The sequence below is a fragment of the Streptomyces sp. NPDC087906 genome (assembly GCF_055584925.1).
Map to the genome: position 1 here is coordinate 859,344 of NZ_JBVJLC010000003.1, position 57,671 is coordinate 917,014.

General features: G+C 71.8%; 46 protein-coding genes, 1 tRNA gene and 1 pseudogene (1 of these 48 only partly in view). 11 read left to right on the top strand and 37 right to left on the bottom strand.

Annotated elements, in window-relative coordinates:
- From ACZ63I_RS13190 to ACZ63I_RS13205, 4 genes are all read right to left on the bottom strand, one after another.
- Positions 1-321 carry the 5' portion of a response regulator transcription factor gene (locus ACZ63I_RS13190; RefSeq protein ID WP_469338188.1) on the bottom strand. It extends 363 nt beyond the left edge of the window, so the window shows 321 of its 684 coding nt (coding positions 1-321); it begins with the start codon at positions 319-321; its stop codon lies off the left edge, out of view.
- A complete protein-coding gene (locus ACZ63I_RS13195; protein ID WP_469338190.1) occupies positions 318-1,490 on the bottom strand; it encodes a sensor histidine kinase in 1,173 nt (390 codons plus the stop codon). Before ACZ63I_RS13195 ends, ACZ63I_RS13190 begins: the two co-directional genes overlap by 4 nt.
- Positions 1,487-2,038, bottom strand: coding sequence for a DUF1453 domain-containing protein (locus ACZ63I_RS13200; RefSeq protein ID WP_469338191.1), 552 nt, complete (start codon positions 2,036-2,038; stop codon positions 1,487-1,489). The genes ACZ63I_RS13195 and ACZ63I_RS13200 overlap by 4 nt, the downstream gene beginning before the upstream one ends.
- A 139-nt stretch (positions 2,039-2,177) precedes the next feature.
- On the bottom strand, positions 2,178-4,301 hold the full coding sequence (locus ACZ63I_RS13205) for a DNA gyrase/topoisomerase IV subunit B (RefSeq protein ID WP_469338192.1): 2,124 nt from the start codon (positions 4,299-4,301) through the stop codon (positions 2,178-2,180).
- 448 nt (positions 4,302-4,749) lie between these two features.
- Between ACZ63I_RS13205 and ACZ63I_RS13210 the strand changes: the two genes are divergently transcribed.
- Positions 4,750-4,980, top strand: coding sequence for a DUF7455 domain-containing protein (locus tag ACZ63I_RS13210; protein WP_469338194.1), 231 nt, complete (start codon positions 4,750-4,752; stop codon positions 4,978-4,980).
- Positions 4,981-5,118: 138 nt separating this feature from the next.
- Here the strand turns inward: ACZ63I_RS13210 and ACZ63I_RS13215 are convergent, their stop codons facing one another.
- The 7 genes from ACZ63I_RS13215 to ACZ63I_RS13245 all read right to left on the bottom strand — a co-directional run bounded on the left by ACZ63I_RS13215 (position 5,119) and on the right by ACZ63I_RS13245 (position 15,170).
- The gene (locus tag ACZ63I_RS13215) at positions 5,119-5,967 is read right to left on the bottom strand and encodes a serine protease (protein ID WP_469338196.1); all 849 of its coding nucleotides are present in this window, start codon (positions 5,965-5,967) and stop codon (positions 5,119-5,121) included.
- 145 nt (positions 5,968-6,112) lie between these two features.
- A complete protein-coding gene (locus ACZ63I_RS13220; RefSeq protein WP_469338198.1) occupies positions 6,113-7,660 on the bottom strand; it encodes an RNA polymerase sigma factor in 1,548 nt (515 codons plus the stop codon).
- A gap of 346 nt (positions 7,661-8,006) precedes the next feature.
- Complete coding sequence (locus tag ACZ63I_RS13225) at positions 8,007-8,873, bottom strand: FadR/GntR family transcriptional regulator (RefSeq protein ID WP_469338383.1); 867 nt, start codon at positions 8,871-8,873, stop codon at positions 8,007-8,009.
- Between the two features lie 191 nt (positions 8,874-9,064).
- Complete coding sequence (locus ACZ63I_RS13230) at positions 9,065-10,867, bottom strand: ABC transporter ATP-binding protein (protein WP_469338200.1); 1,803 nt, start codon at positions 10,865-10,867, stop codon at positions 9,065-9,067.
- A 56-nt stretch (positions 10,868-10,923) separates the two neighbouring features.
- Complete coding sequence (locus ACZ63I_RS13235; RefSeq protein WP_469338201.1) at positions 10,924-11,688, bottom strand: NUDIX hydrolase; 765 nt, start codon at positions 11,686-11,688, stop codon at positions 10,924-10,926.
- 70 nt (positions 11,689-11,758) lie between these two features.
- Entirely contained in the window at positions 11,759-13,756 is a 1,998-nt protein-coding gene (locus ACZ63I_RS13240) for a glycogen debranching N-terminal domain-containing protein (RefSeq protein WP_469338203.1), read from the bottom strand.
- Between the two features lie 115 nt (positions 13,757-13,871).
- Positions 13,872-15,170, bottom strand: coding sequence for a DUF4192 domain-containing protein (locus ACZ63I_RS13245; RefSeq protein WP_469338204.1), 1,299 nt, complete (start codon positions 15,168-15,170; stop codon positions 13,872-13,874).
- Between the two features lie 164 nt (positions 15,171-15,334).
- On the opposite strand from ACZ63I_RS13245, the gene ACZ63I_RS13250 reads away from it, so the two are divergent.
- On the top strand, positions 15,335-15,988 hold the full coding sequence (locus tag ACZ63I_RS13250; protein ID WP_469338206.1) for a class I SAM-dependent methyltransferase: 654 nt from the start codon (positions 15,335-15,337) through the stop codon (positions 15,986-15,988).
- 36 nt (positions 15,989-16,024) lie between these two features.
- Entirely contained in the window at positions 16,025-17,374 is a 1,350-nt protein-coding gene (locus ACZ63I_RS13255; RefSeq protein ID WP_469338207.1) for a PP2C family protein-serine/threonine phosphatase, read from the top strand.
- 44 nt (positions 17,375-17,418) lie between these two features.
- Here the strand turns inward: ACZ63I_RS13255 and ACZ63I_RS13260 are convergent, their stop codons facing one another.
- From ACZ63I_RS13260 to ACZ63I_RS13270, 3 genes are all read right to left on the bottom strand, one after another.
- Complete coding sequence (locus ACZ63I_RS13260) at positions 17,419-19,053, bottom strand: carboxylesterase/lipase family protein (protein ID WP_469338209.1); 1,635 nt, start codon at positions 19,051-19,053, stop codon at positions 17,419-17,421.
- Positions 19,050-19,673 carry a TetR/AcrR family transcriptional regulator gene (locus ACZ63I_RS13265; protein ID WP_469338211.1) on the bottom strand — a complete coding sequence of 208 codons (624 nt, stop codon included), beginning with the start codon at positions 19,671-19,673 and terminating at the stop codon, positions 19,050-19,052. The genes ACZ63I_RS13260 and ACZ63I_RS13265 overlap by 4 nt, the downstream gene beginning before the upstream one ends.
- Before the next feature lie 99 nt (positions 19,674-19,772).
- Positions 19,773-21,932 carry a RecQ family ATP-dependent DNA helicase gene (locus ACZ63I_RS13270; protein ID WP_469338213.1) on the bottom strand — a complete coding sequence of 720 codons (2,160 nt, stop codon included), beginning with the start codon at positions 21,930-21,932 and terminating at the stop codon, positions 19,773-19,775.
- A gap of 353 nt (positions 21,933-22,285) precedes the next feature.
- Here ACZ63I_RS13270 and ACZ63I_RS13275 point away from each other — a divergent pair, with 353 nt between their 5' ends.
- Entirely contained in the window at positions 22,286-22,918 is a 633-nt protein-coding gene (locus ACZ63I_RS13275; RefSeq protein ID WP_469338215.1) for a hypothetical protein, read from the top strand.
- Positions 22,919-23,065: 147 nt separating this feature from the next.
- Here the strand turns inward: ACZ63I_RS13275 and ACZ63I_RS13280 are convergent, their stop codons facing one another.
- From ACZ63I_RS13280 to ACZ63I_RS13290, 3 genes are all read right to left on the bottom strand, one after another.
- Positions 23,066-23,731, bottom strand: a complete 666-nt coding sequence (locus ACZ63I_RS13280) for a hypothetical protein (protein WP_469338217.1) — start codon at positions 23,729-23,731, stop codon at positions 23,066-23,068.
- Between the two features lie 128 nt (positions 23,732-23,859).
- Entirely contained in the window at positions 23,860-24,570 is a 711-nt protein-coding gene (locus ACZ63I_RS13285; RefSeq protein WP_469338219.1) for a ribonuclease HII, read from the bottom strand.
- A gap of 51 nt (positions 24,571-24,621) precedes the next feature.
- The gene (locus ACZ63I_RS13290) at positions 24,622-25,248 is read right to left on the bottom strand and encodes a TetR/AcrR family transcriptional regulator (protein ID WP_469338220.1); all 627 of its coding nucleotides are present in this window, start codon (positions 25,246-25,248) and stop codon (positions 24,622-24,624) included.
- A gap of 134 nt (positions 25,249-25,382) precedes the next feature.
- On the opposite strand from ACZ63I_RS13290, the gene ACZ63I_RS13295 reads away from it, so the two are divergent.
- The gene (locus ACZ63I_RS13295) at positions 25,383-26,942 is read left to right on the top strand and encodes an MFS transporter (RefSeq protein WP_469338222.1); all 1,560 of its coding nucleotides are present in this window, start codon (positions 25,383-25,385) and stop codon (positions 26,940-26,942) included.
- A 120-nt stretch (positions 26,943-27,062) separates the two neighbouring features.
- Here ACZ63I_RS13295 and ACZ63I_RS13300 read toward each other — a convergent pair whose 3' ends face one another.
- Positions 27,063-27,722: a histidine phosphatase family protein gene (locus tag ACZ63I_RS13300; RefSeq protein WP_469338224.1), complete on the bottom strand. Its 660-nt coding sequence runs from the start codon at positions 27,720-27,722 to the stop codon at positions 27,063-27,065.
- 37 nt (positions 27,723-27,759) lie between these two features.
- Positions 27,760-28,365: a YdbC family protein gene (locus ACZ63I_RS13305; RefSeq protein WP_469338226.1), complete on the bottom strand. Its 606-nt coding sequence runs from the start codon at positions 28,363-28,365 to the stop codon at positions 27,760-27,762.
- Positions 28,366-28,554: 189 nt separating this feature from the next.
- Between ACZ63I_RS13305 and ACZ63I_RS13310 the strand changes: the two genes are divergently transcribed.
- The gene (locus ACZ63I_RS13310; protein WP_469338228.1) at positions 28,555-29,082 is read left to right on the top strand and encodes a TerD family protein; all 528 of its coding nucleotides are present in this window, start codon (positions 28,555-28,557) and stop codon (positions 29,080-29,082) included.
- A gap of 96 nt (positions 29,083-29,178) precedes the next feature.
- Here ACZ63I_RS13310 and ACZ63I_RS13315 read toward each other — a convergent pair whose 3' ends face one another.
- Positions 29,179-32,100 (bottom strand): vitamin B12-dependent ribonucleotide reductase, encoded by a 2,922-nt coding sequence (locus tag ACZ63I_RS13315; RefSeq protein ID WP_469338229.1) that lies wholly within the window; start codon positions 32,098-32,100, stop codon positions 29,179-29,181.
- 151 nt (positions 32,101-32,251) lie between these two features.
- On the bottom strand, positions 32,252-32,761 hold the full coding sequence (gene nrdR / locus ACZ63I_RS13320) for a transcriptional regulator NrdR (RefSeq protein ID WP_041983456.1): 510 nt from the start codon (positions 32,759-32,761) through the stop codon (positions 32,252-32,254).
- A gap of 447 nt (positions 32,762-33,208) precedes the next feature.
- On the opposite strand from nrdR, the gene lexA reads away from it, so the two are divergent.
- On the top strand, positions 33,209-33,994 hold the full coding sequence (gene lexA / locus ACZ63I_RS13325; RefSeq protein ID WP_469338231.1) for a transcriptional repressor LexA: 786 nt from the start codon (positions 33,209-33,211) through the stop codon (positions 33,992-33,994).
- Positions 33,995-34,105: 111 nt separating this feature from the next.
- Here the strand turns inward: lexA and ACZ63I_RS13330 are convergent, their stop codons facing one another.
- The 5 genes from ACZ63I_RS13330 to ACZ63I_RS13350 all read right to left on the bottom strand — a co-directional run bounded on the left by ACZ63I_RS13330 (position 34,106) and on the right by ACZ63I_RS13350 (position 42,076).
- Entirely contained in the window at positions 34,106-36,076 is a 1,971-nt protein-coding gene (locus ACZ63I_RS13330) for an ATP-dependent DNA helicase (RefSeq protein WP_469338233.1), read from the bottom strand.
- Positions 36,077-36,128: 52 nt separating this feature from the next.
- Complete coding sequence (locus ACZ63I_RS13335; protein WP_469338234.1) at positions 36,129-37,973, bottom strand: IucA/IucC family protein; 1,845 nt, start codon at positions 37,971-37,973, stop codon at positions 36,129-36,131.
- 84 nt (positions 37,974-38,057) lie between these two features.
- Complete coding sequence (locus ACZ63I_RS13340) at positions 38,058-38,768, bottom strand: GNAT family N-acetyltransferase (RefSeq protein ID WP_469338236.1); 711 nt, start codon at positions 38,766-38,768, stop codon at positions 38,058-38,060.
- Positions 38,769-38,811: 43 nt separating this feature from the next.
- Positions 38,812-40,668 carry an IucA/IucC family protein gene (locus ACZ63I_RS13345; RefSeq protein ID WP_469338237.1) on the bottom strand — a complete coding sequence of 619 codons (1,857 nt, stop codon included), beginning with the start codon at positions 40,666-40,668 and terminating at the stop codon, positions 38,812-38,814.
- Between the two features lie 37 nt (positions 40,669-40,705).
- On the bottom strand, positions 40,706-42,076 hold the full coding sequence (locus ACZ63I_RS13350) for a diaminobutyrate--2-oxoglutarate transaminase family protein (protein WP_469338239.1): 1,371 nt from the start codon (positions 42,074-42,076) through the stop codon (positions 40,706-40,708).
- Positions 42,077-42,376: 300 nt separating this feature from the next.
- Between ACZ63I_RS13350 and ACZ63I_RS13355 the strand changes: the two genes are divergently transcribed.
- Positions 42,377-43,552 carry a trypsin-like serine peptidase gene (locus ACZ63I_RS13355; protein WP_469338240.1) on the top strand — a complete coding sequence of 392 codons (1,176 nt, stop codon included), beginning with the start codon at positions 42,377-42,379 and terminating at the stop codon, positions 43,550-43,552.
- 105 nt (positions 43,553-43,657) lie between these two features.
- Here ACZ63I_RS13355 and hflX read toward each other — a convergent pair whose 3' ends face one another.
- From hflX to miaA, 6 genes are all read right to left on the bottom strand, one after another.
- Entirely contained in the window at positions 43,658-45,175 is a 1,518-nt protein-coding gene (gene hflX, locus ACZ63I_RS13360) for a GTPase HflX (protein WP_469338242.1), read from the bottom strand.
- Between the two features lie 166 nt (positions 45,176-45,341).
- Complete coding sequence (locus ACZ63I_RS13365) at positions 45,342-46,793, bottom strand: M1 family metallopeptidase (RefSeq protein WP_469338244.1); 1,452 nt, start codon at positions 46,791-46,793, stop codon at positions 45,342-45,344.
- Between the two features lie 145 nt (positions 46,794-46,938).
- Entirely contained in the window at positions 46,939-49,014 is a 2,076-nt protein-coding gene (locus ACZ63I_RS13370) for a RelA/SpoT family protein (protein WP_469338245.1), read from the bottom strand.
- Positions 49,015-49,151: 137 nt separating this feature from the next.
- Entirely contained in the window at positions 49,152-50,048 is an 897-nt protein-coding gene (gene dapF / locus ACZ63I_RS13375) for a diaminopimelate epimerase (protein ID WP_469338385.1), read from the bottom strand.
- A 50-nt stretch (positions 50,049-50,098) separates the two neighbouring features.
- On the bottom strand, positions 50,099-50,554 hold the full coding sequence (locus ACZ63I_RS13380) for a hypothetical protein (protein ID WP_469338387.1): 456 nt from the start codon (positions 50,552-50,554) through the stop codon (positions 50,099-50,101).
- A 107-nt stretch (positions 50,555-50,661) separates the two neighbouring features.
- Positions 50,662-51,600, bottom strand: coding sequence for a tRNA (adenosine(37)-N6)-dimethylallyltransferase MiaA (miaA, locus tag ACZ63I_RS13385; RefSeq protein WP_469338247.1), 939 nt, complete (start codon positions 51,598-51,600; stop codon positions 50,662-50,664).
- Between the two features lie 157 nt (positions 51,601-51,757).
- On the opposite strand from miaA, the gene ACZ63I_RS13390 reads away from it, so the two are divergent.
- Complete coding sequence (locus tag ACZ63I_RS13390) at positions 51,758-51,997, top strand: antitoxin (RefSeq protein ID WP_469338248.1); 240 nt, start codon at positions 51,758-51,760, stop codon at positions 51,995-51,997.
- Between the two features lie 46 nt (positions 51,998-52,043).
- Here ACZ63I_RS13390 and ACZ63I_RS13395 read toward each other — a convergent pair whose 3' ends face one another.
- Positions 52,044-52,760 (bottom strand): class III extradiol dioxygenase subunit B-like domain-containing protein, encoded by a 717-nt coding sequence (locus ACZ63I_RS13395; RefSeq protein ID WP_469338250.1) that lies wholly within the window; start codon positions 52,758-52,760, stop codon positions 52,044-52,046.
- Positions 52,761-52,819: 59 nt separating this feature from the next.
- Positions 52,820-54,319, bottom strand: coding sequence for a tRNA (N6-isopentenyl adenosine(37)-C2)-methylthiotransferase MiaB (gene miaB, locus ACZ63I_RS13400; RefSeq protein WP_469338252.1), 1,500 nt, complete (start codon positions 54,317-54,319; stop codon positions 52,820-52,822).
- A gap of 99 nt (positions 54,320-54,418) precedes the next feature.
- Between miaB and ACZ63I_RS13405 the strand changes: the two are divergent.
- Positions 54,419-54,940 (top strand): annotated as a pseudogene (locus ACZ63I_RS13405) (TAXI family TRAP transporter solute-binding subunit); the annotation flags it as partial.
- Here the strand turns inward: ACZ63I_RS13405 and ACZ63I_RS13410 are convergent.
- Positions 54,897-54,997 (bottom strand) — tRNA-OTHER (locus ACZ63I_RS13410). The pseudogene ACZ63I_RS13405 and the gene ACZ63I_RS13410 sit on opposite strands and share 44 nt — an antisense overlap.
- Between ACZ63I_RS13410 and ACZ63I_RS13415 the strand changes: the two genes are divergently transcribed.
- The gene (locus ACZ63I_RS13415; protein WP_469338396.1) at positions 54,959-55,399 is read left to right on the top strand and encodes a TAXI family TRAP transporter solute-binding subunit; all 441 of its coding nucleotides are present in this window, start codon (positions 54,959-54,961) and stop codon (positions 55,397-55,399) included. The two genes, ACZ63I_RS13410 and ACZ63I_RS13415, sit on opposite strands and share 39 nt — an antisense overlap.
- On the opposite strand, the gene ACZ63I_RS13420 is transcribed toward ACZ63I_RS13415, so the two are convergent.
- Positions 55,389-56,780: a sensor histidine kinase gene (locus tag ACZ63I_RS13420; protein ID WP_469338254.1), complete on the bottom strand. Its 1,392-nt coding sequence runs from the start codon at positions 56,778-56,780 to the stop codon at positions 55,389-55,391. The two genes, ACZ63I_RS13415 and ACZ63I_RS13420, sit on opposite strands and share 11 nt — an antisense overlap.
- Before the next feature lie 6 nt (positions 56,781-56,786).
- Positions 56,787-57,509 carry a response regulator transcription factor gene (locus ACZ63I_RS13425; RefSeq protein WP_469338255.1) on the bottom strand — a complete coding sequence of 241 codons (723 nt, stop codon included), beginning with the start codon at positions 57,507-57,509 and terminating at the stop codon, positions 56,787-56,789.
- Between the last annotated feature and the right edge of the window lie 162 nt (positions 57,510-57,671).

Here is a 57,671-nt window from a genome sequence, read left to right on the forward strand (position 1 = left end):
GAGATAGCCGCGCGCGCCGGCCTGCAGCGCGGCGAACAGCGAGTCGTCGTCGGCGTAGGTCGTCAGCACCACGACCTGGGTGCCGGGGTGGTCGGCGCGGATCCTGCGGGTGGCCTCGACACCGTCGCAGCGCGGCATCCGCAGATCCATCAGGACGACGTCGGGGGCGAGTTCGGCGACGAGCGCGAGGGCCTCCTCGCCGTCCCTCGCCGCGCCGACGACCTCGATGCCGGGCAGCAGTCCGAGCAGCATCACGATGCCCTCGCGCACCACGGCCTGGTCGTCGGCCACGATCACCCGGGCGGTCGCTCGCTCGGTCATGCCGGTACTCGCAGCCTCACGGTGTACCCCTTCCGCTCGCCCTCGGGACCGGCTTCGAGCGTGCCGCCGATCAGTTCGGCGCGCTCCCGCATCCCCACCAGACCGTACCCGGAGCCCGATCCGTCGAGCCCGGCCGGGCCGCCGCCCTTGGCACCGGAGTCCCGTACGTCCAGGGTCACTTCGCCTTCGCCGTAGCTGAGCCTGATCCGCACCTCGGCGCCGGCCGCGTGCTTGCGCACGTTGGTCAGGGCCTCCTGGACGACCCGGCGCACGGTCTGCGAGGCCTCGGCCGACAGCGGCCTCGGCACCCCGGCGACCTCGACGGAGGCGCCGTCCATGGCGGCCAGCTCGCGGAGGTAGTCGCCGAGCGGCGCCATCTCGCCACGGAGCGCGGAGAGCGCCTGCCGGGTCTCGGCGAGTCCTTCGCGCGCCATGGAGCGCGCGCCGACGACCCGCTCCAGGATCTGGTCGCGGAACGGGCCCGGCGGTTCCTGCTCGATCCGCAGCCGGGCCGCCTCCAGGTGCACGAGCTGCGCGGAGAGGCTGTGGGCGAGCACGTCATGGATGTCACGGGCGATCCTGGCCCGCTCGGCGAGGGCGGCGGACTCGGCCTCGGCCGCGTGGGCGGCCCGCTCCTGGACCAGCAGCCTGCGGGCGTTGCCGCGCGCCTCCGCGTCCAGCCGCATGACGTATCCGCCCAGCAGCAGTCCCGCCGTGCTGATGGCCGTGGACAGCCAGGCACCGTCGTTGAGGACGGCGAACCCGGCGAGCGCGAGCGCCGCAGCGGGCAGCGCCCCGGCCAGCGGCAGCCGGGCCATGGAGGTGACGGCGCAGCCGCACCACAGCACGATCGCCGCCACCCGGAAGCCGCTCTGCGAGGCGCCGATCGCCGCGCCCATCAGGATGATCAGCAGCCCGACCGAAGGCCAGAGCCGGTGGCGCAGGGTGGTGCGCTGGAAGAGCCAGGCGCTGTAGCCGACGGCGAGGAGCCCGCCCACCGCGCCCAGCGCGCTCCAGCTCGACACCTGGCGCTCGGTGAAGGACGACCAGAGCACGGCGGCGACCGCGGCGACCCGGACGAACCGGGTCAGCCAGTGCCGTGGATACGTCGGCGTCTCCCGGGAGAGTGCTTCCCGGGAGGGCCAGTTCGTCCAGACCTCGGGCCTCACACACGGTCCTTCCACGGGGCGGCGCCTGTGCGGCCACCGTACGACGGGCCGCTCCCGGCCGAGGAGCCGGAGCCGTCGGCCGGGCGGCCGGCGCCGCCCGCCCGCAGTGTCAGCAGTCCCCCGCGTACGAGGACCGAAGCGGCGAGCCCGAGCATCAGCGCTCCGCTGCCCTGGTGGACGCCGACCAGCGCGCCGATGCCCATCAGGCCGAGCCGTACAGCGATGCCGAGTACCCAGACGGCGGCGGTGGCCTTGGTGCCCCTGGTCCACACGGAGCCGTCGTCCTCGGTCCAGATCCGGCTGGTCCAGGCCCAGCCCGCGCCCATCAGCAGACCGACGAGCAGTTCGACGGCGAGCAGCGCCGCCGACATCCCGCGGTCGCCGGCGTCCAGCACACCACCCGATTGGCGCAACGCGAAGACGACGAGCACCACGGGGACGACCAGCCAGCGGCGCCCGCCGTCCCGCATCCGCTGCGGCCTGAACTGGCGTGCGAGGACGAGAGCGACAGCGGCGGCGATCACGAGCGCGGTAAGGAGCGATGACATGCGGGGCCTCCGGGGACGACGTCATTTCCACTACGTCGAATCTACGGAGAAACCCCAGGTCAGTGATGGTCCCGGAGGTGGATCGGGGGTGGATCTCCGCTCTCCACCCGGGGGTGGAGAGCGGAGTGCGCCGCGCTGGTTACGCGTCGATGCGCGAGCGGTCCAGGGTCGCCGCCGAGCTGGTGATGAACTCCTTGCGCGGCGCGACCTCGTTGCCCATGAGCAGGTCGAAGATCCGCTCGGCGGAGTCGAGGTCCCCGATGTTGATGCGCCGCAGGGTGCGGTGGCGCGGGTCCATCGTGGTCTCCGCGAGCTGGTCGGCGTCCATCTCCCCGAGGCCCTTGTAGCGCTGGATGGAGTCCTTGATCCGGGTCCCCTTGCGCTGGTACTCCAGCAGCTTCTGCCGCAGCTCGCCGTCCGAGTACGTGTAGACGTACTTGTCCTGGCCCTTCTTCGGCTGGACCAGCTCGATCCGGTGCAGCGGCGGCACGGCCGCGAAGACCCGGCCCGACTCCACCATCGGACGCATGTAGCGCTGGAAGAGCGTCAGCAGCAGGATCCGGATGTGCGCGCCGTCCACGTCGGCGTCGACGAGGAGCACGATCTTGCCGTAGCGCGCGGCGTCGATGTCGAAGGTCCGGCCGGACCCCGCTCCTATGACCTGGATGATCGCGCCGCACTCGGCGTTCTTCAGCATGTCGGAGACGGACGCCTTCTGGACGTTCAGGATCTTGCCGCGGATCGGCAGCAGCGCCTGGAACTCGCTGTTGCGGGCCAGCTTGGCCGTACCGAGCGCGGAGTCGCCCTCCACGATGAACAGCTCGCTGCGGTCGACGTCGTCACTGCGGCAGTCGGCGAGCTTGGCGGGCAGCGAGGAGGACTCCAGCGCCGTCTTCCTGCGCTGCGCCTCCTTGTGCTGGCGCGCGGCGATACGGGTGCGGGCGGCGGCGACGGCCTTCTCCAGGATGGCCCGCGCCTGCGCCTTGGCGTCCCGCTTCGTCGAGGTCAGGAACTCCTTCAGCTCCTTGGCGACGACGTTCGCCACGATCCGGTTGGCGGCCGACGTGCCCAGGACCTCCTTGGTCTGGCCCTCGAACTGCGGCTCGGCGAGCCGCACCGTGACCACGGCGGTCAGGCCCTCCAGGGCGTCGTCCTTGACGATGTCGTCCTCGGCGACGCGCAGCAGCTTGGCCGAGCGCAGCACCTCGTTGACGGTCCTGGTCAGCGAGCGCTCGAAACCGCTCACATGGGTGCCGCCCTTGGGGGTGGCGATGATGTTCACGAACGAGCGGACCGTGGTGTCGTACCCGGTCCCCCAGCGCAGCGCGACATCGACGCCCAGCTCGCGGGTGACCTCGGTCGGCGTCATGTGCCCGCGCTCGTCGAGCACCGGCACGTTCTCCTTGAAGACGCCCTGCCCGGTCAGCCGCAGCACGTCGCTGACGGCCTTGTCCGGCGCCAGGTACTCGCAGAACTCGCTGATGCCGCCGTCGAAGCGGAACGTCTCCTCGACCGTGCCGTTGCCCTCGCTCTCGCCCGCCGCGCGCTCGTCCCTGACCACGATGGTGAGGCCGGGGACGAGGAAGGCGGTCTGGCGGGCGCGCTGGTGCAGGTGCTCCAGGGAGAGCTTGGCGTCCTTGAGGAAGATCTGCCGGTCGGCCCAGTAGCGGATCCGGGTGCCGGTCCTGCCCTTCGGCACCCGCTTGCCCTTGAGCAGCCCGCTCGACGGGTCGAAGGGTGCGTCGGGGCCCGGCTCCGTGAACATGCCGGGGACGCCCCTGCGGAAGCTGATGGAGTGCGTGACGCCGCGGTCGACCTCGACGTCGAGCCGGGCGGAGAGCGCGTTCACGACGGAGGCGCCCACGCCGTGCAGACCGCCGGACGCCGCGTACGAGCCGCCGCCGAACTTTCCGCCGGCGTGCAGCTTGGTCATCACGACCTCGATGCCGGAGAGGCCGGTCTTGGGCTCGATGTCGACCGGGATGCCCCGGCCGTTGTCCTTGACCTCGACCGAGCCGTCCTCGTGCAGGGTGACGTCGATGTGGTCGCAGTAGCCGCCCAGGGCCTCGTCGACCGAGTTGTCGATGATCTCCCAGAGGCAGTGCATGAGACCGCGGCTGTCGGTGGACCCGATGTACATCCCGGGGCGCTTGCGGACCGCTTCCAGTCCCTCAAGGACGAGCAAATGCCGCGCGGTGTAGTTGGAGCCGTCACGCTCTGCTGTCAGCAGCGCTCTGGACGGCACGGACGTCTCGGCGGTCACGCGGTTCGCTCCTCGCTGAATTTGAGATGTGGCCTCGTGGGGTAAAGGCCCGGCGTCTTCCATCGGTCAGAGGGTACAGAGGCCTGGTAGAGCGGTTCTCACGCCACCCTCGCTCAAACCCATGCTAGTCCAGCGTCGTATAGGTGTTCGATCCCTCGTGGGAGTGAAGCACACATCACGTTCCCTTCCAGGCATGAACCATTTAGGCTCCGGGCACGTCCTCATCAACAACCGGCAAGCCAGCCGGTGAGGGCTACTCCCCGAAACGACCGAGACAACCACGCGAAAACCCGTAAAGCTAAGCAATACGGCTCATTCGCCGCCAACCGTCAGCAGTTCGGCCACTTCGGAAAAGAAGTTTCGAGGAAAAGCCGTGAGCGGGAACGTTTTCGGCCTGGTTGGATGTTGACCCTGGTACGACAGCTCGTCGAGCTAGAGAAGAGGCGACGTGACTACTGTTCTGACCCCCGCGAGCCCGCTGACGGCGGCTGACCGCTGCGACCGATGCGGCGCCCAGGCTTATCTGCGCGTCCTCCTGTCCAGCGGTGGTGAACTGCTCTTCTGCGCCCACCACGGGCGCAAGTTCGAGCCGGAACTCAAGAAGATCGCCGCGGAAATACAGGATGAGACCGACCGACTGACGGCCGTACAGGCCGCCGGCGGTGAAGAGGAACACTGACACCTCGCATCCACGACGAGCCAAGGGCCGGTCCCGGACCGGCCGACGGGTGGCCATCCCTGCATCGGCAGAGATGACCGCCCGTTCTCATGTCCGGATCCGCCGGGCGCCCGGTTCCGTACGCGGCGCCGGCGGGGCTCAGCGCCCGGCGTGCGCCCGTAGGGCCCCGGCGACCGGCGCGAGGTCCGAGGTGATCCGGGCGTAGACGCCGGGGGCGTCCGCCCGGCCGCAGCCGCTGCCCCAGGAGACGAGCCCGATCAGCCGGCCCTGGGCGACCAGCGGTCCGCCGCTGTCGCCCTGGCAGGCGTCGCGGCCACCGGCCGGGTCACCGGCGCAGAGCATCGAGGAAGCCGCGTAGCGGCCCCCTGAGCCGCCCGGATAGGCCCGCTCGCATGCCGAGTCCGCCAGGACCGTCACAGGGGCGGAGCGGAGCGCGTACGCGTAGTCACCCCGGCCTGTGGTGTCGCCCCAGCCGTAGACCACGGCAGCGGTCCCCGGCGCGGACGCCTTGTCGCCCCGGTCCGCCGGACGGATGGCGTAGGAGGCGGGCAGCGCCTTCGACAGCGTCAGGACGGCCATGTCGTTCTGGTTGGTGTCGGCGTCGTACGTGGGATCGACGACGTAGCCCTGTACCGGGATCTCCTGGCCGCCGGTGTCGCGCAGCCGGTCGCGTCCCGCGATGATCCGCAGGTCGCCCACGTTGTCGGGGCCGGCCCCGAGCGCGTCGGCGCTCATGCAGTGCGCGGCTGTCAGCACCTTCGTCGGCGCCACCACCACGCCTCCGCAGAACTGACCGGCCCGGGTACCGCCGAAACGGTCACGGCTGGACAGGGCGACGACCCAGGGGCTGTCGGCGACCTTCGCCGGCGTACCGCCGACGACCACACCGTCCGCGGCGGCCGTCCCGCCATGGGCGAGCGGCGGCACGGCCCCCGCCGCCAGCACGGCCAGCCCCCCTGTCAGCAGACGGGCAATAGTGCGACGCATATGAACTCCTGACTCTCCGTCGAGTAGTGATCCACTCAGGGTCATCAAACCGGGAGAGTCCCGCACCCGCGAAATGCGCGGCGACGCGCGAGAACCCGGATCCGCGCGGGGATCCGGGCTCTCGTGACGTACGGCGCCGCCGCCTCTAGTCGAGGTAGTCGCGCAGGACCTGCGAACGCGACGGGTGGCGCAGCTTCGACATCGTCTTCGACTCGATCTGCCGGATGCGCTCACGCGTCACGCCGTAGACCTTGCCGATCTCGTCCAGCGTCTTGGGCTGGCCGTCGGTGAGACCGAAGCGCATCGACACCACGCCGGCCTCGCGCTCCGAGAGGGTGTCCAGCACCGAGTGGAGCTGCTCCTGGAGCAGGGTGAAGCTGACCGCGTCGGCCGGTACGACGGCTTCGGAGTCCTCGATGAGGTCGCCGAACTCGCTGTCGCCGTCCTCGCCCAGCGGGGTGTGCAGGGAGATCGGCTCGCGGCCGTACTTCTGGACCTCGATGACCTTCTCGGGGGTCATGTCGAGTTCCTTGGCCAGCTCCTCGGGAGTGGGCTCGCGGCCCAGGTCCTGAAGCATCTGGCGCTGCACGCGCGCGAGCTTGTTGATGACCTCGACCATGTGCACCGGGATGCGGATGGTGCGGGCCTGGTCGGCCATGGCGCGGGTGATCGCCTGCCGGATCCACCAGGTGGCGTACGTGGAGAACTTGTAGCCCTTGGTGTAGTCGAACTTCTCGACGGCGCGGATCAGACCCAGGTTGCCCTCCTGGATCAGGTCCAGGAAGAGCATGCCGCGGCCGGTGTAGCGCTTGGCCAGCGAGACCACCAGGCGGAGGTTGGCCTCCAGCAGGTGGTTCTTGGCGCGGCGCCCGTCCTCGGCGATGATCTCCAGCTCGCGCTTGAGCTTGGGGGCGAGCTTGTCGGAGTTGGCGAGCTTGTCCTCGGCGAAGAGACCGGCCTCGATGCGCTTGGCCAGCTCGACCTCCTGCTCCGCGTTGAGGAGCGGGACCTTGCCGATCTGCTTGAGGTAGTCCTTGACCGGGTCGGCGGTGGCGCCGGCGACGGCGACCTGCTGGGCAGGCGCGTCGTCCTCGTCGTCGTCGGAGAGTACGAAGCCCTTGTTCTCGCCTTCGCCCTCCTCCTCCTCGCCCTTGCCCGCCTGGACTTCCTCGACCGGCTCCTCGCCGTCGGCGGCCTCGTCGGCGTCCTTCTTGGTGGTGGTCTTCTTGGCCGCCGTCTTCTTGACGGCGGTCTTCTTGGCAGTCGCCTTCTTCGCCACGGTCTTCTTCGCCGCCACCTTCTTCGCGGGTGCGGCGGCCTCGTCGGCCGGGGCTTCCACGATGTCGGCGGCAGGAGCGGCGGCTGCGGCGACTGTCGTCGTCGCTGTCGCCTTGGCCGCGACTGTCTTGGTGGCGGTGCGCTTGACCGGGCTCTTCGCTGCGACGCTCTTGCGGGTGCGCTTCGGCGACTCCGCGGCACTGACCATCAGCGTCACACCCTCTTCCTCGAGGATCTGGTTGAGGCTGCGCAGAACATTCTTCCACTGGGTTGGCGGAATCTGGTCAGCCTCGAAGGCCCGACGCACGTCGTCGCCGGCGATCTGCCCATCAGCCTTTCCCCGCTCGATGAGCGCCATCACAGACTCGGACTCGGCGATCTCCGGCGGGAGCGTACGGGATGTGCTGGCCGACACGAACAACCTCTCGGAACGATGGAAACGGCTTCCGGCCCCGCCCTGGATCGGGCCGGAGCCGACGTCCGCCGGCTGGGGATGTCACCGACGGCGCGGGCTTGGACCTCGGAGGTGAATACGCGGCGCCGCGGACGGCGGTCGCATTCCCTCTTCGGCTGTCACCTCTTAGGTCATCGCCCTGCCCCGAGGAGTGTTACGCCCAATCCACGTGGCCCGAGTCACACCTCATTGGCGACAAAACGGCCAGAAGGGGTTTTAAGCCCCCACGATCGTGTCGCCGGACGCGCGGAAGCGCCCGGCGACACTCGTCGCGTACATCCCCGTACGCCCTGGCCCGGGGCTGCGCTCAGTGCTCGCGAGGAGCCGGAACGACTCGCTCCACCTCAGGATGGACGGTCAGTAGCTGCCGCATGGCCGATTCGGCACCGTTGGCGTCGCCGGAGCCCAGCGCGTCGATGATCCGCGCGTGGTGCGCGAGCGAGGCGTCGGTGGGGCGGTCGCAGCCGCTGACCGGACCGCCGGAGACCTGGAGCGCGGCGCAGACGATGCCGGACAGGTGCTCCAGCATGCGGTTGCCGGCGAGCTGGATCAGCAGGGAGTGGTATTCGGCGTCGGCGCGGGCGAAGGTGACCGTGTCCGACTGGGCGAGGGCATGGCCCATGATCTCCACCATGTCGACCAGCCGCTGCTGCACGTCCTCCCGGCCGTGCCCCGCGGCGAGCCGCGCGGCGAGGGGCTCGATCGTCCAGCGCAGCTCGCTCAGCTCGCGGCGCTGGTCGTCGCGCTGCGGTCCGAAGGCGCGCCATTCGATGATGTCGGGGTCCAGCAGGTTCCAGTCGCTGACCGGGCGGACGCGGGTACCGACATTGGGGCGGGCGCTCACCAGGCCCTTGGCCTCCAGGACGCGCAGGGATTCCCGCACGACCGTGCGGGAGACCTCGAAGCGCTGGCCGATCTCCTCGGGCACCAGCGGCCGGTCGGCACCCAGGTCACCGGAAACGATCATCTGTCCGAGCTGCTGGACGAGTTGGCCGTGCAGACCGCGGCCGCGGCTGCCCGCGGAGCGGCGGCCCATCCGGCCCAGATCGTTCTCAGGCCCGTCCCAGACGGGCGGGGCGGCGCGGTCGGCGCCGGGCGCCTCGGCAAAGGGGTAGCGGTCGAGTTCGCCCGGACCGGGCAGGCCGGACTCGACGGAACGGGCGGCGGTCATCATGGTGTGCGCAAGGGTACTCACGCATCCTTTGTCGGCGCCGTTTCCACCGCCCTTGAGGTCTTTGGTGAAAAGCACACGAAAGGGTGATCGGCGCCCGCGCCTCGATTGACGCGTTCCGCATCCATGGCGTAAAGAACCGCGCTTTCTCAGGGGAGTTGTGGCCAGTAGGGCATTTTTCTGTCACCAGGCGATCACCAACGGGCCCTGCGGCGAAGCCCGGTGAACAAATACGCGCAGAGCAGGGCGCAGAGCGAGAGGGCGAGGGCGGCGGCCACCGGCTGGGCGATCAGCCGCGCGGTGGCCATCAGCCAGTGGTCGGCCTGATGGGGCCATTGCAGCCAGGCGAGTTCCCGCAGTCTGCTCGGGAGTCCGACGATCGAACGCGCTGACGGCCCGGCGAGCGCCTTGTCCAGCAGCGGAACGACCAGGACCGGTACGGCGATCACGGCGGTGACACCGGCGGCGGTGACCCGGAAGACGCCGGCGCCGAGCAGTCCCGCCCACGCGCAGCCGACCGCGAGCCCGGCCCAACCCGCGCCGAGGGCGAGCCAGTTGTCCGGTACGGGCGCGGCCGCCGCGCCGTAGACGAGGCGCAGCGCGCCGCCGTCGGCCGCCACGGCTGCGGCGGCGAGCAGGACGGCGGCCGTGGCGGTGACGGCGAGTTTGGCAGCGAGCAGCCCGAGCCGGCGCGGGACGGTGCCGCGCGCACCGGCGAGCGCGGGGTAGCGGAACTCGTCGCCGAACGAGAGCGCGCCGAGCAGCCCGGCGCCGAGTGCGGCGGGCGGCAGGGGCAGGATCCGGGGCCACGCGGCGAGCAGGTTGGGCAGCGGGGTGCCGCCGGTGCGGGCCAGCGGTACGGCGAGCGCGACGGAAGCCACGAGCACGGCGGCGGCGACGAGCGGCGCCGTCCGGACGCCGAGCATGCGGCGCAGCTCGTAGCGCAGGGGCCGCAGCGGGGTGCGGACGGGGCGCGCGGACAGCGGCGGTGCGACGGTCCGCGGGCCCTTGGTCTGAACGGGCAGATCCACCAGGGTGTCGCCGGGCTCGCGGACCGGGGCGCCGGACGGGTGGGTGGGCACCGGACCGGGTGTCGGGCCTGGGGTGGGGGGGCCGGGTGTCGGGCCGGTGTCACCGATCTCGTCGGCGAGCTGGTGGACGAGGACACCGTGCCGGAAGGCCGTCTCGCCGATCTCCGGGCAACTGCTGCCGTAGACGGTGAGCCTGCTGCCCGCGTCGGCCACCACCTCGACGGAGCGCCGGCCCGCCCTGGCCTCGCGGGTCAGTACGTCGGCGAGCCGGGCGGCGTGCGGAGTCCTGACGGCGACCCGGGGCCGCAGCCGGGTGGCGGCGAAGGCCGCGCCGTCCTGGTCGGCGACGAGTCTGCCGCCGTCGATGGTGACGACCCGGTCGGCGGCGCGGGCGGCTTCCTTGGGATCGGCTGTCGTGTAGAGGACGGTGCCGCCGTGCGCGGCGTGGGCCCGCAGCAGGCCGTGCAGCCAGCCGGTCTCGCGGGGGGAGAGCCCGGCCGAGGGCGCGTCGAGCAGGAGGGTGTGCGGATCGCCCAGCAGCGCCGAGGCGAGTCCGAGCCTGCGGTCCATGCCGATCGAGAGATTGCCGAGCCGCTCGTCGCGCAGGGCGCCGAGCCCGACGACGTCGAGCAGTTCGTCGGCGCGGACGGCGGGCACCCCGGCCGCGGCGCAGAGCATCCGCAGTTGCCCTCGGGCGGTGCGCGCGGGGTGGCCCGGCACATCGCCGAGCAGCACCCCGACCTCGCGTGCCGGATGGGCGATGCGGTGCAGGGGCCGGCCGCGGAAGTAGGCGACACCGCGGCCGTGTTCGAGTTCGAGCATCAGCCGGAGCGCGGTGGTCTTGCCCGCGCCGGGCGCCCCGAGGAGCGCCGTGACGCGGCCCGGCCGGGCTTCGAAGGTCAGATCGTCCACGGCCGGCGGGAGGTCGCGACGGGGGTTGCTGGTCAGTCCGATGGCCTGGAGCACACCAGCAAGATAACGCTATATGTCCGACTTGCGAGGTAATGCTACCTGTGCGGGTGTCAGACCTCGGGCCGCAGCATCGGCGGATTGAGCACGGTCGCGCCGCCCGCCCTGAACAACTGGGCCGGCCTGCCGCCCTGACGGGTCGTCGTCCCGCCCGAGGGGACGAGGAACCCCGGGGTGCCCGTCACCTTGCGGTGGAAGTTGCGGGGGTCGAGGGCGACGCCCCACACCGCCTCGTACACCCGGCGCAGTTCACCCACGGTGAATTCGGCCGGGCAGAAGGCGGTGGCCAGGGACGAGTACTCGATCTTGGACCTGGCCCGCTCCACCCCGTCGGCGAGGATCCGCGCGTGGTCGAAGGCGAGCTGCGCGGGCTGGTCACCCTCCCGGCTGAACCCGCCCTCCTGGCTGAGCAGCACCTCGACGGGCGCCCAGCGGGCGCTGTTGGCGTCACCGCCCGCGCGCGGCGCCGGCAGGTCGGGCGACAGCGCCAGATGGGCCACACTGACCACCCGCATCCGGGGGTCCCTGCCGGGGTCCCCGTAGGTGGCGAGCTGTTCGAGATGGGCCGCGTTCCCCTGTCCTGCGGACTGCGCGTCCTGGGCGCCGAGGCCGGTCTCCTCGGCGAGTTCGCGGGCGGCCGCGGCGGCCAGGTCCTCGTCGACCCTGACGAATCCGCCGGGCAGCGCCCAGCGGCCCTGGAACGGCGGCTCGCCGCGCCGCACGGCAAGCGCGCAGAGCGCGTGACGGCGCACGGTGAGCACGACCAGGTCGACGGTGACGGCGAAAGGCGGGAAGGCCGACGGGTCGTAGGGAGACATGCCGCGATCATAGTCGTCTGCCTGACGATAAACAGTCCTTCCGGCATCCCCGATCGACGTTCTGCCCCTGTCACACCCCCAGTTGGAGTCCTGCGGCCGCTTCCTCGACCATCCCGAGGCCGAGCCGGCTCACCCGTACGGAGAAGGGCTCACCCGCCACCCGCAGTCCGGCGAGGTGCAGCGCGCCGAGCGGCGCAGCGCGCACCGGCCGCAGCGCGAGCGTGCCCGCGGGCGCGTCGGGGCGGATTCCGGCGAGGGTGACGAGCAACTGGATCCCGGCGCCCGCCGCCACCGCCGCCGGCCGGCACGCCGCCGGATGCGGTGCGGGAGCCCCGCCCGCCGTGCGCTGCTCCCCCGCGTACATCTCGGGCAGCCGGTGGCCGAACGTCTCGGCCGCCGCCAGCACCCCGCGCAGCAGTCCTGCCGCCTCCCTCTCGTGTCCCGCCGCCGCGAGTCCCGCGACGGCCACGGCCGTCTCATGCACCCTGACCGCCCCCGCCCGGTGGCCGAAGGGGTTGTGCCCCGGCTCCCTGGCGCCCAGGCCGCGCAGCCCCCAGCCGGAGTCGAGCCCCGGGCCGCCGAGCAGCTTGGCCAGTTGCCCGGTCTGCGCCCGGTCGAGGAGCCCTGGGGCCTGCTCTCCCCCACCCAGCAGACCGGTGTCCAGCAGATGGGCCGAACTGCCGCTCAGATACGGCAGCAGCCGCCCGTCGGGGCTGCGCGCGACGGCCGGCCGGCCGCCCGCGCGGTCGTCGATCCAGAAGCACCGCCGGAACGTCTCGCGCAACGCCCGCGCCCACTCCCGCCACTCGTCGGCCCCCGGTCTGCCGCACGCCTCCAGCAGATCGGCGCCGAGCACGGCCGCGCGGTGCGCGTGCGCCTGGGTCTCGGCCCGCTGCGGCCCGGCGGACCTCTGGTCCGCCAGCAGCCCGTCGTCGCCCGCCGCCGCACGCAGCCAGCCGAGGCACCGCTCGGCCGCCGGCAGCAGCTCGGCCAGCTCCTGCTCCGGCAGTCCCCAGCGCCGGGCCTCGGCCAGGACGGCGGGGAAGGCGAGCGTCGCCTCGACACCGGTACAGCTCGGCGGCAGATGCGGACCGGCGTCCCGCAGCGGCCCGGGGATACGCCCGCAGTCGTCCCCCGCTCCGGTGAGCTGGCCACGGGCGACGGCGCGCAGCGTCCCCGCCGCCAGCCGGGTGCCGAGCGGGAGCGCCATCCGTACGGCCCACAGCGCCTCGGCTGAGGGCGGCCCGCACCGCCAGGGGACCCCGGCGGCGGGATAGATGTCCGCGGGTCCGCCGGGGCCGCGCAGCAGGAGCGCCCGCAGATCGCCGACGCTCGCGGCGAACAGCGCCCGCACCCTCGGGTCGTCCCCCTCCGCCGTCGCCTCCGGCAGGGACACGGCGCCGGTCCTGCCCGCAGGCCGGACGGGGCGCCCCGAGCGGACGCGCAGCTCGATGGTCCGAGGGGCGCCGGGGCGCAGTTCGAACTCCCAGCGCAGCAGCCCCGCCGAGGCGAGCGCGTCCGCGGGCGCGGGATCGGCCGTGACGACGGCATACCGCCCGTCGGCCGCTGTCCAGCGCAACCCGGCCGTGTGGACGGTCGCGGGGAGTTCGGGTCCTGCCCGGCCCGCCGCGACGGCCGCGAGCTCCGCCAGATCCGTGCCGAAAGCGATCTCCACCATGACGCGGCGCGGCGCCTTGGCGGCGCTGCGCAGGACGACGCGCTCGGTGCCGTCGGCGTCCCTGATCCGTTCGACGCTGATCTCCGGATCGGGTCCGGTGTCGGCGGGCGTCCGGACCACGGCCAGAAAGCGCGCCTTGTCCGCGGCCACCAGCCGCCCCTGCAACGCGACGGGCTCGCGCCCGGCGACCCGGAGCTGACAGCGCGACAGGAGCCTGCGGCCCGACTCGTAGAAGCCGTCAAGACCGATGCCGGTGAGCTGGCCGTGCTCGGCCGAAACGGCGAGGCACGGCAGCGCGACGCAGAGCAGGGCCCGGTGGGCCGCCGGCAGTTCACCCGGGGGCGCGGCGCGGGAGAGGCCGGTTCTGCTGGGAGGGACGGTGAGAACCATCTGGGGTCCGCTCTGCCTTCTGTGCGCTCCGGTGAGCCGCCGGACGACCGGCGGCGCGGCTCGTACAACTCCGCCACCCCGGTGAACGCGGTTTCGGGCGGCCGGGTCACGGCTGTCATCGCCCGCTCCTCGAACCGCGCTGCCCGCTGCGCCCGCTCGCACGGTCGCGCGCGGCCGTCGGACCCGGCCGCCTGGCCGCCGGCGGCAGGGCCCCGGGCCGCGGGGCGCGGCCCGCAGGACGGGGCCGCGGCCGGTTGCCCGCCTTGCGCGCGGCGGCTGTGGCACGCGAGCCGCGCTCCTCCCGCAGACACGCACGCAGCGCCTCGGGGTCCAGGCCGTCGTTGCACGCCTGATGGAGCAGTTGCGCGAAGACGTACCGGGGGTCGGTCCGCAGGGCGAGCCCCAGCGCGACCCTGGCCGCCGGCTCGTCGCCCAGGGACCAGGCGACCCAGCCGGCCAGGGTGAGCGGCGCCACCGCATGTTCGGCGTACGCCCCGACGCACCGGCGGGCCAGCGCGCGCCAGAGCCGCAGCGCGGACTCCGCCTCCGGTCCTTCCATCCATTCGGCGGCGCGGTCACGGGTCTCGCGGTCCTGCAGGCCGAGGATGACCTGGGCCGCTTCGGCGTGGCTGATGAGTCCGTCGTCCGCCGCGTCCCCCTCGACCGCCGAGCGGTCGGCGACGGACGTCCCGCCGAGCCGCGTCATGAGGGCGCGCGCCGTCCGCAGGGTCGCCCTGCCGACCTGCTGCCTGTTCCCCGCGCCCAGAATCTTCGGCACGAGCGCGGCACCCGCGTCGTCCAGCGCCCGGAGCTGGTCGTCGACCGCCGGCGTACGCCAGGGCCGCAGCCGCGCCTCCATCTCCTTCAGCGATCCGCGCACCTGGATGCCCGCGTACGCGGCGGCGGCCGCCATCACCGATGTGCCGGGCAGGACCAGCTCCTTGCCTTCCGGCGGACAGCAGCGGACGTCGGGACAGCAGTACGACCAGAAGCGGCCCCCGGAAATGCACAGCACCTCGTGCACCGGCACGTCGAGCGCGCCGCACGCGGTACGCAGCCGCTGAGCGAGCGGGCGCAGCCGCTCCATGACCTGCCGGCCCGTCCCGCCCTCGGCCGGATCCTGGCAGAGGAATGCGATGATCCCGTCCGGCCGCTCGCCCCGCCGCTCGCTCCCCTCCACCAGGCAGTCGGCGAGCTGATCGGCCACCGGCAGCCACTCGTCCGGCGCGGCCGGGATCCCGAGCCTGAGCCGGCCGCCGAATCGGCCGTGCTCCCCGTGCAGCGCGACGAGCACGACCGAGTCGCTCGGGTGAAAACCCATCAGATAGGGCAGTGCGTCGGCGAGTTCGGCGGGGCTGCGCAAGGTGATCTGCTGCTGGTCGGACGGTCCGGTCTGTGCGCTGTGCTTGTTCATGGCTCGACGTTCCCGCACAGGCCACATCCCCCGCGACCCCTGTGGATAAGGTTATCCACAGGCCGTCCTGCGGCTCGGGCACGAGGTGCCCGTCCGGCGTAGAGTCGAAAGGCACCGACCTGCCGCCGCGGTCTCCGGCGACGGCAGCGACAGGAGGCCCGCACATGCCCGCACCGCTCCCGCCCGACGATGCCGATCACGCCGCGAGCGACGACCCGAACCCCTGGCAGGAGCTGGAGGACCGGTACGCCGACCCGCCGCCGTGGGAGATCGGGCGCCCGCAGAAGGCCCTTCTCGACGTGGCGCGCTCGGGCGCCGTCCAGGGACGGGTGCTGGACGTCGGCTGCGGGACGGGCGAGCACGCGTTCATGTGCGCCGACCTCGGTCTCGACGTCACCGGCATCGACCTGGCGACCAGCGCGCTGCGGACCGCGGAGGACAAGGCCCGGCAGCGCGGCTCCACCGTCCGGTTCCTGCGGCACAACGCGCTGGAGCTGCCAGCCCTGGGAGAGCAGTACGACACCGTGCTCGACTCCGGCATGTTCCACATGCTCGATCCGCAGGACCGTGCCGCCTTCACCAGCGGCCTGCGGACGGTGCTGCGCCCCGGCGGCCGCTACTTCCTGCTCTGCTTCAGCGACCGGGAGCCCAGGACGCCGGGGGTGACGGTCCCGTACCGGCTGTCGCGCGACGACATCGCCGAGGCGTTCGGCGACAAGCTCCAGATCGATTCTGTCGTCCCCGCCACGATCGAGATCACCCTCGATCCGGCGGGCATCCGCGGCTGGCTCTGCGCCATGACACGCACGTCGGCCTAGGCGCCGCCGTCCCGCCGCAGCACAGAGAGGAAGCGATTGAGTACGCAGCCAGAAAGGGACGCGGCGTTCGACGTGGACCGGGCGGTGCAGGACTCGCTCGACCGGTTGACGCTCGTGGCCAACGCCTCCGAGGCGCTGTCCAGCACCCTGGAGCTGGAGCCGGGGCTGCGGCGGCTGTGCCGGGTGCTGGTGCCCGCCCTCGCCGACTGGTGCGCCATCGATCTGGTCGAGGAGGACGACGAGCGGCGGCTGCGCCGGGCCGTGGTGGAGCACCGCGAGCCCAACGCGCTGCCTTCCGAGTTCTTGGAGGCGCTGCTGCCTGCGGCCGACGTCGACTCCCAGGCGCCGCTGGCGCGCGCACTGCGCGGCGCCGGGCCGCTGCGGCTGACCGAGTTCCCGGCGCCCGAAGAGGGAGCCGACGCGCTGGAGCGTATCGAGTTGCAGACCTTCGCCCAATTGGGGGCGCACCGGGCGGTCCTGGTGCCGCTGCGGGCCCGCCGCAAGGTGGTGGGCGTACTGACCCTGGTGCGGGTCAACCAGGACGGTCTTGACCAGCAGGAGCGGCTGCCGCTCGTGGTGGATCTGGCGCACCGTATCGCCATGGCCGTCGACAACGCGCGCCTGCACGCCCAGACCGCGCACACAGCGGAGCGGCTTCAGCGCTCGCTGCTGCCCGTCCTCCCCGTCACGGGCCCGGTGGAGCTGAGCGCGCGCTACGCACCGGCGCGGGTGAGCGCCGAGGTCGGGGGCGACTGGTACGACGCGTTCCCGCTGCCCGACGGCGCCCTCACGCTGATCATCGGCGATGTCACGGGCCACGACCTGAAGTCGGCCGTGGCCATGAGCCAGATGCGCAACATGCTGCGGGGCATCGCCTGCGACCGCAAGGAACCGCCGGGCAAGATCCTGGCCAGGCTGGACGCGGCGAACGAGATCCTCTACCCCACCCAGACGCTGACCTGCCTGTACGGCCTGATCGTCAAGCCGGACCCGCACGGTCCCTGGCTGCTGGAGTACGCGTCGGCGGGCCATCCGGCTCCCCTGCTGGTCACCGACGAGGGCGACACCCGTTTCCTGACCGGGGGCCGCAGCATCCTGCTCGGTGTCACGCCCGGCGCGCTCCGCTCCGACGCCACCGAGTCACTGCCGCCGGGCTGCACGGTGCTGCTGTACACGGACGGGCTGATCGAGCGCCGCAGCGAGACGTTCGACGACGGGATGACCCGGCTGCGCCAGCATGCGGCGGCGCTCTCACGCGAGCCGCTGGAGACGTTCTGCGACGAGTTGATGGCGGGTCTCGGTGACGCGAGCACGGACGACATCGCCCTGCTCGCCCTCCGTATCCCGCCCGCGAGCGCTCCGCCGTACACCGCCACGGCGGAATGAGCCGTGGCGGTGTGCGGCGCGAACGGTCCGGCGCGTCGGCCGGGTCAGCGGACGTCCTGCCAGAAGGCGCAGTGGTGGGCGGCCTCCGCGTCCACCATGCGGTCGCCGCTCGGCATCAGTCGCAGCACGTCCTTCGCCGGGGCCGCGCCCGCCGTCGCCTTGGGCCAGCTCGGAGCCTTCGGGGCGGCGGGCCTGCCGTCGTGCGCGAAGGACGACCAGTAGGCGATCATCCGGCTGGACAGCGCCTGCTGCCCGGTGGTGCGCAGCAGGTTCTTGCCGCCGAGGTCGAAGAGGGACGGCAGGTCGGTGGCGTGCGAGGCGCCCAGCGGCAGGCCGGGGACCTTGAACCCGTTCACGTTCGGCGCCTGCGGATCGGCGAATTCGTACGCGTACACGGTGGTCTTGGCTGCCAGGGCCCGGTTGCCCGCGAGGGTGGGACAGGTCCACGCCCCGTCCGTGATCACCGTGGACCAGGCCAGGGCCGCGGAGCCGTACTTCTTGACCGGATACACCGCCGCGACATCGGCCGCCCGGCCGCCGAACGCCGCCGCCAGGAGCTTGGGGTAGGTGGCCGTGGTGACCGCTGCGGGGTCGGCGAGCAGCGCACCGCCGACGAAAGACCTGGCCTCGTCCTTGTTCCCGCCGGACAGCACGGGGACATGCACGAAGTCACCGCGCCGCAGAGCGGTCGCGGGGTTGCTGGGCAGCAGGTCGGTTCCGTACGAGAGGTGGTCGGCGAAGTCGTTGTTCAGCTTCACCACGTCGGCGGCGGGCTTGGACCGCAGGCACGCCAGTTTCACGGCGGCGGTGCCGTGGCCGCAGCCGACGCCCGCCGCGACCCTGGCCCCGTCGGCCTCGTCGGTGGCGAGCGGCTTGTAGGGGGTCTCGGCCGGGGCACCGGGGTACAGGGCGCCCGGAAACCAGTCCAGCAGGCAGGAGCCGGACATGACGGCGGCCTTGTCGACCAGGCCGCGCGCCTTCGGTGAACTGAGCACGGCGCAGGTCGACATGGCCCCTGCCGACTCCCCGAACACGGTGACGTTGTCGGGGTCGCCACCGAACGCCTTCGCGTTGGTGTCGGCCCAGCGCAGCGAGGCGAGTTGGTCGGCCAGTCCGAAGGTGCCGGAACCGGGCAGCCCCTTGAGGCCGAAGTAACCGAAGGCGCCGAGCCGGTAGTTGGCGGTGACGACGATGACACGGCCCTGGCTCGCCAGCCGCTGTGCGTCGTAGTCCGAACCGGCCCCTGTGGTGTAGCCGCCGCCGTGCCACCACACCATGACGGGCAGCTTCTCCCCCGGGCGCCGGTCGCGCGGGGTGGTGACGTTCAGGAAGAGGCAGTCCTCGGTGGTGGCCGCCTTCGCGCCCGGCGTGACCGCCGCCTGCGCGCAGCGCGGTCCCGGCTTCGTGGCCTGCGTGGTGCCGGTGGCGGCGGGGAGTGGTTGCGGCGCCTTCCAGCGGCGGGCGCCGGTCGGAGGCTGTGCGAAGCGGACCCCGAGGAACTGGTGGGCCGTGGCGGTGGCGAGGCCGTGCAGCCGGCCGCTGCTGGTGCTGACGGTGAGCGGCGCCGTGGCCGGCCGCTCAGGCGGTCGGCTGTTACCGCCGCAGCCGACGGCAGCGGCGGCGAGGACGGCCGCGACCGCCGGCGCGACCCACCGGGTGTGCCGGAGAGTGGGTTTCATGAGGTCTCCTTCCGGGTCGCCGCGTCGCAGGTACGCCGCAGCTCGGCGCTCAGCACTGCGGCGTCGCCGCCGGAGGTGACGTGCCGGACGGCGGCGTCCAGGACGGCGCGGAGGGTGAGGATCATGAGAGGGATGTCGAAGGAGCGGAACTGGCCGCTGCGCTGGCCTTCGGCCAGGATCTCGGCCAGGTCGGCCGTCTCGTGGTGGTGTTCGGCGCGGCCGTCGCGCGAGCGCGTGGGCGAGTGCCGGTCGGCGGCGAAGATCTCGACCAGCGCGGTCATATGGGCAGGGTGCCGGGCGTAGAAGTCGACGCTGCCGCCGACGAACGCCAGCAGCGCGTCCCGCGGTGTCGCCGCCGCCCGTACCGGGGGCCCGACCTCGGCCTCCCCGATCCGGTAGACCTCCTCGACCACCCGGTCGAACAGGTCGTCCCTGTCGCGGAAGTGGTACGTCACGACGCCTCGGCTGACCCCGGCACGCTGGGCGATCCGCACGATCGAGGCGCGCTCGGCACCCAGCTCGGCGATCACCTCGACGGCGCAGTCGACGAGCTGCTGGCGCCGCGCCGCCTGGATGAAGGACGGCGGGCGCTTCTCAGGGCCGTGCGTTTCCGACTCCACCCGTCCAGATTTAGCACCCCTGCCAAAAAATTGCCAGCACTGCCAGTCAGGCGGGTCAGGTGGGTCGGTGGGTCAGGCGGGTCAGCCGGGTCAGGCGGATCAGCCGGCGGCGGCGAGCACCAGCGGCAGCACCCCTTCGGCGCCCGCCTGGCGCAGCAGCCGCGCGGCGACCGCGAGGGTCCAGCCCGAGTCGGTGTAGTCGTCCACGAGCAGGACGGGGCCGGGAGCCGCGGCCAGGGCCGCGGCCAGGTCGGCGGAGACGGCGAAGGCGCCGGACAGCGCCCGCAGCCGCTGGGCTGAGTTGCTGCGGTGGGTCACATGCGCGCCGTCAGGTCCGGTGTACGTCAGGGCCCCCAGGAAGGGCAGGCGGCCCACGGTCGCGATGCCCTGGGCGAGCGAGCCGACGAGTTGCGGACGGCCCAGGGACGGTACGGCGACGACCCCGACCGGCCGGGCCGAGGCGTCCTGGACGGTCGGCGCCCAGCCGCCCGAGGAACGCGCCCAGTCGGCCAGGACCGCCACGGCGGCCTGCAGGACGTCGTCGGGGACAGGGCCGTCGGGCGCGCTCTCGGCCAGCAGCGGGCGCAGCCGGTTGCCCCAGCCGATGTCCGAGAGCCGGCCCAGCGCGCGCCCGGTGGAGCACTGCTCCTTGACCGGGATGCGCCCCTTCAGCTCAATGCCCAAGGCGGGCATGCCCGTCGGCCACATCCGGCGCGGCTCCACCTCGGTCCCCGGGCGGTCCAGCTCCTTGGCCGCCCCCGTCAGCGCCTCCGCCGATACCCCGGAATCGGCCCAGTTACCCGCGCAGTTGTCGCACCGGCCGCAGGGGGCCGCCCCCTCGTCGTCCAACTGCCGGCGCAGGAACTCCATCCGGCACTGCGCCGTGCTCGCGTAGTCGCGCATGGCCTGCTGCTCGGCCGCCCGCTGCTTGGCCACCCACGCGTAGCGCTCGGCGTCGTACACCCACTCGGCTCCGGTGGCCGTCCAGCCACCCTTCACCCGCTTGACCGCGCCGTCCACGTCCAGCACCTTCAGCATCGACTCCAGCCGGCTGCGCCGGAGGTCGACCGCGGCTTCAAGCGCCGGCACGGACAGCGGCCGTCCCGCGTCGGTGAGGGCCGCGAGGGTCTGCCGGACCTGCGCCTCGGGCGGGAAGGCGGTGTCGGCGAAATAGCGCCAGATGGCTTCGTCCTCCCTGCCGGGGAGCAGCAGCACATCGGCATGCGCCACCCCGCGCCCGGCGCGCCCCACCTGCTGGTAGTACGCGATCGGCGAGGACGGCGAGCCCAGGTGGACCACGAAGCCCAGGTCCGGCTTGTCGTAGCCCATGCCCAGCGCCGAGGTCGCCACCAGCGCCTTGACGCGGTTCTCCTGGAGATCGACCTCGGCCTGCAGCCGGTCCGCGTTCTCCGTCTTCCCGGTGTACGAGGCCACCCGGAAATCGCGCCGGCGCAGGAAGACCGTGGCCTCCTCGGCCGCCGCGACCGTCAGCGTGTAGATGATCCCGGAGCCCGGCAGGTCGTTCAGATGCTCGGCGAGCCAGGCCAGCCGGTGTGCGGCGTCCGGCAACTGGACCACTCCCAGCCGCAGGCTCTCGCGCTCCAGCGGGCCGCGCAGCACCAGGGCCTCACCGGCGCCGGTGCCCAACTGCTCGGCCACATCGGCGGTCACGCGCGCGTTGGCCGTCGCCGTGGTGGCCAGCACCGGCACACCGGCCGGCAGCTCGGCCAGCATCGCCCGCAACCGCCGGTAGTCGGGCCGGAAGTCGTGACCCCAGTCGGAGATGCAGTGCGCCTCGTCGACCACCAGCAGCCCGGTCGTCGCGGCGAGTCTGGGCAGCACCTGATCGCGGAAGTCGACCGAGTTGAGCCGCTCGGGACTGACCAGGAGGACATCGGTCTCGCCGCGCTCGACCTCCTGGTAGATGGTGTCCCACTCCTCCGGGTTGGCCGAGTTGATGGTGCGCGCCTGGATACCGGCGCGCGCCGCCGACTCGACCTGGTTGCGCATCAGCGCCAGCAGCGGCGAGATGATCACCGTGGGGCCCGCGCCGCGCCGGCGCAGCAGGGCGGTGGCGACGAAGTACACCGCCGACTTGCCCCAGCCGGTGCGCTGCACCACCAGCGCGCGCCGGCGCTCCTCCACGAGGGCGGCCACCGCCTGCCACTGGTCCTCGCGCAGCCGAGTCGCGCCGCCCGGGTCACCGACCAGCTCGGCAAGGATGGCGTCGGCCTCGGCACGCAGCTCCTGGTTACTCATGCCCCCATGCAACCCCACCGCACTGACATCGGCCCAATCCCGGCCGCGGCGGCCGAGTCGGGGCCGGGCGCGTTTGCGCAGGTACCCAGTGTCCGTACTGCCGCCCGTACCGCCGCCCGTATCGAGGTCCGTGCCGGGTAGCAGGAGTCAGCGGCGGTCGCACTGGGCAGGGATATGACACACATACCCGTGCATTCCTGTCAGCCAGGCCAATTGCTCGTTGCCGCGCGCCCCCGCGCCAGCGAGAATTGGACCTGCCCCCGCACGGTCCTGTTCGCGTCCGCAAGGGCTGACCGCGGTGCGCCCTCACTCGACCTTGCCCGTACGACGGGCGCGTATGCGAAGGGAGGAACGTGACCTTCGGATTCGCTCCGTCCGCAGCCACTTCGATCACCGCTTCGGCCGACTCCGTCAGCCGCCTCGCCAGGATGCTGGAACCCGCCGAATGGGCGGCGGCCGGGATACCGCTGATGCGCAATCCGCGCGAGGTCGTCAGCGGCCTGCACAGCCGCCATCACCCGGTGCCGGGAACAGCCGTCGTCGCCGTACTCGACCATGAGGAACGGCTCGCCGCCAGCGCCTCGTTCGTCCCGCGCGCCGCCGCGCCGGTGGACGGCTGGGAGTTCCGCAACGCTCTGCTGGCGCATCTGCGCCGGGTCATCCCGCACGATCTGCGCCGCCGTACGCCGGTGCGCACCGCCGCCCTGCTCTACTGCCGCGAGGGTGACGAGCGCTGGACCGAGGCGGACGGCGCCTGGATGTGGGGCCTGCGGGACGCCTGCACCCTGCACGGGCTGCGCTGCGGCGCGTACATCACGCTGACCCGCGGCGGCTGGCAGGTGCTCGGCGAGGGCCGCGGCGGCCGGCAGCCCAACTCCCAGTCCAGGCCCACCGCGCTGGCCGACTGGGCGGCCGACCCCGGCCCGCCCCACGTACGCGGCGGTGGCGGCGCCGTCGAGGTGCTCCGCAGGACGGCGGCCCGCTGACCGACCGCTGCCCCGCCGACACATGGTGCGGAGCCGTCGGCACACGTCGTAGGCCGTCGGCGCAGGCTGAGGGCCCGGCCGCCCCGAACGGGCAGCCGGGTCAGAGCGCCTGGCCGCGACCACGACCGTACGCGCGCGTCGTACCGCTCAGACGCCCGCGCCGAGTGCGGCGTTGGCCCGCTCGGGGTCGCCGCACACGATGAGCAGCGCACCGGCCCGCCGCAGCGCCGAGGGCAGCGCGCGGCCGACGGAGGCGTCGTCGCCCCCGTTGAGCGCGACGACCACCACGGCCCTGGACGTGGCTCGGTCGACAGCGGCGGCGTCCGCGAAGAACACGTCCTCGCCGGCGTCGTGCTGTGCCCAGTAGGCGTCCTCGCCGAACGACAGCTCGTGCGTCGCCCACGGGTGCTGTTCGCCCGTGGTGAGTACGAGGATGTCGCCCGGCGCACGACCGGAGTCGAGCAGCAGGTCGACCGCTTCCTCAGCGGCGTCCAGCGCACCGCCGGCCGGGGCCGGGACCAACTGGACCTGAGGGGCGGCACCTTGAGAAGGCGCGGAAGAGGCGGAAGGGGTGCTCGGCCGGGCCGCCTGGGGCGCTCCGGCTGAGCTGTGCGAGCGCTGCGCCGGGGGCGCCGGCCTCGCAGGACCGGGTCCCGGACGTCCGGGGCGCGGTGTCGACGCGGAGCGCGGACCCGGTACGGGGCGCGGTCCGGGTACGGGACGCGGGGTCGGCGCGGTCCGGCCGGTGGCCGGTGCGGCGCTGGGACCCTGGGCTCTCTCGTGAATCTGAGGCTCCTCGGGGGTGAGAGGCATAACTGGGTTTCTATCAAACACCGGTGCGAAAGGCATCGGCGGGGTGGGCACATTTGTGCCCATGTTTGCGGAGATACCCATGGTCGCGGCAGAAAAGCACCCACCGGTCCCAGGGTTCACCGGAAGTTTCAGAAATCGAAGCCGAGTTGGCCCCCGTCTTCCAACGTGTCCGGTGCGGCGGCCACCCGGAACTTCTTGAGATGCCGCCACCGGGGCAGCGCGTCGAGGTAGGACCACGAGAGCCGGTGGTGCTCCGTCGGCCCCCGCTCCTCCAGCGCCGCCCGGTGCACGGGCGAGGGATAGCCGGCGTTGTCGGCGAAGGCGTACGGCGCGTACTCGGCCGCTCCGTCGGCCAGTTCGGCCATCATCGCGTCCCTGCGCACCTTGGCGAGCACCGAAGCGGCCGCCACCGATACGCAGGACTGGTCGCCCTTGATGACCGTACGGACCCGCCACGGCCCGCCGAGGTAGTCGTGCTTGCCGTCGAGGATCACCGCGTGCGGCCGTATCGGCAGGGCTTCCAGGGCGCGTACGGCGGCGAGCCGCAGCGACGCCGTCATCCCGAGGTCGTCGATCTCCTCCGGGGAGGCATGCCCGATGGCGTGCGCCGTGACCCAGCCGTCGAGCTGACCCGCAAGCGCCGTACGGCGCTTGGGGGTGAGCAGCTTGGAGTCGGTGAGTCCCGCCGGCGGCCTGCGCAGACCGGTGACCGCCGCGCACACCGTCACGGGACCGGCCCACGCTCCGCGTCCGACCTCGTCGACGCCGGCGATCACGGTGGCGTCTGTGGTGGCGCGGAGCGAGCGCTCGACGGTGTGGGTGGGTGGTTCGTACGGCATGACGCCAGCAAGATTACGCCGCCCCGGCGCCGCGCGACAGCCAGGGTGCGGTCAGCCGGACGGCAGCCGCAGCAGCGGCATCATGACCTTGTCGATGACCTCGGCGATCTCGACCTCCGCCCAGTCACTCGCGCACACCTTCGTCCGGTACATCATCAGGGCGGGGATGACGTCGTAGACCATCGCGTCGGCCGCGCCGGAGCGGACCTCACCCCGCGCGATCCCCCGGCGGACCACCTCGCCGAAGAGCCGCGTCGACGGCTCGATGACACTGCTGATGATCAGCTCGTGGAAGCGCTCGGCGCTCGACGCGTCGCACTCGTGCAGTACGGCGCGGAGCGCGGCGCCGGTACGCGAGTACATCCCCGCCCTGATCACCACGCAGAGTTCGTACAGATCGGCGCGGACACTGCCGAGGTCGGGCGGCTCCTCCATCGTCGGCAGCCCGTCCCGCAGGGCCTCGACGACGAGGTCCTCCTTGGACGGCCAGCGGCGGTAGACGGCGGCCTTGCCCGTCTGCGCGGCCGCCGCGACGCCTTCCATGGTCAGGCCGTTCCAGCCGACCGTACTCAACTGCTCCAACGCGGCGTCGAGGATCGCGCGTTCCAGCACGGGCCCTCGGCGGCGCAACGACACCTGCTGCGGCCGAGCGGTGGCCGCAGAGTGCGAAGAAACCATCAGTGACTCTCCATCGGGGCAACACTCCGGACGGCAGCTCCAGTGAACGCTTGCGTTCTCTGTTGGGGACTCACTACCGTAGTCGAGGACAGTGAACGGGCACGTTCACTAATTCACTTGTGGGGGATCCAACAGTGACGACAACCTCTCAACTCGAAACAGCGGACAGAGAACCGGGCGCCGCCCGCCGGAGCGGGCGCCCTGGGATCGCCCTCGCCGTCATCGCAGCCTGCCAGCTCATGGTGGTACTCGACTCGACGATTGTGAACATCGCGCTACCGCATATTCAAGACGCCCTCAGCTTCTCCACCGCCGACCTGTCCTGGGTGGTCAGCGCCTACACCCTCACCTTCGGCGGAATGCTGCTGCTGGGCGGCAGGGCGGGCGACATCCTGGGCCGCCGCCGGGTGTTCATGGCGGGCATCCTGCTCTTCACCCTGGCCTCGCTCCTCGGCGGCTTCGCCCAGGAGCCGTGGCAACTGCTCGCCGCCCGCGCCCTCCAGGGGGTCGGCGGCGCCATCGCCTCACCCACCTCACTGGCCCTGGTCACCACCACCTTCCCCGAAGGCCCCGAACGCAACAGGGCCTTCGCCGTCTTCGCCGCCGTCTCGGCCGGCGGCGGCGCGATCGGCCTGCTGGCCGGCGGCATGCTCACCGAGTGGCTGAACTGGCGCTGGGTGCTGTTCGTCAACGTACCGATCGGGGTGCTCATCGCCGTACTGGCGCCGATCTACATCACCGAGTCGAAGCGCCATCCCGGCCGCTTCGACCTCTCGGGGGCCGCGACCTCGACCCTCGGCATGGCCTCGCTGGTGTACGGCTTCATCCGGGCGTCGGAGGACGGCTGGCGGGACTCGCTCACCATCGCGTCGTTCGTGGCGGCCGTCGTGCTGCTCGCCGCCTTCGCGCTCATCGAGTCGCGCGCGAAGGAACCCATCGTGCCGCTGCGGATGTTCGCCGACCGCAACCGCTCGGGTTCCTACGTCATCATGCTGTGCCTCGCGGCGGCGATGTTCGGGATGTTCTTCTTCATCGTCCAGTTCGTCCAGAACGTGCTCGGGTACTCCCCGATCCAGTCCGGTCTCGCCTTCCTGCCGGTGACCGTGGCGATCGTCGTGGGCGCCGGTCTTTCGCAGCGGCTGCTGCCGGTGCTCGGCCCCAAGCCGTTCATGGTGACCGGCGCGGCCCTGACCGGTCTCGGCCTGTTCTGGCAGACGCAGATCACACCGGACAGCTCGTACCTCGGCGGTGTGATCGGGCCGCTCATGGTCTTCGGTCTCGGCATGGGGCTCAACTTCGTCACGCTCACCCTGACCGCGGTGTCCGGGGTCGCCCAGCACGAAGCGGGCGCGGCCTCCAGCCTGCTGAACGCGAGCCAGCAGGTGGGCGGTTCGCTGGGCCTGTCGATCCTGGTGACCGTGTTCGGCACGGCGAGCAGGGACGAGGCGAAGAAGGTGCTGCCGGACTTCATGGCGCACGCGAACCCGCAGGAGAAGGCGCAGCTCGCCAAGACCCAGCAGTTCCCTGGCCGCTGGGGTCATGAAGTGCTCACCCAGAGCATCTCCAGCGCGTTCCTCGCCGCCGTGGCGATGGCGGGAGTCGCCCTGCTGACGGCCCTCCTGGTGATCCGCGTACGCAAGAGCGACCTGGAAGCCCTGAGCGGCAAGGCCGAAGCCGCGGGCCCCGCGGCCTGAGCACCGCCCGCCGCAGGGCGGGCGGACGGCGGAGCGGTACGGGACGGACGGCGGGTCCGTCCCGTACGTCGGGGTCGGCGCCGGACACCCCGACCGGCCCGTTGCCGGTCGCTCCCTCGGTCAACTGGTGACGCCGTACGGCTCGGGGACGCGCCAGCGTTCGAATTCCCTGTCCAGCGTGTACCGGCCGTCCGGGCCGAGCAGCAGGGTCCTGGTCTCGGCGTTGCCCGGGTTCGACAGCGACTCGAACTCGGCCACCGACCAGTGGAACCAGCGCATGCAGAACAGCCGCATGGTGAGGCCGTGGGTCACCAGCAGGACGTTCTGCGGCGAGTCCGGTTCCTCGAAGCTGCGGTGCAGGCTCTCCAGGAACGCGCCGACCCGGTCGTACACGTCGGCGCCCGACTCGCCCTGCGGGAAGCGGTAGAAGAAGTGCCCGTACGCGTCGCGGTAGGTCTTCTGCAGCCGCACGTCGTCCCGGTCCTGCCAGTTCCCCCAGTCCTGCTCCCGCAGTCTGGGCTCCTCGCGGACCCGTACCAGCGCCGGGTCGAGGCCGAACGCGTGGAAGGTGTCGTGGGTGCGGCGGTACGGCGAGACGTACGCGCTGACCGGGGCGGCGCCGAACATCCGGCGCAGCCGCACACCGGTCTCCTCGGCCTGCCGGCGTCCGGCGGGGGTCAGTCTCAGGGCATGGTCGGGTTCCCGTTCGTACACCGAGTCGTCGGCATTGCCTTCGGACTCGCCGTGCCGGACGAGGACGATGCGTCGCGGTCGTGCCATACCCCCGACCTTAGATCGTCCGGTCGTAGGGGGATTGTCATACCGTCCAGGAGGGTTCCAGCTCGACGATGTCCCCGGCCAGCGCGGCCACGTCGGTGGCGGTCTGGGCACGCAGCGTCAGCCGCTCGACCCGCTCGATGCGGTACTTCCCGTGCTCGGCCGCCGACTGCCACATGGACAGCACCAGGAACTCGTTGCCCGGCGCCTCCCCGAACAGCCCGCGCAGCATGCCGGGCGAGCCGGCCATCGCCGGGTTCCACACCTTCTCCTGCATCAGCGCGAAGTGCTCGACCCGGTCCTCGTGCACCTTGCTGTGCGCGACCCGCACCACGTCGGCGTCGGTGAACCTCGGCTCGAAGCCGGTCTTCACGTCGAAGCGGTGGTCGAACAGCTTGGCCTGGCTGTCCTTGTACGTCCCCGACTGCGCCGCCGCCAGCCGGTCATGGGCGCGCGCCATGAACGAGTCGTAGAACGCACGGCTCTCCCAGAAGGTGAAGACGTGGGCCACGCCCGGCCGCACCCTGCTCCATCCGCCGCCCTGCCCCCTGAACCCCGGTTCGCCGAGCAACCCCGCCCATTTCCGCTGCCCGCGTTCAAAACCTCGACGGTCGACCACGGTGCAGCGAATCCACTTGACCAGCACCGCGCCATCGTACGGGGCCGGGGCGTGGCGCGGGTCACTGTCCGGTTCACGTCACGCACACCCGGCGGCAAGCGGAAACCGGCCAACCTGGCGGCCCGGAGACCCCGGTCCCGCCGCGTTGTCGGTGGGCCGGTCTAGCCTGGCAATCAAGGCTGGGAACACGGCCCGTCGCGGGAGGGCGAGAGACTGATGAGCAACCTCAACAAAGGGGTGTCCAAGGCCGAGGTCACCCTGAAATGGGATCCGAGCCCGCTCGGGCAGCCGGCCCATGACCTGGACCTCGTCGCGGGGACGTTCACCTCGGACGATCCGCACGGCAACCCCGCCTACCTGGTCTTCTTCGGCAGCCGCTCACCGGACGGCACGATCACGCTGAACCGGGACAGCAAGGACGGGGTCGGTTTCGGCACGGACGAGGACATGACGCTGGAGCTGGACCGGCTGGGGGACGCCTTCACCCGCGTCGTGGTGGGGGTGGCCATACAGCAGCGCGACGGCGAGCGGACGTTCGGCGAGATAACCAACCCCTCCGTGCGGGTGCTGGAGGGCTACAACGAGCTGGCGGCGTACGACTTCGCCGATGTCGCGGAGGCCACGGCGGCGACGTTCGCCGAGTTCAGCCGCGAGCCCGGCGGCGTCTGGGTGTTCCGCCCGGCCGTCCACGCCTTCGACGACACGGACCCGCAGTCCTTCGGCAGGCTGATGGGCCGCGTCTGACCGGGCCGCGTCCGACAGCGCCGCCGACGCTCCGCACGAGCACGGCACCGGCCCCCGTCGGACGTCCGCACGTCCGACGGGGGCCGGTGTTCCGGATTAGCTGCAGCCGCTGGTGGACCCGCAGCCCTCGCAGATGTAGCAGGACCCGGCCCGCTGCATCTTCGTACCGCAGGAGAAGCACAGCGGTGCGTCGGCGCTGATGCCGAGCTGCATCTCGACCAGCTCCGCCGAGGTGTGGGCCTCCTGCGGGGCCGGGGTCATCGCCGGGACCGAGGGCGTCGTCGCGACCGCCTTCAGCGCGGGCTCCTGCCGCCGGGGGGCGGACTGGGCCAGGCTGTCGGTGTCCAGACCCTCGTCGCCTTCGAGCCCGTCGTCCGGCTGTTCGTACGAGCCGGTGTCGAGGTGGCGCTGGCGCTCCTCGGCCGAGTGGATGCCGAGCGCGGAGCGCGTCTCGAAGGGCAGGAAGTCCAGCGCGAGGCGGCGGAAGATGTAGTCGACGATCGACTGCGCCATCCGCACGTCCGGGTCGTCCGTCATACCGGCCGGCTCGAAGCGCATGTTGGTGAACTTCGAGACGTACGTCTCCAGCGGCACGCCGTACTGGAGCCCGACGGACACGGCGATCGAGAAGGCGTCCATCATGCCCGCGAGGGTCGAGCCCTGCTTGGACATCTTCAGGAAGACCTCGCCCAGACCGTCGTCCGGGTAGGAGTTCGCCGTCATGTAGCCCTCGGCGCCGCCCACCGTGAAGGAGGTGGTCAGGCCGGGACGGCCCTTGGGCAGGCGCTTGCGGACCGGGCGGTACTCGATGACCTTCTCCACCGCCTGGCGGAGGGTGGACTCGGTCTTCTCCGTGACCTCCTCGGCCGCCTTCTCCTTCTTCTTCGCGGAGAGGGGCTGGCCGACCTTGCAGTTGTCGCGGTAGATCGCGAGCGCCTTGACGCCCATCTTCCACGCCTCGAAGTAGACCTCTTCGACGTCCTCGACGGTCGCCGTCTCCGGCAGGTTGACGGTCTTGGACAGCGCGCCGGAGATCCACGGCTGGATGGCCGCCATCATCCGCACGTGGCCCATGGCCGAGATGGACCGCTCGCCCATGGCGCAGTCGAACACCGAGTAGTGCTCGGTCTTCAGACCGGGCGCGTCGATCACATTGCCGTGCTCGGCGATGTGGGCGACGACCGCCTCGATCTGCTCCTCCTGGTAGCCCAGCCGGCGCAGCGCCTGCGGCACCGTGCCGTTGACGATCTGCATCGAGCCGCCGCCGACGAGCTTCTTGAACTTGACGAGGGCCAGGTCCGGCTCAAGTCCCGTGGTGTCGCAGGACATCGCGAGACCGATCGTGCCGGTCGGGGCGATGACGGACGCCTGCGCGTTGCGGAAGCCGTTCTTCTCGCCGAGGCGCAGCACGTCCTGCCAGGCTTCGGTGGCCGCGGCCCAGACGGGGCTGTCCAGGTCGTCCACGCGCGGCGCGGTGGCGTTGGCGTTGGCGTCCGAGTGCTGCTTCATGACCCGGTTGTGCGGCTCGGCGTTGCGGGCGTAGCCGTCGTACGGGCCGACGACAGCGGCGAGTTCGGCGGAGCGCCGGTACGAGGTGCCGGTCATCAGGGAGGTGATGGCGCCGGCCAGCGAGCGGCCGCCGTCCGAGTCGTACGCGTGGCCCGTGGCCATCAGCAGGGCGCCGAGGTTGGCGTAGCCGATGCCGAGCTGGCGGAAGGCGCGGGTGTTCTCACCGATCTTCTGCGTGGGGAAGTCGGCGAAGCAGATGGAGATGTCCATCGCGGTGATGACCAGCTCGACGACCTTGGCGAACCGGTCGACCTCGAAGGACTGGTGGCCCTTGCCGTCGTCCTTGAGGAACTTCATCAGGTTCAGCGAGGCCAGGTTGCACGAGGTGTTGTCCAGGTGCATGTACTCGCTGCACGGGTTCGAGCCGTTGATCCGGCCGGACTCGGGGCAGGTGTGCCAGCGGTTGATCGTGTCGTCGTACTGGATGCCGGGGTCGGCGCACGCCCAGGCGGCCTCCGCCATCTTGCGGAAGAGGGACTTGGCCTCGACCTCTTCGATGACCTCGCCGGTCATCCGGGCCTTGAGGCCGAACTTGGCGCCGTTCTCGACGGCGTGCATGAACTCGTCGTTCACCCGGACCGAGTTGTTGGCGTTCTGGTACTGGACGGACGTGATGTCGTCGCCGCCCAGGTCCATGTCGAAGCCCGCGTCACGCAGCGCGCGGATCTTCTCCTCTTCCTTGACCTTGGTCTGGATGAAGTCCTCGATGTCGGGGTGGTCGACGTCGAGGATGACCATCTTGGCCGCACGGCGGGTGGCGCCGCCCGACTTGATCGTGCCGGCCGAGGCGTCGGCGCCGCGCATGAAGGAGACGGGGCCCGACGCGTTGCCGCCGGAGGAGAGCAGCTCCTTGGAGGAGCGGATCCGGGAGAGGTTCAGGCCGGCGCCCGAGCCGCCCTTGAAGATCATCCCCTCTTCCTTGTACCAGTCGAGGATCGAGTCCATCGAGTCGTCGACCGCCAGGATGAAGCAGGCGGAGACCTGCTGCGGCTGCGGGGTGCCGACGTTGAACCACACCGGGGAGTTGAAGCTGAAGACCTGGTGCAGCAGCGCGTACGCCAGCTCGTGCTCGAAGATCTCGGCGTCGGCGGGCGAGGCGAAGTACTGGAAGTCCTCGCCTGCCTTGCGGTACGTCCGCACGATGCGGTCGATGAGCTGCCGCAGACCGGTCTCGCGCTGCGGGGTGCCCACGGCGCCCCTGAAGTACTTGCTGGTGACGATATTGACCGCGTTCAGCGACCAGAAGTCGGGGAACTCGACGCCACGCTGCTCGAAGTTGACCGAGCCGTCGCGCCAGTTGGTCATGACGACGTCACGGCGCTCCCAGGCCACCTCGTCGTACGGATGCACTCCGGGCGTGGTGTGGATCCGCTCGATCCGCAGACCCTTGCCTGCCTTGGCGCCCTTGGTCCGGGAGCCTCGTGCCGGGCCGCTCGTCGTCTGTGTCATGCCGCCTCCATATACGTACAAAAACGCTCTGAAGTGCCATATTCTTCCCGTGGCACGTCATGTCTGTGCTGCCGTCGGACGCGTCGATGCGTCCGTGGCACGTCTGGTCCGGTCCTGATCGCCGCGTGAGCGGCCGGTGGTGGCCGGCCGGTCAGTCGGCGGCGGTGGCGGGCACGGGGACCTCGGGGTCCTCGCCGGCCGCGCCGTCCTGTGCGTGAGGCCGCTCGCGCAGCTCGCCGATGGCGGCCTCGAAGTCTTCGAGCGAGTTGAAAGCCCGGTACACGGATGCGAAACGCAGATACGCGACGAGGTCGAGTTCCTGCAGGGGGCCGAGTATGGCCAGACCCACGTCGTGGGTGGTCAGCTCGGCGCTTCCGGTGGCGCGCAGTGCCTCCTCGACCCGCTGGCCGAGCTGGGCGAGGGCGTCCTCGGTGACCGGCCGCCCCTGGCACGCCTTGCGCACGCCGGAGATGACCTTGGTACGGCTGAAGGGTTCGGTCACGCCGCTGCGCTTGATGACCATCAGCGAAGCGGTCTCCACCGTCGTGAACCGGCGGGAGCAGTCGGGGCACTGCCGGCGGCGCCGGATCGACGTCCCGTCGTCGGTGGTGCGACTGTCGACGACGCGGCTGTCGGGGTGCCTGCAGAAGGGACAGTGCACGGTTCCCTCTCCCTCCTTCGCAGCATGGCTGAATAGCCTCGTCAGAGGCCGGAAACCGCCCCTCGAAGCAACCCCCAGCATAGGCGATGGCCTCGACCGGGAAAGACCCGGGACCACAACTTCTGGGTGGCTGAGATAATCCAACCACTAGATCTGGTGTCTGCGCGCACCATACGCCTCTACGCGTGTCGCGCGTCGTAGGCGTACCGGCGGGTCTCACCGACCGGCCACGAGAGTACGGGAAGGGCGCGCCGCCGCCGCTCGCGGACCCCCGGGCGATACGGTGGCGAAGGCACCGCACAGCCACCCGCATGGCCGGTCCATACACCCAGGCGCAGCCCTACGTAGGGGTCTCTGTAATTTTTCACTCGAACGTGTGTTTGGCGCAACCTTTCGAAAGCTACTACCGTTGTCCAGCTAGGGAGAACACATTCGAGAGGGGCCGACGTGACCACCACCGCAGACAGTGCCACCATCACTGCCCAGGACCGCTCCCAGAGCCGATTCGAGCCGGTGCATGCCATGAATGACGCAGTCCCGAACCCGGACGGCGCGAAGCCGGCGCGCTCGCTGCCCGGTCGACCTCCTGGAATCAGGGCGGACAGCTCCGGTCTCACCGACCGGCAGCGCAGGGTCATCGAGGTCATCCGCGACTCCGTGCAGCGGCGCGGATACCCGCCGTCGATGCGGGAGATCGGCCAAGCGGTCGGCCTGTCGAGCACGTCGTCGGTGGCCCATCAGCTCATGGCCCTGGAGCGCAAGGGCTTCCTGCGCCGCGACCCGCACCGGCCCCGGGCGTACGAGGTCCGCGGCTCCGACCAGCCGAGCACGCAGCAGACCGATACGACGGGCAAGCCGGCCGCTTCGTACGTACCGCTGGTCGGCCGGATCGCGGCCGGCGGGCCGATCCTCGCCGAGGAGTCCGTCGAGGACGTCTTCCCGCTCCCCCGCCAACTGGTGGGTGACGGGGAGCTGTTCGTCCTGAAGGTCGTCGGTGACTCGATGATCGAGGCGGCCATCTGCGACGGTGACTGGGTGACGGTCCGCCGCCAGCCCGTCGCCGAGAACGGCGACATCGTCGCCGCGATGCTGGAGGGCGAGGCCACGGTCAAGCGCTTCCGCCGCGAGGACGGCCATGTCTGGCTGCTCCCGCACAACGCCGCGTACCAGCCGATTCCCGGCGACGACGCGACCATCCTCGGCAAGGTGGTGGCGGTCCTGCGCCGCGTGTGACGCTCCGCTGTCACCCATCGGCCTCGACCAGGCCCCGGGATGCCGTACGAGACGGTCCCCCGGGGCTCTGTTGTGCCCCCGGCTCCCCCGCCACCGGCCTTCCTTCTGGCGCTACCGGCCTTCCTTCTTGGCCAGCTCGTCGATCGCCGCGAGCGAGCGGCGCGCCTGGTTGCGGTCCGTGGTGTACCAGAAGTCGGGCAGCGAGGCGCGCAGATAGCTCCCGTAGCGCGCGGTCGCCAGCCTCGGGTCCAGCACGGCCACCACACCGCGGTCACCGCTCGCCCGGACCAGCCGGCCGGCGCCCTGCGCCATCAGCAGCGCCGCGTGCGTCGCCGCCACGGCCATGAATCCGTTGCCCCCGGCCTCTTCCACGGCCTTCTGGCGCGCGCTCATCAGCGGATCGTCCGGGCGCGGGAACGGAATCCGGTCCATGACCACCAACTGGGAGCTGGGCCCCGGCACATCGACGCCCTGCCACAGCGAGAGCGTGCCGAACAGGCATGTGGCGGGGTCGGCGGCGAACGCCTTGATCAGCTCGCCGAGGGTCTCCTCGCCCTGGAGCAGGATCGGCACGTCCAGCCTGACCCGCAGCTCCTCGGCCGCCGCCTGGGCGGCCCGCATCGAGGAGAAGAGGCCGAGCGTGCGCCCGCCCGCCGCCTCCACCAGCTCCGCCAGCTCGTCCATCATGTCGGAGCGCGAGCCCTCGCGGCCCGGCGGGTTGAGATGCCGGGCGACATACAGGATGCCCTGCTTGGGATAGTCGAACGGCGACCCGACGTCCACGCCCTTCCACTGCGGGACGTCCTCGCCCACCGTGCCCTCGGGCGCGAGGCCGAGCGAGGCGCCCACGCCGTTGAAGTCACCGCCGAGCTTGAGGGTGGCGGAGGTCAGCACGACGGAGCGGTCGGTGAAGAGCTTCTCCCGCAGCAGCCCGGAGACCGAGAGCGGAGCGACCCGCAGGGACGCGCCGAACCGGTCATGGCGCTCGAACCAGACGACGTCCCACTCCGAGCCGTTGGCGATCCGCTCGGCCACGCTGTGCACCGCCTCCACCGAGGCGAGCGCCTGCTTGCGCACCACGTCCTCGTCCTGCACGGACTTGTCGCGGGTCGAGCCGAGCGCGGAGAGCACCGTACGGGCCGCGTCGCGCAGCGCCATCAGCGCGTAGCCGAGGTCCTCGGGGATCTCTTCGAGCCGCCCCGGCAGGGCCAGCTCCATCAGCCGCTCGAAGGTCTCCGCCGCCGTCTGGAGGGAGTCGGCCGCCTTCTCGTTGACCAGCTTGGCCGAGCGGCGCACCGCGCGGTTGACCTGGCCCGGGGTCAGCTCGCCCGTGGCGACACCGGTGACCCGGGAGACCAGCTCATGGCCCTCGTCGACGATCAGCACCTCGTGCTGCGGGAGCACGGGCGCGCCCTCGATGGCGTCGATGGCGAGGAGCGCGTGATTGGTGACGACGACATCGGCGAGCTTGGCGCGCTCACGCGCCAGCTCGGCGAAGCACTCGGCGCCGTAGGCGCACTTGGTCGCCCCGAGGCACTCGCGCGAGGAGACGGAGACCTGGGCCCAGGCGCGGTCGGAGACGCCCGGTGTCAGCGCGTCCCGGTCGCCGGTCTCGGTCTCGTCCGCCCAGTCCCGCATCCGGAGCAGGTCCTGGCCGAGTTTGCTGGTGGGCGCCGCTGCCTCGAACTGGTCGAAGAGCGCGTCCTCCTCGTCCTGCGGCATGCCTTCGTTGAGGCGGTGCAGGCAGAGGTAGTTGGAGCGGCCCTTGAGCATCGCGTACTCGGGGCGGCGGCGCAGCAGCGGGTGGAGCGCGTCGACCGTACGGGGCAGGTCGCGCTCCACGAGCTGGCGCTGGAGCGCGAGCGTCGCCGTGGCCACCACCACCCGCTCGCCGTGGGCCAGGGCGGGCACCAGATAGCCGAGGGACTTGCCCGTGCCGGTGCCGGCCTGGACCAGCAGGTGGGAAGGGGTGTCGATGGCCTCTGCGACGGCCTCGGCCATGGTGACCTGGCCGGGCCGCTCCACGCCGCCTACGGCGGTCACGGCGGCGTGGAGGAGCTCGGGGAGTGATGGCTTCGTCATAGCCCGACCACCCTACGGGTCGCCACTGACAACGACGCCCACGCTCGCTCCGTCAGGGCGCGGGCGGCCCGGCGAGCGGGTTGGCGACCGTGCCGTGCACGGCGGCGTGCGGGCGCTCCGTGCGGTCCCGGTAACCGTCGAGATGGAGCCGGTTGCGGTTGAGGCAGAGCCGCTCGATCCGGGGGGTGAGCAGGTCGAACGTCTCGAAGCGCTCCTTCAGCTCCGGGAAGCGGGCCTGGTAGCGCAGGATCTCCGCCCGTACGAGCGACCAGAACTCGTCCTCCGGTACGTCCAGTTGCTCCTGGCACAGCGGTGACAGGTAGCGGAACACGCCGACGAAGAGACCGGAATGGATGAACTGGGTGAGGAAGGAGGGCTCTTCGGTGAGGAGGATGTCGCGCACCTCGTCGGGCATGGTGGCGTGCTCCGGCAGCCGCTGGGCGCTCACGTTGACGTCGTCCACGAAGTCCTTGATGGCCAGCCGGACCGGCACGTCCCGCTCGTCGAAGACGACGATGGCGTTCTCGCCGTGCGGCGAGAAGACCGTCCCGTAGCGGTAGAGGAAGTGCAGCAGCGGCGGCAGGAGCGCGGCGAACAGCCGCTGGAGCCAGTCGGACGGGGTGAGTCCCGACCGGGCGATCAGCTCGGTGGTGAGCGCCCGGCCGTGCGGGTCGACCTGGAGCAGGGACGCGAGGGTGCGGGCGCGTTCGCCGGGGGCGAGCAGGCCGGGCAGCGGCTCGCGCCAGATCGCGCCGAGGATTTCCTTGTACTGGTAGGGCACTTCGGGGAGTTGGTCGTAGAGGGGGTGTTCGACCGTGACGGAGGCGACCTCGCCGAGCAGGATCACCCCGCACTCGTCGTGCAGATAGGGGTCGGTGTCGCGCAGGGAGTGCACCCAGGCGGTGACGGCGGGGGCCGCGAGGGTGCGCCTGGTCGGCAGGCCGCGCCAGACCAGGGTGTTGAGGATGGACAGCGGCAGCTTGACCGTGTGCCGGTCGGGCCTGTCGACGTTCAGGAAGGTCCTGATGGACTGCTGCGGCAGCCTGAGGTCGCCGTCGGTGGGGAGCGGGACGATCGCCCCCCGGGCTATGGCGGGGGTGTAGAGCTGGAGCAGCACCTCGTCCCACTGCCAGGGGTGTACGGGCAGGTAGAGGTAGCCGCCGGGGTCGAGCCCGCGCTCGCGCAGGACGGTGTCGAACCGCTCGCGGACGGACGCGTCGAGTTCGGTGCCGTAGAGCCGGTCCGGTGTGCGCAGTTCGTGGACGCCGCGGTAGGTGGCGAGGGTGGTGCTGACGGCGATCCAGGGCAGCCGGGCGGGGGTGCGGGCCTCCGGGGCCCAGCGGGCGGTGTCGGTGGCGGAGAAGCCCGCCCGGCCCTTGCTGAGGACGATCCAGGGGTGGCCCGTCTGGTGTCCTTCGAGTGCGGCGTAGTCGAGGTCGGCGAGCCGGTCCGCGGTGAGGGCGGTGTGGTCGAGCCGGGCGTCGGCGGCGAGGGTGGTGGTGAGTTCGCGTACGAGATGGCCGAGGGTCTCGCCGTCGAGTGCGAGCAGGCCGCGGGCGAGGAGCAGGAAGCGCAGCGGGTCGGTGAAGGGCAGGCCCTGGTGTTCGACGCTGTCCGGGTCGACGCGCCAACTGCCGTAGGCGCCGCGCGCCGCGCGGAAGGTGAGCGTGTCTCCGGCGTCGAGCGTGAGGGCGTACCGCTGCGCTCCCGCAGGGTCGGCGAGGTGGTCGGGGACGCGGTCGGGGACGGCGACGGGCTGGACGATCTCCTCGTAGGAGAACTCTCCGAGCAGTTTGGCGAGGAGCCGGCCGGAGGCCCGCTCCCAGGTGTCCGGGTTCAGCTCGGGTGGGGAGAACAGCGGGGAGTCGGAGTCATGGGTGGCAGGGGATGTCGACACGGGGACTCCTCGGGAACGGAACCGATCTGGTTCGAGCGGTGTATCTCAGGCAGCGGGGCAACCGGCGGGCCGCGCGCGGATCGTTCAGAGCAGGTCGCGGAGCGCGCGTTCGCGGACCATCAGGGCGGCCCGCTTGTCGGGAAGTTCGACTTCCGCCGAGAAACGGAAACCGGCGTTCAGAAATGCTGCCACGGAGGGGGTGTTGCGGAGGTCTGGTTCGGCAAGGACGCGCGCGCAGCGGGGTCGTTGCTCCAGGATGAGATCGGCGACTGCCCTCAGCAGGGTGGTGCCGATGCCCCGGCCCCTGTCCGTCACCCCGCCGAGGAGCAGATGGATTCCCGTGTCGTGCGGGCGGGACGGATAGTGCCTGGCCAGCGGGTCGAGGTCGGCGCGGTAGATCTCCCAGTAGCTCATGGGGATCCCGCCGAGCACGCCGAGGCAGGGGACGCTGCGTCCGTCGCCGTCGAGCTGTCCGCGCAGATGCGTGGCGGTCACGCCTTCGGAGCCTGCCAGCTCCCAGAAGGCGGCGACGGCCGGGTCGTTCATCCAGCGGGTGATGAGCGCCAGGTCGCGCTCGACGCGTACGGGGACGAGCTGGAAGACGCCGGCGGGGGTGGTCACGGGCCCCCAGTTGCCGAGGGAGTCCAGCAGGTCGTCGTCGAAGGCGCCCGGTGGTGGAGGGGAGGTCACCGGCTCCCCTTCCGCGAACAGCGCGCCGAGTTGGTCGCTCAGTCGCAGGTCGAGGGTGTCGTTGGAGCTGGTTCCGGTGTCGGTGCTCGCATCGGTGGGAGGCACGGTGGCGCTCTCCTCTCGGGCAGTGCGGATGGTTCGTGTTCGGTCAGCGGCGAAGGGGGTTGGTGATGGTGACGTAGACGGACTGGGTGTCGACGGGGCCGACGAGTTCGTCGAGGCCGTGCATCCGGGTCAGCAGATTGGCCTTGCAGCGCAGGGTGTCCGCCGCCAGCAACTGGCCGGGCAGCGGCGACCCGAGGGAGACGGCGCGGGTGAGGAACTGGCGGAAGGCGGCGAGGAGTACGCGCTCGTCGGCGAGCCGCTGCGAGCCGAACGCGCCGATCAGGCCGAACACGTTGTTGATGGCGAGGTAGTAGGCGAACCGCTCGTCGGTGACCGCGTCGGAGACGAAGGTGTCGCTGGTCACGCCGATCCCGGGCAGGCTGCGGTCCAGCTCAGCGCGGCGGGACTCGCGGAAGTAGTAGCCCTGGTTGTCGCGGTAGCGTCCGCCGACGGGCCAGCCCTGCGGGTCGAGCAGCACCAGCGTGTTCTGCTGATGTGCTTCGAGGGCGATGCCCGCGGCGCCGTCGAGCCAGAGCACCGGCCGTACGACATGGTCGAGATAGCGCAGGAACCACTCGGCTGCCACGGCGGTCTGCGGGCGGCCGGTGCGGGCGGCCAGGCCGGAGATGACGGCGGCCAGGCGCGAGTGGACGCCCGGGTGGCCGGGGTAGGGCCGGGGCGCGGTGAGTCCGGCGATGCAGACGGCGTCGTCGGCCGGGCCGAACGGGTTGTGCCGCAGCATCACGTCGAGTCCGCCGACCGGTTGGCCGTCCGGGCCGTCGACGGCGAGCCAGGCGGGGTCGCGGACGATGTCGAAGCGGGGGTGGGCGGCCGTCCACCGCTCGGCGAGTCCGGCGCGCAGCAGCCGGTGCACCTCGACGCCCCGGTGGAGTTCCTTGCGGAGGTTCTCCCGGCGGGAGTTGGTGATCCGCAGGCCCAGGGAGAGCTTGAGCATGACCGGCGCACCGGGGCGGTGCACGGTCCGGATGGAGGAGGTGGGATGCCAGGGCGCGCCGTGCGGCCCGAGGTCGTGCAGCAGACCCGCGCCGAGCAGCCGCGCGACGGCGGGGCGGTGCGCCAACTCCCTTGCCTGCCAGGGATGGAGGGGCAGGGCGACGGTGTGGTCCGGGAGCGGTACGTCGCCGAGGAACCGGGCGGTGAGCCGCTCGGCCGGCACGAGCCTGCCCTGCTCGGTCCAGGCGGAGTCCGTGGCGAGTACGGACCGGTCGACGGCGAACCAGTGCAGCGGGAAGGAGCCGCGCAACTCCGGTGAGTAGAGCCGGGCTTCGGTTTCGGAGAGCCCTTCTCTGCTCTTGGGGGTGGGATGGAGGGGGTGGCCGAGGAGCAGCGACTGCTCGCCGGTCAGGAAGAGGTCGGCGTCGGCCGGGGCTTCGGGCCGGCGTCGGCGCTCGGCGACGAAGTCGGCCGTGCGGTGCACCGAGTCGGCGACTCTGCCGACCAGGTCGGCGCCCTGCTGCCGGCCCGACTCGCGGGCCAGCAGCGAGGCGAGGGTGACGGCTTCCACCTCGGGTGCCCCGGCGGGGGCGCTCTCCAGGGTGGGCAGCCCGAAGCGGTGCCAGCCGGTGGCCGACCAGTACCGGACGGGGGCGAGCAGGGCGGTGCCGCTCATGGTGAGCGGGATGCGCAGGACGTCGCCCTCGGGCCGGGCGAGGTTGTTCTCCCTGGCCCAGCAGCGCAGCAGGTTCTCGACGGCCGCCGCGTCCGCGGCCTGCCGCGGGTCCGGGTGGTCGAGATGGTCGCCGGCCGGCCGGTCCGCCGCGCTCTCCGCGGCGGAGCCGCGCGGTTCGGCGGCGGCTCCCGTCTGCTGCCGTGGCACCGTGGCCGACTCGACGGTGAGGGGGGTGTGCGCCGGCACATCGGGTGCGGGTGTGGGGTTCACGGAAGGCTTCCTTGTAAGGGGGTCCGGGGTCACGGGGTCAGTACGAGGATCCGGTCCGAGTCCGGCGGAGCGCGGAACGCTCGGCGGCGGCAAGGGCGTCGGCGAAGCGGTCGAGGACCGCCACGGCCTGTTCGTCGGTGAGGGTGAGGGGAGGGAGCAACCGTACGACGGCGCTGTGGCGTCCGCCGAGTTCGACGATGAGTCCGCGGCTCAGGCACTCCCGCTGGATCTCGGCGGCCAGACCGGGATCCGCGGGCGCGGGGGTGGTGCCGTCGGGCTCGGGGGCGACGATCTCGACGCCCATCATCAGCCCCCGGCCCCTGACGTCCCCCACGCAGGGGTGGTGGCCGGCGAGTTGCCGCAGTTGGCCGAGCATCCGGTCGCCGAGGAGCGCGGCGCGCCGGGCGAGCCCGTTCTCCCGTACGTAGGCGAGGGTGGCCGCGCCCGCCGCCATAGCGAGCTGGTTGCCCCGGAAGGTGCCGGCGTGGGCGCCCGGCTGCCAGCAGTCCAGATCCGCGTGGTAGACGATCACGGCGAGCGGGAGGGAGCCGCCGATGGCCTTGGAGAGCACCATGACGTCCGGGGTGATCCCACTGTGCTCCACCGCCCAGAAGGTACCCGTCCGTCCGACGCCTGTCTGCACCTCGTCGGCGATCAAGGGGATGCCCCGGTCCTCGGTGATCCGGCGCATCCGGCGCAGCCACTCGTCCGGGGCCGGTACGACGCCGCCCTCGCCCTGCACCGGCTCCACGATCATGCCGGCCGGGGCGGGCACGCCCCCCTTGGGGTCGTCGAGCAGGTTCTCGGTCCAGCGGGCGGCCAGTTCGGCGCCGCGCCCGCCGCCGACGCCGAACGGGCAGCGGTAGTCCTGCGGGAACGGCAGCCGGGTCACCCGCACGTCCCGGGCGCCGCCCGAGGCGTCGAGGGCGCCGCTGGTCATGCCGTGGTACGCCCCGGTGAAGGCGAGCAGGCCGTCGCGGCCGGTCGCGGTCCTGACGAGGGTGAGGGCCGCCTCGACGGCGTCGGTGCCGGCCGGACCGCAGAACTGCACCTTGGCGTGGTCGGCCAGCTTCCCCGGGAGGGTGGCGAAGAGTTCGTCCGTGAAGGCGTCCTTGACGGGGGTGGCGAGGTCCAGGACGTGCAGCGGGGCGCCCGAGTCGAGGACTGCGCGGATCGCCTCCAGGACCACCGGGTGGTTGTGCCCGAGGGCGAGCGTGCCCGCCCCCGACAGGCAGTCCAAGTAGCGGCGCCCGTCGGCCCCTTCGATCGTCAGCCCCCTGGCCCGTACCGGCACGATGGGCAGGGACCGCGCGTAGGTGCGGGCGGCGGACTCGCGTTGGGCCTGGCGGCGGAGAATGCCTTCGTGTGCGACGGTCGGTGCCACCGGTGCGGGTTCGGTCACGGCCACGGCTTGTCGGTCCTCCCGTTGTCACAGTTGCGTTGCACGTCAGTACGGCGCTCGACCGCCGAGCGTTCGACGGGGACGCTGGCCGGTGTCCTCCGTTCGTACCAACGACACCGGATCCCCGGGATCACGGGTCTCGGCAAGATCGTTGCGGCCCGGAACCACGGACCTGCTGTGCGAGGTCCCGTACGGGACCGGCATAGTGGTGGCCCCGCGTCCTGGCCCCGCGACCGTGAGCGAGGATGCGCCAACTGTTCCATTCGCGCCATCAGTTCTGTACCGAAGTCCCAGGGGGATCACGCCATGCGACCCATTCGTCCGATGCTTGCCGCGGCTTCAGTCGCCGCGGTCCTCGCCCTGACCGCCACGGCCTGCGGGCCGGGTGACGACAGCGCGAGCGACAAGCCCAGTGCCGTGCCCAGCAGTTCGGCCGACGGCAAGGTGAAGATCCCCGACGATCTGAAGGAACGGCTGAAGGCCCGCGGGATAGACCTGGACAAGTGGCGGGACGGCGAGTGGAAGAACTGGGACAAGGACAAGTGGCTGCGTGAGGCGAAGGACTACATCAACCCGATCATCGCGGGGCTGTGGGACCAGGACCGGATGCGCAAGGCGGACGAGCCGCCGGAGACGCCCGTCCCCAACGACATCTCGGGCGACCAGGGTGTCACCGACCCGACGCCCGAGCCGATCAAGGCCCGCGCGGTGAAGGCTCCTTACGCCGACAGCGCCCCCGCGTCCGGCAAGCTGTTCTTCGACGGGCCCGAGGGTTCGATGGTCTGCTCGGCGACCGTGGTCGAGGACCCGGCGCACCCCGGCAAGTCCAACTTGGTGTGGACGGCGGGCCATTGCGTCCACGCCGGCAAGGCGGGCGGCTGGTACCGCAACCTCGCCTTCGTACCCGCGTACAACAACAAGGGCCTGCCGACGGACCAGTTGCAGCAGGCCCCGAAGACCGAAGTCGCGCCCGACGGCGTGTGGTGGGCGGACTGGGCGCAGACCTCGGACCAGTGGATCGCGCAGGGCGCGTCGAGCGGCGGGCTCGGCGCTCCGTACGACTACGCGGTGCTCCATGTCACCCCGGAGCAGGGCGGCAACGGCAAGTCCCTTGAGGAGACGGTCGGTTCGGCCCTCCCGGTGGACTTCAACGCCCCTGCCACATCAAAGATCAGCGATCTGACGGCGACTGGCTACCCGGCGGCTCCGCCCTTCGACGGCCAGAAGCTCTACCAGTGCGAGGACCGGCCCGGCCGGCTCTCGCTGACCGAGTCCGACCCGACGATGTACCGGGTGGGCTGCACCATGACGGGCGGCTCCTCCGGCGGCGGCTGGGTCGCGCAGGGCTCCGACGGCAAGCCCGCGCTGGTCTCCAACACCTCCATCGGCCCGGTGACCTCGGGCTGGCTGGCGGGCCCCCGCCTCGGTGACGTGGCCAAGGGCGTGTACGACGGCGTCAGCAAGAAGTTCGCCGGGCAGTGACCCCGGCCCGGTAACGGCAGCACGAAGGCCCGTCCCCTCGCGTGGAGGGGACGGGCCTTCGTCTGTCGTTCGACCAAGTGGCCGCTCGGCCAAGTGGCCGCTCGGTCAGGTGGCAGCCGGTACCGCGACCGGTACGTACGGGGCGAGCGCCGCCGCCAGCTCCTCGTGGACCTGGGCCTTGAGCCGCGTGCCCTCCGGGGTGTGCTCCTCGGACAGCACCTCGCCCTCGGCATGGATCCGCGAGACCAGCCCGCCGTGCGTGTACGGCACGAGCACTTCCAGCTCGACCTGCGGCCTCGGCAGCTCCATGTCGAGCAGCGCCAGCAGTTCGGCGATGCCCTGTCCGGTGCGCGCCGACACGGCGATGGCATGGCGCTCGGCGCTCAGCAGCCGCTGGAGCACGATCGGATCGGCCGCGTCCGCCTTGTTGATCACCACGATCTCGCGGACGTTCACCGCGCCCACGTCGCGTACGACTTCCCGTACGGCGGCCAACTGCTCCTCCGGTGCCGGATGCGAGCCGTCGACCACATGCAGGATCAGATCGGAGTCACCGACCTCCTCCATCGTGGAGCGGAACGCCTCGACGAGGTGATGCGGCAGATGCCGGACGAAGCCGACCGTGTCGGTCAGCGTGTAGAGCCGGCCGCCCGGTGTCTCGGCCCGGCGCACGGTCGGGTCCAGGGTGGCGAACAGGGCGTTCTCCACCAGGACACCCGCGCCGGTGAGCCGGTTGAGCAGGGACGACTTGCCCGCGTTGGTGTATCCGGCGATGGCGACCGACGGCACCTTGTGGCGGCGCCGCTCCTGCCGCTTGATCTCGCGGCCCGTCTTCATCTCCGCGATCTCCCGGCGCATTTTCGCCATCTTCTCGCGGATCCGCCGCCGGTCCGTCTCGATCTTGGTCTCACCGGGACCGCGCGTGGCCATACCGCCACCGCCGCCGCCACCCATTTGCCGGGACAGCGACTGGCCCCAGCCGCGCAGCCTCGGCAGCATGTACTGCATCTGCGCGAGCGCGACCTGCGCCTTGCCCTCACGGGACTTGGCGTGCTGGGCGAAGATGTCGAGGATCAGGGCGGTCCTGTCGACCACCTTGACCTTGACGACGTCTTCGAGGTGGATGAGCTGGCCGGGGCTGAGTTCACCGTCGCACACGACGGTGTCGGCGCCGGTCTCCAGGACGATGTCCCGCAGTTCGTTCGCCTTGCCCGAGCCGATGTACGTCGCGGCGTCCGGCTTGTCGCGGCGCTGGACGACTCCGTCCAGCACGAGAGCGCCGGCGGTCTCGGCGAGGGCGGCCAGCTCCGCGAGGGAGTTCTCCGCGTCCTGCGCCGTTCCCGACGTCCACACACCGACGAGCACCACACGCTCAAGGCGGAGCTGGCGGTACTCGACCTCGGTGACGTCTTCGAGTTCGGTGGAGAGGCCCGCCACACGTCGCAGGGCGGCCCGGTCGGAGCGGTCGAACTGGTCGCCGTCCCGCTCTCCGTCGATCTCGTGGCTCCAGGCGACGTCCTCTTCCATCAGGGCGTCCGCCCGGAGGCTGTCCGTGCGGGGATCCGTCGTGCTGGCATCCGCGAAGCTCTGCGCGTCCTGGGAAGGGGATGAAGAGGAGGTCATTTGATCCTTACGTCGAAATCAGAAGCTGCTGCTACAACCGTCACAACGCGTGACGGCCCGGATTGATTCCCGGCCGTACTGCCGTCCGGCCGGGGTTCGGCTGCCGTCCGGCCGCGTCGCCGACCTGTTGATGGTGACACGGCACGGCCCGGTCGTCACATAGGTTTCACGCACCGTCTTCGGCGGGTGGCTGGCTGTGCCAGTCCGGGTGCCCCGGCATCGGCGGGGTCTTCGTCCCGTACAGCCACGCCTGGAAGAACCCGGACAGATCACGCCCGGCGACCTCCGAGGCCAGCCGGACGAAGTCGGCCGTGGTCGCGTTCCCGTCCTGGTGCTCGCGCACCCACACGCGCTCCAGCCGGGAGAAGGCGTCCGCGCCGATCTCCGCCCGCAGCGCGTAGAGGACCAGCGCGCTGCCGTCGTACACGACCGGGCGGAACAGGCTGATCTGCTGGCCCGGGGTGGGAGGCGCCGGCGCCGCCGGGGGGCCGCCCGCAGCCCGCCAGCCGTCGGAGAGGGCGTACGCCTCCTTCATCCGCGTCTCCATCGGCTTCTTGGCGTGCTCCTGCGCGTACAGCGCCTCGTACCAGGTCGCGTGCCCTTCGTTGAGCCACACGTCGGACCAGCCATGCGGCGAGACGCTGTCGCCGAACCACTGGTGGGACAGTTCGTGGACCATGACCGACTCGACGTACCACGCGGGGTACTCGGGGCGGGTGAACAGCGAGCGCTCGAAGAGGGACAGCGTCTGCGTCTCCAGCTCGAAGCCGGTGTCGGCGCCGGCGATCAGCACCCCGTACGTCTCGAAGGGGTACGGGCCGATCTTCGACTCCAGCCAGCGGATCTGGTCCGGCGTCTTCGCGAGCCAGGGCTCCAGCTTCGCCTTGTCGGCAGCGGGCACCACGTCCCGTACGGGCAGTCCGTCAGGACCTTCCCTGTGCAGGACGGCCGAGCCGCCGATGGAGACCTGGGCCAGCTCCGAGGCCATGGGGTGGCTGGTGCGGTACGTCCAGGTGGTGCTCGCGCCGTGCCGGCGGGTGTCCACGGGCAGTCCGTTGGCCACGACCGTCAGCTTCTGCGGCGCCGTCACATGGAAGGTGTAGTACGCCTTGTCCGCCGGGTGGTCGTTGCTCGGGAACACCCGGTGTGCGGCGTTCGCCTGATTGGCCATCACCAGGCCGTCGGTGGTGCGCACCCAGCCGCCGCCCGTGCCGGTCGGATCGCTGGTGTGCCCGACCGTGACCCACATCCGGGCCCCGGCCTCGACGGGTTCGGCGGGGGTGACGACGAGGTCCTCGCCCGCCGTCTCGAACTGCGCGGGTGCGCCGTTGACCTCGACGGAGCGGACGGTGCCGTGGGTGAAGTCGAGGTTGATCCGCTCCAGGCGCTCGGTCGCCACCGCGTGGATCTTGGTGACGGCGTCCAGCGGTTTGCTGTTGTCGCCGCCGTAGGTGAAGTCGAGGTCGTAGGAGCGTACGTCGTAGCCGGGGTTGCCCAGTTCGGGGAAGAGCGGATCGCCGATGCCCAGCGGCCCCGGCGCCGGCAGGGTCGCGGCGACGAGGGTGGCGGAGGCGATGGCCAGCAGAGCGGCGCGCAGCCGGCGGGAGGTGAGCAGCATGGACCACCGCTACCAGTGGCCGCCGGGTGCGCGCGGGCGGCGCGCTCCGATCCCACTCGAAAGGGGCAGCCGGGCGCGCGCCCGGCTGCCCCTTCCCGCCCTGCCTCAGCGAGTCGGCCTTGTCTCAGCGCCGGTCGGCCCCGTCTCAGCCGGTCGTCGAGTGCTGCGCCCGGCTGACGTCGTACACACCGGGTACGTCGCGCATGGCGCGCATCAGCCCCGGCAGGCTCGCGGCGTCCGGGAGCTGGAGGGTGTAGGTGTGCCGCACGCGCTGCCTGCTGGGCGGCTCCACGGTCGCCGAGACGATGCCGGCGCCCGCGGTGGCGATGGCTTCCGTGAGGTCGGCAAGCAGCCGGGGCCGCCCGAAGGACTCGGCGTACAGCGTGACACGGCACTCCGCCGCGTCCGTCCAGCTCACCTCTACGGGGTTGCGCCCTAAGGCCTCCATCCGCGCCACGGCGGAGCATTCCACCCGGTGGACGGTGACGGCGCCGCCGCGCACGGCGAAGGCCGTGATCTCGTCGGGCGGTACGGGCGTACAGCACCCGGCGAGCCGTACGGTCGCGTTCGGCAGCCCTACGACGGCGTTGGCGGCGCCGCGCTTCCCCGCGCTCTGGGCGGCCGGCGGGCGGGGGGCGGCGTCGGGGAGTTTCACCGCCTCCGGGTGCGCGGCGAGCCAGCCGTTGATCGCGATCCGGGCGGCGGGGGTCTTCGCGTGGTCGAGCCATTCGGGCGAGGGCCCTGACGCGGCGTCCTGGGCGAGCAGCAACTGGACCGTGTCGCCGTCGCTCAGCACGGTGCTCAGTGGCGCGAGCCGGCCGTTGACCCGGGCGCCGAGACAGCCGTGGGCCGCCTCGCCGTGCTGGGCGTACGCGGCGTCCACACAGGTCGCGCCGGCCGGCAGGCCGAGCATGCCGCCCTCGGCGCGGAAGACGGTGATCTCCCGGTCCTGCGCCAGGTCGTCGCGGAGCGTCGTCCAGAACGTGTCGGGGTCGGTGGCGGCCTCCTGCCACTCCAGCAGCCGGGAGAGCCAGCCCGGCCGGGTGGGGTCGGCGCGCTCGCCGGCCGGCTCGTCGGCCGGTTCGACCGAGACGTACGGGTTGCCGAGCGCCACGACACCGGCCTCGGCGACCTTGTGCATCTGGTGCGTACGGATGAGGACTTCGGCGACGGCGCCGTCGGGTCCCGCGACGGCGGTGTGCAGCGACTGGTACAGGTTGAACTTCGGCGCGGCGATGAAGTCCTTGAACTCGGAGATCACCGGCGTGAAGCAGGTGTGCAGTTCGCCGAGGACCGCGTAGCAGTCGGCGTCCTCACCGACCAGCACCAGCAGCCTGCCGAAGTCCGAGCCGCGCAGCTCGCCGCGTTTGAGTTTCGACCGGTGGACGGAGACGAAGTGGCGCGGCCTGACGAGGACTTCGGCGGTGATGCCCGCCTCGCGCAGCGCGCTCCTGACATCCTCGGAGATGGCGGCGAGCGCGTCGCCCGCCGTCGCGTTGTCCGCGATGAGGGCGCGGGTCTGCTCGTACTCCTCGGGCCGCAGGATCGCGAAGACCAGGTCCTCCAGCTCGGTCTTGAGCGCCTGGACACCGAGCCGTTCGGCGAGCGGGATCAGCACGTCGCGGGTGACCTTGGCGATGCGGGCCTGCTTGTCGGGGCGCATCACGCCGAGCGTGCGCATGTTGTGCAGCCGGTCGGCCAGCTTGATCGACATCACCCGGACGTCGTTGCCGGTGGCGACGAGCATCTTGCGGAAGGTCTCCGGCTCGGCCGCGGCGCCGTAGTCGACCTTCTCCAGCTTGGTCACCCCGTCGACCAGGTAGCAGACCTCGTCGCCGAACTCCGCCCGCACCTGATCGAGGGTCACTTCCGTGTCCTCGACGGTGTCGTGGAGCAGGGCAGCGGTCAGCGTGGTGGTCTCGGCGCCCAGCTCGGCGAGGATCAGCGTCACCGCGAGCGGGTGGGTGATGTACGGGTCGCCGCTCTTGCGGTACTGGCCCCGGTGGGACGCCTCGGCCAGCACGTACGCCTTGTGCAGGACCGCGAGATCCGCGTCGGGATGATGCGCCCGATGGGCCTCGGCGACATGCCCCATGGCGTCGGGCAGCCGGTCCCTGGAGGCAGGGCCGAGCAGGGCGGCCCTGCCGATTCTGCGGAGGTCGATCCTGGGCAGGCCGCGTTTGCGGCTGTGGGCACCAGGGCTGGTGGCCTCTGCACTCATGGGCACCTCCGGCAGCTTCGACCGGCGGTGGAGGAGCAGGAGCGCCCTCGGGGCCGGTGCTTGATGCTATCGAGCCCACCACGTGGCCCGGACCAGCTCTTGCCCAGCGTGAAACTGATCACCCATTCGAGCGAGTTTCAGGCAATGACCGATTCAAGCCACACCGGGTCGAAGTGCCCTTCGGCGACAATCACGGCGGGCCCGGTCATCTCGATCTCGCCGTCCGTACGCTCGGTGACGACCAGTCGGCCGCCGGGCAGGTCGACGGTGTAGGTGACGGGGGCTCCGGTGCAGGCCGGGTCCTGGCCGTCCCTGCGAGCGGCGGCGACGGCCACGGCGCAGGCGCCGGTGCCGCAGGAGCGGGTCTCGCCCGAGCCGCGCTCATGGACGCGCATGGCCACGTGGCGCGGGCCCCTGTCGACGACGAACTCGACGTTGACCCCGTCGGGGTAGGCGCCCGCAGGGGTGACGGACGGCGCCGTGTACAGCTCGCCGGCCCGCGCCAGGTCGTCCACGAACGTGACGGCGTGCGGATTGCCCATGTTGACGTTGCGCGCGGGCCACTCGTGGTCGCCGACCGCGACCCGTACCTCGGTGCCGGGAAGCGTGGCGCTGCCCATCTCGACCGTGACGTCCCCCGCTTCACCCGCGCCGGGCCCGCCCGCGGTGTCCTTGGCGAGATGGACCTTCTTGACGCCGGCCCGGGTGGCGATCCGCAGATCGCCCGCCTCGGCATGGCCGGCCCGCTGCAGATAGCGCGCGAAGACCCGGATGCCGTTGCCGCACATCTCGGCGACGGACCCGTCGGCGTTGCGGTAGTCCATGAACCACTCCGCCTCGGCCGCCATGTCCCGCGCCTCGGGGTGCGCGGCGGACCGCACGACATGCAGCAGGCCGTCGCCGCCGACCCCTGCCCTGCGGTCGCAGAGCGTGGCCACGGCACGGGCGGGCAGGTCGATGGCGTTGTCCGGGTCGGGGACGATCACGAAGTCGTTCTCGGTCCCGTGGCCCTTGAGGAAGGCGATCGGGGAGATCTGCGAGGTGCTCACGGGTCCATCGTACGAGCTGAGGCCCGCCGCGGGGATCAGCGGAGCCGCGCGACGCGCCAGACGGCGAGGGCGACCACGGCCACCGCGACCACCAGGTACAGGGCGACGAACCGCCAGTCGGCGCGCTCGCCCGAGGCCCTGGACGGCAGCCCCGGCCAGGTGTAGCCGACCTTGCGGGCGGCCATCATGCCCCAGCCCGCCGCGCAGCAACTGATCAGCAGTCCGAGCATCGCGACGACGGCTCCGCCGTCCCCGGTGCCGAAGGCGAGCGGGAAGGCGAACATCAGGGAGCCGACACCGGCGAGCGCCACGATCGGGGCGAGCTGCCAGATCCGGAGCTTGCGCTGCGGGCGCAGCTCCACCTCGACCTCGGGAGCCACGTCCTCCTCGTCAGGACCGTCCGGGCTGAGCCGCGGCGCGTCGTCCTGCGGGCGCCGCGTGTCCTCGGGCCGCTCGGTCGCGGAATCGCTGTTTCGAGGGCCGGCCTCCATCGCCACGCGCCCTCCCCACTCGGACTCCACCTGTCGATCGATGCTCGATGATGGCACGCTCGCGGGCGCCGGATTGACGGCCGGAGCGTCCCGATGCCATCACGTGATCAGGCTGTGACCGCTCGTTCGACCAACGCCAGCGCACGGCCGGGGAGTTCCTCCCGATGCTCGGCTCCGCCGCCCAGCCAGTGCACCCGCGGGTCGCGCCGGAACCAGGAGTCCTGGCGCCGCGCGAAGCGCTTGGTGGCGCGTACGGTCTCGGCCCGCGCCTCCTCGTCCGTCGAGTCCCCGGCCAGCGCGGCGAGCACCTGCTGGTAGCCGAGGGCGCGGGAGGCCGTACGCCCCTCGCGCAGGCCCGCCGCCTCCAGCGTGCGCACCTCGTCCACCAGACCCGCCTCCCACATCCGGTCGACCCGCAGGGCGATCCGCGCGTCGAGTTCGGGGCGGGCGACGTCGACGCCGATCTGGAGGGTGTCGTACACGGCGTCATGGCCGGGGAGATTGGCGGTGAACGGCTTGCCGGTGATCTCGATCACTTCGAGCGCGCGGACGATCCGGCGGCCGTTGCTGGGCAGGATCGCCCGGCCCGCCTGCGGATCGGCCGCCGACAGCCTGGCGTGCAGCGCGCCCGAGCCGCGCAGCGTCAGCTCGGCCTCCAGCCTGGCGCGCACCTCGGGGTCGGTGCCGGGGAAGTCCAGGGCGTCGATGGCGCCGCGTACGTAGAGCCCGGAGCCGCCGACGAGTACCGGGGTGCGCCCGGCGGCGAGCAGCCGGTCGATCTCGACCCGGGCCAGCTTCTGGTACTCGGCGACGCTGGCCGCCTCCGTCACGTCCCAGATGTCCAGGAGGTGGTGCGGGACACCGGCGCGCTCCCGCTCGGTCAGCTTGGCCGTTCCGATGTCCATTCCCCGGTACAACTGCATGGAGTCTGCGTTGACCACCTCACCGTCGAGTTGCCGGGCGAGATGAACGCCCAGATCGGACTTGCCTGCCGCGGTGGGACCGACGACGGCGATGACCCGCGGTGCGGGAGCTGCGGTTCTCACCTCCCCAGTCTCGCAAACGCGCGCGGCGCGCCCCACACGCGTTGTCCGCGGAGCGGAATTGCCGGCGGAGCGGAATCCGGCGCCCCTGAGTAGGGTGAGGAAGACGGGGCGATTGTCCCTGCCAGTTGATGTGCAGTTGATCGAGAGAAGGTGGCCCATGGGCTTCATGGATTCTTTCAAGGCCAAACTCTCGCCGGCCAAGGACAAGGTCTCCGACCTCGCGCAGCAGCACGGGGACAAGATCGGTCAGGGCCTGGACAAGGCCGCCAGGACCGTGGACGAGAAGACCAAGGGCAAGTACAGCGGCACGATCGAGACCGGCACGGGCAAGGCCAAGGACGCGCTCGACCGGATCTCCCAGAAGGACGACGGCACTCCCCCGCCGCCCGCCGCCTGATGCGCGCCTGCGGCCGGATTCCCGACCGCCCGGGTGATCTGCCCGGTCACGACCAGGCGGCGACCAGGTATCCGACGCCGTAGGGCGCCTCGTCGTACAGCAGCGCGCCGCCCAGGGCTGTGCCCTCGGCGGCGCCTGCCAGCACCTGCCACGGTGCCCGGCCCGCCGCTTTGAGTTCCTGTGCCAGCTCCGTGTCGAGCGCCGCGAGCGCGGCGGTGTCCGCCGCTCCCAGGGCGCGTGCCACCTCCGCGTCGAATCCGGCCGCCCGCTCGTCGAGATAGCCCGGCGCCTTGACCGTCCGGCACGCGCTGGCGTCCCCCATCACCAGCAGTGCGGTACGGCCGGGCCGCGCCGCGATCTCCCGTCCCGTCCGCATACACCGCTCGGCGGCCAGCGGTTCCCCCACGCCGAGGCCCTCGACGGGTGACGCGGACCAGCGGACGCTCTCCAGCAGCCAGGAAGCCACGGCGAGGGAGGCGGGCAGCGGACGCTCACCGGCCGCCTCGCCCGTAGCGGTCCCCAGCGTCACGTCGGCATCGACGCCGAAGCCGCGGAACGATCCGGCGGCGCCCTGCGGATACGGTCCGCGCCGCGCCTGCTCGGCGGGCCCGACGACCAGCAGCCGGTCGGGGCGGGCGGCTGCCAGCACCCCCAGGGCGTCCGCGCAGCAGGCGCGCAGCGCGTCGAGTTCGGCTGCGGCGCCCGCGGCCACGGCGGGCACGAGCAGCGGCGGACAGGGGCAGACGGCAGCGGCGACCAGCATGTCCCGCACCTTAGACGTCCCGCACCGTGGACGAGGCCCCGGGCCGCCGGGCGACGAGCCTACGGCTCGACGGAGCAGCCGCCTGTCACGGCGGGCAGCGGCGCCGGTACGCCGATGGTGGGCAGCCCCAGCAGGACACCCGCCGGCTTGTCGCTCTTTCCGCTCGCGGCCGACTCGCGCCGCTCCCAGGCGTCCCCGGCGCGCGTCCTGCGCACCGTGAGCGTCGGGCCCTCGGCCAGCAGGTGGTGCGGGGCCGCGTAGGTGATGTCGACGGTCACCACGTCGCCGGGCCGTACCGGCGCTTCCGGCGCCGTGAAGTGGACCAGCCGGTTGTCGGGGGCGCGTCCGGACAGCCGGTGGGTCGCGCCGTCCTTGCGCCCCTCGCCCTCGGCGACCATCACGTCGACCGTCCGGCCGAGCTGCGTCTTGTTCTGCTCCCAGGAGATCTCCTCCTGGAGGGCGGAGAGCCGCATGTACCGCTCCTGGACGATCTCCTTGGGGATCTGTCCCGGCATGTCGGCCGCCGGCGTACCGGGCCGCTTGGAGTACTGGAAGGTGAAGGCCTGCGCGAAGCGCGCCTCGCGCACGACGTGCATCGTCTGCTCGAAGTCCGCCTCGGTCTCGCCGGGGAAGCCCACGATGATGTCCGTCGAGATGGCGGCGTGCGGAATGGCGGCGCGCACCTTCTCGATGATGCCGAGGTAGCGGTCCTGCCGGTACGAGCGGCGCATCGCGCGCAGGATCGTGTCGGAGCCCGACTGGAGCGGCATGTGGAGCTGCGGCATCACGTTCGGCGTCTCGGCCATGGCGGCGATCACGTCGTCCGTGAAGTCACGGGGGTGCGGCGAGGTGAAGCGGACCCGCTCCAGGCCCTCGACTGACCCGCAGGCGCGCAGCAGCTTGGAGAACGCCTGCCGGTCGCCGATGTCGGAGCCGTACGCGTTGACGTTCTGGCCGAGCAGCGTGATCTCGCTGACGCCCTCGGCGACCAGGGCCTCGATCTCGGCCAGGATGTCGCCGGGCCTGCGGTCCTTCTCCTTGCCGCGCAGCGCGGGCACGATGCAGAAGGTGCAGGTGTTGTTGCAGCCCACGGAGATGGAGACCCAGGCGGCGTAGGCGGACTCGCGGCGCGTGGGCAGCGTGGAGGGGAACGCCTCGAGGGACTCGGCGATCTCGATCTGCGCCTCTTCCTGGACGCGGGCGCGCTCCAGGAGGACCGGCAGCTTGCCGATGTTGTGCGTACCGAAGACGACGTCGACCCAGGGCGCCCTGCGCACGATGGTCTCGCGGTCCTTCTGCGCGAGGCAGCCGCCGACGGCGATCTGCATGCCGGGCCGCTTGGTCTTCATCGGCGCGAGCCGGCCGAGGTTGCCGTACAGCTTGTTGTCGGCGTTCTCCCGCACCGCGCAGGTGTTGAAGACGACGACATCGGCGTCCCCGTCGGCGTCCTCCGGGGCGCGGACATATCCCGCGCCCTCCAGCAGGCCCGACAGCCGCTCGGAGTCGTGGACATTCATCTGGCACCCGTAGGTGCGCACTTCGTAAGTCTTCGCGCTCATCTCGCCCACCAGGGTACGGGGTCACGGTACGGGGCGGGCCCTGGCCACCGTGTGCGGTGAGCTGACAGGATCGGCGCCATGGTCCCCGCCGTCTCCCGGATGATCCGCAACCGCGCCGTGCAGGGCGGTGCGGCGGTGCTGGTGGTGCTCGGGGTGCTGGTGTGGTGGCTGGTACCGATCAGGGAGTCCTCGCCGAGCGGCTCGGTGACCTTCAGCACCGGTGCGAACAGGGGCGTCTACCAGCGCTACGGCGAGCTGCTCAGCCCGTACCTCGACCGCGATCTGCCGAACGTGTCGATAAAGCTGACGACCAGCGAGGGCTCGCAGCAGAATCTGGCGCGGCTGGCGCGGGGCGAGGCGCAGTTCACCATCGCCACCGCCGACGCCGTGGCGAAGTACCAGAAGGACCGCGACGTCGGCTACGAGCGGCTGCGGGGCTGCGCGCGGCTGTACGACGACTACGTGCAGCTCGTCGTCCCGAAGGGTTCTGCCGTGCGGACGACGGCCGATCTGCGCGGCCTGCGGGTGGGCGTCGGGCAGGACGGCTCGGGCGTGCGGCTGATCGCGGACCGGCTGCTGAAGGCGGCGGGACTCGACCCGCGGGCCGACATCAGGGCGGTGCCCGACGGGATCGACACGATGCCGGAGAGCCTGGAGCACCACCGGCTCGACGCCTTCTTCTGGTCCGGCGGCCTGCCCACGGCGGCCGTGGAGCAGCTCTCGGAGCGCTTCCCCGTCCGGCTGGTCCCGCTGGAGCCCGCGCTGATCGCGAAGCTGCACGCCACGGGCGAGATCGCTTCGCACTACTACCGGTCGGCGGAGATGCCGGCCGACGCGTACCGCGACGCGCAGGACGGCGAGGCGGTGCCGACGGTCGCGGTGGCGAACCTGCTGGTCACCACGGACCTGACGGACCCGGCGCTGGCGGAGGGCTTCACCAGGACCGTGATCGACAGCCGGGACCGCATCGGCAAGGAGGTCCACCCCGCGCAACTGGTGGACCTGCGGACGGCGATCTACACGGACCCGCTCCCCCTGCACGAGGGCGCGAAGCGCTACTACCGCTCGGTCAAGCCGTAGGCGACGAGCGCGGGACGCTGAGGGTGACGCGCAGGCCGCCCGGGTCGCCGTGGGCGTAGCTGATCGAGCCGCCGCCCGCGTTCAGCAGGGCGCGCGATATCGACAGGCCGAGTCCTGAGCCCTTGACGTTCTGGTGGCGGTTGCTGCGCCAGAAGCGGTCGCCGATACGGGCCAGTTCGTCGTCAGCGAGCCCCGGGCCGCCGTCGTTGACGACGACCGTGGAGGTCTCGCCGCCGCGTCCGACCGTGACGGTGACCGCCTCGCCGGCCGGGGTGAACTTGAGCGCGTTGTCCAGCACCGCGTCGAGCGCGCTGGAGAGCGCGACGGGATCGGCCCACGCGGTGACGGCCGCGCCCTCCTCAGACAGCCGTACGCCCTTCTCGTCGGCGACGGCCCGCCAGGCGTCGACCCGCTCGGCCACCAGCGCGCCGATGTCGGTGAGCCGCAGGTCGGCCTCGGCGTGCTCGGCGAGCGCCAGGTCCAGCAGGTCGTCCAGTACGTGCCCGAGCCGCTTGCCCTCCGTGCGCACCGACGCGATCTCCGCGTTCCCCTCGGGCAGTTCGAGGGCGAGGAGTTCGATCCGCAGCAGCAGGGCGGCGAGCGGGTTGCGCAACTGGTGGGAGGCGTCGGCGACGAAGGCGCGCTGCTGCTCCAGCACGTCCTCGACGTTGTCGGCCATCTCGTTGAACGAGACGGCCAGGCGCCGCAGTTCGGGCGGTCCGCCGCCCGCGGCCACCCGTGACTTCATCCGCCCGGTGGCGATGTCGTGGGTGGCCGCGTCGAGCACCCGTACCGGCAGCAGGACCCAGCCCGTCAGCCGGAATGCCGCCCCGACGGCGACCAGCATCGCCACCACCTCGCCCGCGCCGATGACCAGCCAGCCGCGCAGGATCCTCGAACGCATCTGCCCGGTGGGCGAGTCCGTCACCACGACGGCGACCACATCGCCGTCCCTGACGACCGGTGAGGCGACGATCAGCCGGCCGTCCTGCCAGGGCCAGACCTGCTCCGGGTCGTCGCTGCGGCGGCCGAGCAGCGCCTCGTCGAACGCCTGCCTGCCCTCGCCCTCCTTGGGGACCGTCCAGTTCTGCGGGGCCCGTGCCAACGGCCGGTTGTCGCGGTAGAAGACACCGGCCCTGATGCCGTAGACGGAGTAGTACCTGGCCAGTTCCTCCGCGAGCACGCGGCGCCTGTCCTGCGAGCCCGTGGTGCTCTCCGTGACGAACTGGGCGAGCGCGGCGACCCGCGCCGTGTCGTCGATCCGGTCCACCACGACGTCCTGCTGCTGCCCGGCGGCGCGGCTGGCGGCCAGCGGGAAGCCGAGGGCGAGGAGCACGGCCGCCATGAGGATGATGAGCAGCGGGAGAAGTCGGGTGCGCACGGGGCGTTACTGGCCTTGCTTGCCCGGGTGCGCGGCGGGCACGACGAGCCGGTAGCCGACGCCGCGCACGGTCTCGATCAGCGACGGCATGCCGAGTTTGTGGCGCAGGGACGCCACATGCACTTCGAGGGTGCGCCCGGTCCCCTCCCAACTGGTCAGCCACACCTCGCTGATGATCTGCTCCCTGCGGAAGACCACACCGGGCCGCTGGGCGAGCAGCGCCAGCAGGTCGAACTCCTTGCGGGTCAGCGGTACGGGGGTGCCGTCGACGCTGACCTGGCGGTTGGCCGGCTCCAGCGTGACCCGCCCGAGCGCGGGTGCGGACCGCTCGGCCCCGGCCGGCTCCTCGGCCGCGGTGCCGCGCCGGCTCACCGCGTGGATACGGGCGAGCAGTTCACCGGTGTCGTACGGCTTGGTGACGTAGTCGTCGGCGCCGAGGTTGAGGCCGTGGATGCGGGAGCGTACGTCGGCGCGGGCCGTCACCATGATCACCGGGGTCGCGGTGATCTTCCGGATCTTGCCGCAGACCTGGTAGCCGTCCTGGTCGGGCAGTCCGAGGTCGAGCAGCACCACCCCGAACGGCGCCTTGCCGGCGTTGGCGGCGGGCAGCAGCGCCCGCAGCGCCTCCTCACCGCTCCTGGCGTGCACGACGTCGAAGCCGTGCCGGGCGAGCACCGCCGCCAGAGCAGCGGCGACATGGTCGTCGTCCTCGACGAGCAGCAGTCTCATGGCGCCCCCCTGGCTGTGGCACTTCCTGTGGCACTCCTGTGGTACTTCCCCTCCCGGCATCCACGCCCATGACACCGCAGCCGTCAAGGCCCAGTCCGGCTCCCCGTGCTTTCCGTTACGCACCCGGTACGCCCCGCACCGCCCCCTCACGCGGCGTGTCCG

Bases quoted from the DNA above. Each gene is read 5' to 3' on its own strand.
- ACZ63I_RS13200 (WP_469338191.1), bottom strand. From the start codon at position 2,038: ATGTCATCGCTCCTTACCGCGCTCGTGATCGCCGCCGCTGTCGCTCTC.
- ACZ63I_RS13215 (WP_469338196.1), bottom strand. From the start codon at position 5,967: ATGCGTCGCACTATTGCCCGTCTGCTGACAGGGGGGCTGGCCGTGCTG.
- ACZ63I_RS13225 (WP_469338383.1), bottom strand. From the start codon at position 8,873: ATGATGACCGCCGCCCGTTCCGTCGAGTCCGGCCTGCCCGGTCCGGGC.
- ACZ63I_RS13235 (WP_469338201.1), bottom strand. From the start codon at position 11,688: ATGTCTCCCTACGACCCGTCGGCCTTCCCGCCTTTCGCCGTCACCGTC.
- ACZ63I_RS13240 (WP_469338203.1), bottom strand. From the start codon at position 13,756: ATGGTTCTCACCGTCCCTCCCAGCAGAACCGGCCTCTCCCGCGCCGCG.
- ACZ63I_RS13245 (WP_469338204.1), bottom strand. From the start codon at position 15,170: ATGAACAAGCACAGCGCACAGACCGGACCGTCCGACCAGCAGCAGATC.
- ACZ63I_RS13250 (WP_469338206.1), top strand. From the start codon at position 15,335: ATGCCCGCACCGCTCCCGCCCGACGATGCCGATCACGCCGCGAGCGAC.
- ACZ63I_RS13260 (WP_469338209.1), bottom strand. From the start codon at position 19,053: ATGAAACCCACTCTCCGGCACACCCGGTGGGTCGCGCCGGCGGTCGCG.
- ACZ63I_RS13270 (WP_469338213.1), bottom strand. From the start codon at position 21,932: ATGAGTAACCAGGAGCTGCGTGCCGAGGCCGACGCCATCCTTGCCGAG.
- ACZ63I_RS13280 (WP_469338217.1), bottom strand. From the start codon at position 23,731: ATGCCTCTCACCCCCGAGGAGCCTCAGATTCACGAGAGAGCCCAGGGT.
- ACZ63I_RS13285 (WP_469338219.1), bottom strand. From the start codon at position 24,570: ATGCCGTACGAACCACCCACCCACACCGTCGAGCGCTCGCTCCGCGCC.
- ACZ63I_RS13290 (WP_469338220.1), bottom strand. From the start codon at position 25,248: ATGGTTTCTTCGCACTCTGCGGCCACCGCTCGGCCGCAGCAGGTGTCG.
- ACZ63I_RS13300 (WP_469338224.1), bottom strand. From the start codon at position 27,722: ATGGCACGACCGCGACGCATCGTCCTCGTCCGGCACGGCGAGTCCGAA.
- ACZ63I_RS13310 (WP_469338228.1), top strand. From the start codon at position 28,555: ATGAGCAACCTCAACAAAGGGGTGTCCAAGGCCGAGGTCACCCTGAAA.
- ACZ63I_RS13315 (WP_469338229.1), bottom strand. From the start codon at position 32,100: ATGACACAGACGACGAGCGGCCCGGCACGAGGCTCCCGGACCAAGGGC.
- ACZ63I_RS13330 (WP_469338233.1), bottom strand. From the start codon at position 36,076: ATGACGAAGCCATCACTCCCCGAGCTCCTCCACGCCGCCGTGACCGCC.
- ACZ63I_RS13355 (WP_469338240.1), top strand. From the start codon at position 42,377: ATGCGACCCATTCGTCCGATGCTTGCCGCGGCTTCAGTCGCCGCGGTC.
- hflX (WP_469338242.1), bottom strand. From the start codon at position 45,175: ATGACCTCCTCTTCATCCCCTTCCCAGGACGCGCAGAGCTTCGCGGAT.
- ACZ63I_RS13365 (WP_469338244.1), bottom strand. From the start codon at position 46,793: ATGCTGCTCACCTCCCGCCGGCTGCGCGCCGCTCTGCTGGCCATCGCC.
- ACZ63I_RS13370 (WP_469338245.1), bottom strand. From the start codon at position 49,014: ATGAGTGCAGAGGCCACCAGCCCTGGTGCCCACAGCCGCAAACGCGGC.
- ACZ63I_RS13380 (WP_469338387.1), bottom strand. From the start codon at position 50,554: ATGGAGGCCGGCCCTCGAAACAGCGATTCCGCGACCGAGCGGCCCGAG.
- ACZ63I_RS13390 (WP_469338248.1), top strand. From the start codon at position 51,758: ATGGGCTTCATGGATTCTTTCAAGGCCAAACTCTCGCCGGCCAAGGAC.
- ACZ63I_RS13395 (WP_469338250.1), bottom strand. From the start codon at position 52,760: ATGCTGGTCGCCGCTGCCGTCTGCCCCTGTCCGCCGCTGCTCGTGCCC.
- miaB (WP_469338252.1), bottom strand. From the start codon at position 54,319: ATGAGCGCGAAGACTTACGAAGTGCGCACCTACGGGTGCCAGATGAAT.
- ACZ63I_RS13415 (WP_469338396.1), top strand. From the start codon at position 54,959: ATGCCGGAGAGCCTGGAGCACCACCGGCTCGACGCCTTCTTCTGGTCC.
- ACZ63I_RS13425 (WP_469338255.1), bottom strand. From the start codon at position 57,509: ATGAGACTGCTGCTCGTCGAGGACGACGACCATGTCGCCGCTGCTCTG.